This is a genomic window from Ottowia sp., assembly GCF_016703145.1.
Taxonomy (GTDB): domain Bacteria; phylum Pseudomonadota; class Gammaproteobacteria; order Burkholderiales; family Burkholderiaceae_C; genus Ottowia.
In genome coordinates this window covers 286505-341482 of the sequence record NZ_JADJCO010000003.1, presented here as the reverse complement: position 1 = coordinate 341482, position 54978 = coordinate 286505, and the positions used below count along the sequence as shown (strand labels likewise).

Below are 54978 nucleotides of genomic sequence, written 5' to 3'. Positions count from 1 at the left end.
ACACGCTCCACAGGCCGCGCACCTCGATCACCGGCTGCCCCGGCGCGGGCAGCGCGCCGGCGCGGTCGTCGTGGACGGCGGCGGTGTCCATCCTCAGTGACCCATGACGCCGCGCGCCACCCACAGCGGAAGAATCCCAAAGGATCGAATGGCCGCGGAGCAGGCCAACCCAGTGCACCCCTGGCCGGGCTCCGCCCGGCCAATGGGTGCGCCCCCTCGAGGGGGGAGGCGCAACATCGCGCGGCGAGTGGAGCCACGGGGGTGAGTCATATCCCCACGCTCTTGAACAGCACGGCGAACAGCGCGTCGATCAGGATCACGGCGGTGATCGAGGCCACCACGGACGCCGTGGTGCCCTGCCCCAGGCTCTCGGTGTTGGGCTTGACGCGCAGCCCGAAGTGGCAGCCGATCAGCGCGATGAACAGGCCGAACACCACCGACTTGGCGCAGGCCAGCGTCAGGTTGGCCACCGGCACCGCCTTGGGCAGCGCCTCCAGGAAGTAGCTGCCGCTGATGCCCAGCGTCACGTCGGCCGCCAGCACGCCGCCCACCAGCGCCGCCACCGAGGTCCAGACCGAGATCAGCGGCATGGCGATGGCCAGCGCCATGGCGCGCGGCAGCACCAGCCGGAAGCCCGTGGGGATGCCCAGCACGCGCATGGCGTCCAGCTCCTCGGTCACGCGCATCACGCCGATCTGCGCCGTGATGGCCGAGCCCGAGCGCCCAGCGATCAGCACCGCCGCCAGCAGCGGCCCCAGCTCGCGCACCAGCGCCAGGCCGAGGATGTTGACGATGAAGGTCTCGGCGCCGAACTGGCGCAGCACCTGGCTCATCAGGTAGGCCAGCACCACGCCGATCAGAAAGCCCACCAGCGCCGTGATCGGCAGCGCCTGCGCCCCGATGCGGTACAGCAGGCCCGAGAAGTCGCGCCACGGCCCGCGCCGCGGCGCGGCCAGCAGGCGCAGCGCGTCCAGCAGCAACTGGCCCGCCAGCATGACGAAGTCGCGCACCTGGGCGCCGGCCTGGACGACGCCCAGTCCGAACGCATCCACCTGTCCGGCCCAGCCGCGCAGCGCGGCGGCCGCCTGCACGGGCGGAAAGGACGCCACCCGCTCCAGCACGGCGCGCTGCTCGTCGAGCGCCTCCACTTGCGCCGGCCACTGGCGACCCCAGTGCTCCCACAGGGCGAGCGCCCCCAGGTGGTCCAGCGCCTGCAGCGGGCGCAAGTCCCAGGCCGCGCCCGGCGCCACCGCCGCCAGCGCGCTCGCCACGCGCCGCCAGGCCGGCCGCGTGGCCAGGCGACCCGCCGTCCATTGACCGGCCAGCACCGCGCGCACGCCCACGGCGGTGCGCTTGGTCGCGATCCGGGGGGTCGGGTCGGGCATGCGGGTGAGGGCAGGGAAACGGGAGGTGGAGGGGCGGTGAACGGGAGGTGGAGGCGGGGAAACGGCTGCGAATCTTGACGCATGGTACCCCCTGGCAGGGGCGTGGCCCTGGCGGCGGCAGGGCGATTTCGTTACGACTTTTTCCCGCTGTTCGTAAAAAATGTCACGGTGATCGTTACAATTGACCGATTGTTATCAGGAGAGAGCATGGCACTTCAAGGACCATTCTTCGGCAAGCGCGACAACGACCCCGCCGCGTCCCGCACCCCTGGCAGCCCGCTGGGCGGCACCAGTTCGCTCGCCTCGGCCGGTGGCAGCGCGCAGCCGTTCGCGGCGCCCGTGAGTGCGCCCGCCGCCATGCTCGCGGCGCCTGCCGAGAGCGGTGCCAAGCTCACCGTCGGTCCCAACATCAAGCTCAAGGGCGTCGAGATCACCGACTGCGACACCTTGGTGGTCGAGGGCACGGTCGAGGCCGCGATGAACTCGCGCGTGATCCAGATCGCTGAGCAGGGCGCCTTCAAGGGCTCGGCCGAGATCGACATCGCCGAAGTGCGCGGCATTTTCGACGGCAATCTCACGGTGCGGCAGAAACTGGTCATCTTCGCCACTGGCAAGGTCATCGGCAAGATCCGCTATGGCAAGATCGTGATCGAAGAAGGAGGCCAGCTTTCCGGTGAGATCACGTTCGGCATATCGCAAGACAGCAGCCCTGCCGCCGGCAGCGGTGCCGTTACCAACGGCTCCGGCAAGCCGTCCGTCAAGGGCGAGCAGCTCGCCGTCGCGGCCTGATCGCCGTCGCCCCGCCGCTGGCGGGGTTTGCAGCACGTCCAGGGCCGCTTTCGCGGCCCTTTCCTTTGCCGGCGCCCTGAGCCTGGCCGGCTGCGCCGGCGACGCGCCGACGACGCGTGGCACCGTGCAAGGCGCCGGCTTCAGTTCGACCGAGCTGCTGCAGAGCGAGGGCAACCGCATGACCCACGCCGCCATGAGCGCCAACCTGGCCAGCCTGCGCCTGCTGGCCGACAAGCTGTACCGCCGCAACCCGGCCGAGTGGCGCAAGACGGCGGCCACGCGCGAGACCGCGCTGCTGCAGCTCGATACCGCCCTGCGGGCCGGCCAGCCCTGGGCCCCGCTGGGCGGCCAGCGCGACGTGGCGGCGCTGTCGCTGGCGCTCGCGCCGGCCTTCCAGGGCGACCGCGTGGCCGCCTTCATCCTGGCCTGCGCCGACACCATCGTCACCGCGCACGGCGGCAAGCGCGAGTTCTACTACCTCGACGGCGTCGATCCGCAGCACGTGCACAACGCCGCGCGCAACATGGAAGTGGCGCTGTGGATCCTCAACACCCGCCGTGACGCACGCGGCCAGCCGCTGCTGCTGGCCAACGAGATCGCGGGCGAGAACCGCAATCTGAGCTTCGAGCGCGAGTTCGGCAAGGTCATCGGCCGCCTCGACCTGCTGGCCAGCTACATGACCGAGCGCTACCGCCGCGCCGTGATCGGCTACGTGCAGGGGCTGGTGGCGGCGCCGCTGCTGGTGTTCCTGCCGGTCAAGTGAGGCGGCTTCAGGAGCGCTGAATGCTCCTGTTTATGTAGCTATCAGCATGGTATTCACAGGGGTTGAAGGCGGGTTTCATTCAAAATCTCACGACCCAGCCGCCCGCAGCGCGCGCCGGTACTGCACCGCCTCGGCCACGTGGGCGGTGGTGACCAGCTCGCTGCCGGCCAGGTCGGCGATGGTGCGCGCCACCTTCAGCGCGCGGTGCGTGGCGCGGGCGCTCCAGCCCAGGCGGGTGGCGGCGGCGCTGACGAAGGGCGCGGCGGCGGGGTCGAGCCGCAGGTGCGCGTCCAGCGCCTGGCCCTGCAGCGCCTGGTTGGGCGTGCCCTGCCGCGCCAAGGCGCGCTCGCGCGCGGCGGCGCAGCGGGCGCGGATGGCGGCCGTGCCTTCGCCGGCGGGCGCGGCCAGCAGTTCGTCGGGCGCCAGGGCGGCGACCTCGACGTGCAGGTCGATGCGGTCCAGCAGCGGGCCAGACAGCCGGCCCTGGTAGCGCGCCACCTGCTCGGGCGTGCAGCGGCACGGCGGCTGGCGCGCGCCCAGGTGGCCGCAGGGGCAGGGGTTCATCGCCGCGACGAGCTGGAAGCGCGCCGGGAAGTCCGCCCGCCGAGCGGCACGGCTGATGGTGATGTGGCCGCTCTCCAGCGGCTCGCGCAGCGCCTCCAGCGCGGCACGGGGGAACTCGGGCAGTTCGTCGAGGAACAGCACGCCCTCGTGCGCCAGCGAGATCTCGCCCGGCCGCGGCGGCGAGCCGCCGCCCACCAGCGCCACCGCGCTGGCCGTGTGGTGCGGCGCGCGCGTGGGCCGCTGGCCCCAGCGCGCGAGGTCGAAGCGCCCGCCCAGGCTGGCGATGGCGGCGCTGCGCAGCGCCTCGTCCTCGCCCATGGGCGGCAGCAGGCCGGCGAAGCGCTGGGCCAGCATCGACTTGCCGGTGCCGGGCGGGCCGATCATCAGCACGCCGTGGCCGCCGGCGGCGGCGATCTCCAGCGCGCGCTTGGCGGCGGCTTGGCCCTTGACGTCGGCCAGGTCGGGGTAGGGCGGCGCCGCGTGGCGCGCGGCGGGCGGCACGCGCGCCCAGCCGCCGGCGGGGCCGGCGTCCTCGGCGTTCGGCATGAACCGCGCCGCCACGTCCAGCAGGTGACGGGCGCGGTACACGGCCAGGCCGGGCACCAGGGCGGCTTCCTCGGCGCTGCCGGGCGGCAGGGCCAGCGCGGGCCCCTCGCCGGCGCGGCGCAGGGCGGCGGCCATGGCCAGCGCGCCGCGCACGGGGCGCAGCTCGCCCGACAGCGACAGCTCGCCGGCGAACTCCCAGCCCGCCAGGCGCGCGCCGTCGATCTGCCCGCTGGCGGCCAGGATGCCCAGAGCGATCGGCAGGTCGAACCGGCCCGAGTCCTTGGGCAGGTCGGCCGGGGCCAGGTTGACGGTGATGCGCTGGTTGTGCGGGAAGGCCAGTCCGCTGTTGAGCAGCGCGCTGCGCACGCGCTCGCGCGCTTCCTTGACCTCCACGTCCGCCAGCCCCACCAGGGTGAAGCTGGGCAGGCCGTTGGCCAGGTGCACCTCCACCGTCACGGCCGGCGCGTCCAGGCCCATCAGCGCGCGGCTTTGCACCAGACTCAAACCCATGTGGCGGCGCCTCCCTGTTTTGGTGCTTCGGTGGAATCGATGGCGCGGCCGGCGCACAAATGCACCGAAATAGTGCGCCGTGCGCCGCGCATCGTGCGGCGGCGCAGCTGAACTGTAGCGCGTCGGTGCGCTGGCACGCTCCCTGCATGGTGAGGGGTGCACACCATCCTAAGGAGGACACCCATGACCACGACCCTGCGCACCCTGCAACGACTCACCCTGGCCACGGCCGCCCTGGCCGCTTCCGGCGCCGTGCTGGCCCAGGCCACCGCGCCGGCCGAAGCGCCCACGCCGGAGCACAGCTTCAGCTTCAACGCCGCATTGACCACCGACTACCGCTACCGCGGCATCGCGCAGACCCGCCTGAAGCCCGCCGTCAGCGCCGGCGCCGACTACAGCCACGCCAGCGGCCTGTACGTGGGCACCTGGCTGACCACCATCAAGTGGGTCAAGGACGCCGGCGGCGACGCGCCGCTCGAATGGGACGTGTACGGCGGCTACAAGGGCACAGCCGGCCCCATCGGCTACGACGTCGGCCTGCTGCGCTACCAGTACCCCAACGCCAAGCTGGGCACCAGCCCCAACACCACCGAGATCTACGGCGCGCTGAGCTACGAGATGTTCACGGTCAAGTACTCGCACTCGCTGACCAACCTGTTCGGCTTCGACGACAGCAAGGGCAGCGGCTACCTGGACCTCTCCGCCAACTTCGACCTCGGCGACGGCTGGTCGGTGGTGCCGCACGTGGGGCGCCAGTGGATCCGCCACAACAGCGCCTTCTCGTACACCGACTGGGCGCTGACGCTGAACAAGGACTTCGGCAACGGTCTGTCGGCCAGCGCCGCCGTGATCGGCACCAACGCCGACAAGGCGCTGTACGTCACGCCCAGCGGGCGCTTCACCGGGCGCACCGGGCTGGTGGTGGGCGTCAAGTACACGTTTTGAGCCAAATCGGCCTCCAGCCCGCGCTGGACATGCGCCGATCACTATGTAAAGGATAGCAACATGAAACTCATCACCGCCGTCATCAAGCCCTTCAAGCTCGACGAGGTGCGCGAGGCGCTGTCGGCGCTGGGCGTGCAGGGCATCACCGTCACCGAAGTCAAGGGCTTCGGCCGCCAGAAGGGCCACACCGAGCTGTACCGCGGCGCCGAGTACGTGGTGGACTTCCTGCCGAAGGTGAAGATCGAGACCGCCGTGAGCGAGGACATCGCCGAGCGCGTGACCGAGGCCATCGAGCAGGCCGCGCGCACCGGAAAGATCGGCGACGGCAAGATTTTCGTCACCGACATCGAGCAGGTGATCCGCATCCGCACTGGCGAGACCGGCGCCGAGGCCCTGTGACCCGCCGTACCAAGGAGGACCCCAACATGAAATCCCGATTCGCATCCCCCGCGCTGGGCCTGAGCCTGCTGCTGGGCAGCGGGCTGGCCCTGGCGCAGGCCGCGGCCCCCGAGGCCGCCGCTTCCGCCGCCGCCGTGGCGGCCGAGGCCGCGCCCAAGGTCGATTCCGGCGACACCGCCTGGATGCTGACCTCCACCCTGCTGGTCATCCTGATGACCATCCCCGGCCTGGCCCTGTTCTACGGCGGCCTGACGCGCAGCAAGAACATGCTCAGCGTGCTGATGCAGGTCTTCGTCGTGTTCTCGCTCATCAGCATCCTGTGGGCGGTGTTCGGCTACAGCCTGGCCTTCAGCGGCGAGGGCAACTTCGTCGGCGGCTTCGACAAGCTGTTCCTCAAGGGCGTCACCACCGACACCATCGGCGCGCTGGCGACCATCCCCGAATACGTCTTCGTCGCCTTCCAGGGCACCTTCGCCGCCATCACCGTGGCGCTGATCGTCGGCTCCTTCGCCGAGCGCATGAAGTTCTCCGCCGTGCTGGTGTTCTCGGCGCTGTGGTTCGCGCTCAGCTACGTGCCGATGGCGCACATCGTCTGGGGCGGCGGCTTGCTGGCCCAGGACGGCGCGCTCGACTTCGCTGGTGGCACCGTGGTGCACATCAACGCCGGCATCGCCGGTCTGGTGGGCGCCTACGTGGTGGGCAAGCGCGTGGGCTTCGGCCGCGAGGCGTTCACCCCGCACTCGCTGACGCTGACCATGGTGGGCGCCTCGCTGCTGTGGGTGGGCTGGTTCGGTTTCAACGCCGGCTCGGCCGGCGCCGCCAACGGCACGGCCGGCCTGGCCTTCGTCAACACCGTGTTGGCCACCGCCGCCGCCACGCTGGGCTGGTGCGCCGGCGAGGCCATGCACAAAGGCAAGGCTTCGATGCTGGGCGCCGCCTCGGGCGCGGTCGGCGGGCTGGTGGCCATCACGCCGGCGGCCGGCTTCGTCGGGCCGATGGGCTCCATCGTCATCGGCGCGCTGGCCGGCCTGGTCTGCCTGTGGGGCGTGAGCGGCCTCAAGCGCCTGCTGAAGGCCGACGACGCCTTCGACGTGTTCGGCGTGCACGGCGTCGGCGGCATCCTGGGCGCCATCCTCACCGGCGTGTTCGCGGCCCCGGCGCTGGGCGGCACCGCCGCGGCGGACTTCGCCATGGGCGCGCAGGTGTGGATCCAGGTCAAGAGCGTGCTGTTCACCATCGCCTGGTCGGGCGTGGTCTCGGTGGTGCTCTACAAGCTCGTGGACCTGATGATCGGCCTGCGCGTGACCGAGGAAGAAGAACGCCAGGGCCTCGACATCTCCAGCCACGGCGAGACCGCCTACAACCGCTGAGTTCTCCTCTGGCCTCCGCGAAGGGTCTTGATCCCGCCTCCTCGGCGGGATTTTTTTATTCTTCGTGCCAAATCGGCCGGAAGCCATTGTCCTTGTTGCGCCAATAGCTATAAAAAACATAGTTTTCGCGCATCGCCGGGCCCGGCGGGAGAGTGCCTCAGGGTTTACCATCGGCTCGCCATGGACACCTCCCTCGACGCCCTCGCCGACAAGCTGCGCAACGCCGCCGACCGCGGGCGGCCGCTGCGCATCCGGGGCTGCGGCACCAAGGACTTTTATGGCCAGCGCCTGCACGGCGAGCTGCTGGACGTGCGGCCCCTGGCCGGCATCGTCAGCCACGAGCCGAGCGAGCTGGTCGTCACCGCGCGCGCCGGCACCCGCCTGCGCGAGCTGGAGGCGCTGCTGGCCGAGCACGGCCAATGCCTGCCTTTCGAGCCGCCGCGCTTCGGCGTCGCCGGCACCGTGGGCGGCATGGTCGCGGCCGGGCTGGCCGGGCCGGCACGCGCCAGCGTGGGCGGCGTGCGCGACCACGTGCTGGGCGTGCGCATGCTCAACGGCCGGGGCGAGCTGCTCACCTTCGGCGGCCAGGTGATGAAGAACGTGGCCGGCTACGACGTCAGCCGGCTGATGGCCGGCTCGATGGGCACGCTGGGCGTGATCGTGGAAGTCAGCCTGAAGGTGCTGCCCATGCCGCCGGCCGAATGCACGCTGCTGTTCGAGCTGTCCGAGACCAGCGCGCGCCAGCAGCTCAACCGCTGGGGCGGCAAGCCCCTGCCCCTCAACGCGAGCTGCTGGGCCGATGGCCAACTGGCCGTGCGCCTGCGCGGCGCGCGCGCGGCGGTCGAGGCCGCGCGCCGCGCCATGGGCGGCCAGGCGCTGGACGGCGAGCGCGCCGCGCGCCAGTGGGCCGCGCTGCGCGACCAGGCCCTGCCCTTCTTCCGCCTGGGGCCCGCCGAGGCGCTGTGGCGCGCCAGCGTGCCCGACACCGCCACGCCGCTGAACCTGGGGCCGACGCTGGTCGAATGGCACGGCGCGCAGCGATGGGTCAAGCTGCCGCCGCACGCCGCGCCGCAGGTGCGCGAGGCGGCGGCGCGCGCGGGCGGCCACGCCACGCTGTTTCGCGGCGGCGACGGCACGGTGCCCGTGTTCACGCCGCTGCCGGCGCCGCTGGCGCGCATCCACGCGCAGCTCAAGCAGGCCTTCGACCCGGCGGGCATCCTGAGTCCCGGCCGCATGACCCCGGATTTCTGATGCAAACCACGCTCGCGCCCGAGTTCCAAGGCACGCCCGAAGGCCGCGAGGCCGAGGCCATCCTGCGCAAGTGCGTGCACTGCGGCTTCTGCACCGCCACCTGTCCCACCTACCAACTGCTGGGCGACGAGCTGGACGGCCCGCGCGGGCGCATCTACCTCATCAAGCAGGTGCTGGAAGGCCACGCGCCCACGCGCCAGACGCAGCTGCACCTGGACCGGTGCCTCACCTGCCGCAACTGCGAGACCACCTGCCCCAGCGGCGTGCAGTACGGCCACCTGGTGGACATCGGCCGCCAGGTGGTGGAGCGCCAGGTGCCGCGCCCGCCGGCCGAGCGGCGCCAGCGCGCGCTGCTGCGCGCCGGCCTGTCGTCGCCGCTGTTCGGCCCGGCGATGCGCCTGGGCCAGTCGGTGCGCGGGCTGCTGCCGGCGGCGCTGCGGGCCAAGGTGCCCGAGCGCCGGCCGGCCGGCGCCTGGCCCACCCGCGCGCACGCGCGCAAGGTGCTGCTGCTGGAAGGCTGCGTGCAGCCATCCATGGCGCCCAACATCAACACCGCCACGGCGCGCGTGCTGGACGCGGCGGGCATCCAGAGCCTGCGCCCGCGCGGCCAGGGCTGCTGCGGCGCGGTGAAGTGGCACCTGGCCGACGCCGAGGGCGGGTTGGCGCAGATGCGCGCCAACATCGACGCCTGGTGGCCGCGGTTCGAATCCGGCGCGGCCGAAGGCCTGGTCATCAACGCCTCGGGCTGCGGCGCGATGGTCAAGGACTACGGCCACTTGCTGCGGGGCGACGCGCGTTACGCCGACAAGGCCGCGCGCGTGTCGGCCCTGGCGCGCGACGTGAGCGAACTGCTGCCCGACATCGCCGCCGCGCTGGCGGGCCGCGTGCGCGCGCCCGCTGGCACGCTGGCCTGGCACCCGCCCTGCACGCTGCAGCACGGGCTGAAGCTGCGCGGCGGGGTCGAGCAGCACCTGCGCGCGCTCGGCTTCACATTGCGGGCGGCGGCGCAGGAGCCGCACCTGTGCTGCGGCTCGGCCGGCACCTACTCGGTGCTGCAGCCCGAGCTGGCCACGCGCCTGCGCGACCGCAAGCTGGGCCATCTGCAGGGCGAGCGCGCCGCCGAGCGCCCGGCCGCCATCCTGTCGGCCAACATCGGCTGCATCACGCACCTGCAGTCCGGCACCGACGTGCCGGTGCGGCACTGGATCGAGGCGCTGGACGAATCGCTATCAAATAAATAGCTTTTGGCGAAATACCCATGCGGGCTGGTGCCCGAAATCGCTCAGGACGCGGCCTCGGCCGGCGTGCGCCGCCGGAACATGCCGTAGCCGTCCATCAGCAGCACCTGCTCGCCATGCTGGTTGAACATTTCCCAATGCGTGCGGGTCAGGCCGACGTCGGGGCGCGACTTCATGGGGCGCGACTCGACCACGCGCTGGCGCAGCGTGAGCGTGTCGCCGGGGTGGACGGGCCTGAGCCACTTCACCTGCTCCAGGCCGGGCGAGCCCAGGCTGGACGCCTGGTTCAGGAAGTTGCGCACCATCAGCCCCATGGCCATGGCGCAGGTGTGCCAGCCGCTGGCCGAGAGCTTGCCGAAGATCGACCTGGCGGCGGCCGCGTCGTCCAGGTGGAAGGGCTGGGGGTCGTACTTGCTGGCGAAGGCGATGACCTCGTCGTGGTCGACGGTCACGCTGCCCATCTCCAGCGTGGTGCCGACGGCCAGGTCTTCCCAGAAATATTGAATGTCTTTTTGCGGGTGGGTCATGAGAGGCTCCAAAAGGCCCGGCGTCCGCCGGGCTGGCACGCATTATTCAGGAGATGGCCCGGGCCGGCGCGCTACGATGCCCGCACCCTGGCCGCCGGCGCGGCCGGCCACCCGCGCCGCGTTCGAGGGTTGAATCAGCCGCCAGACCGCGCACGCATTGCGCCAACAGCTATTGAAAAAGGAGTCAACCGCATGGGACAGTTCATCGACCTCACGGCCCCCGACGGCCAGAAGATTCCCGCCTACGTGGCCCAGCCGGCCGGCCGGCCCCGGGGCGCCATCGTGGTGCTGCAGGAGATCTTCGGCGTCAACTCGCACATCCGCGCCGTCGCCGACGGCTACGCCGCCGAGGGCTACCTGGCCGTCGCGCCGTCCACCTTCCAGCGCGTCAAGCCGGGCGTGGAATTGGGCTACACCGACGCCGACATGCAGGCCGGCTTTGCCCTCAAGACCGAGGTGGACGGGTTGCCCGAGCCGGGCGTGATGCAGGACATCCAGGCCGCCATCACCCACGCCGCGCAGGCCGGCGGCGGCAAGGTGGGCATCGTCGGCTACTGCTGGGGCGGGCTGCTCACCTGGCGCTCGGCCTGCGGGCTGGAGGGCCTGTCCGCCGCCGTGCCGTACTACCCGGGCGGCCTCACGCAGGCCCAGGACATCGCGCGCCGGCCGCAGGTGCCGGTGCTGGCGCACCTGTCCGACCGTGACCAATGGGTGCCGATGGACGGTGTGGAGGCGTTCCGCCAGGCGCACCCCGACGTCGAGGTGCATGTCTATCCCGCCCACCACGGCTTCAACTGCGACCAGCGCGGCACCTGGGACGCGCCCTCGGCCCGGCTGGCGCGCGAGCGCACGCTGGCGTTCTTTGCCCGGCACGTGGGCTGAGCCGGGTTTTTCGTCTCGCGAGCGCCGATCCCCCGGTCATTGCTTGCGCGACAGGTACCGCCGGCGCCAGAACAGGACCAGGATGCCCGCCGCCAGCGCGATCAGCAGCGCCAGCGCCACCCACATGCCGGCGGTGCTGTGGATGAGCGGCAGGTGGTCGAAGTTCATGCCGAAGAAGCCGGTGAACAGGTTCAGCGGCAGGAACACCGCCGTCACCGCCGTCAGCGTGCGCATGGTGTCGTTGGTGCGGTGGCCCTGGGCGCTGAAGTGGATTTGCACCGCCGTCTCGGCCGACTGCTCCAGCCGGCGCGCGGGTGCAGCACGCGGTCGATGTGCTCCATCACGTCGCGCGCGCGGGCCATGAGCTGGTCGCGCCGGTGCTGCGCCAGCGGCGTCTCGGGGGCGTAGGCGGCCAGCGGCAGCTCGCGCAGCGTGTCCAGCCATTCCTGCATCGCGTCCTGCTGCTCCTCGCACAGCTCCTGCAGCAGGTGCAGGCGCTGGCGCGCGTGCATCAGCGCGCCCCAGGTGTCCTGGGGCGGGTCGGGCCGCAGCAGCTCACCCTGCGCGTGTTCGAGGGCGCGGGTCAGCTCCTTGCGCAGTTCGAGGTAGCTGTCCACCATGGCGTTGATCATGTGCAGCGCCAGGTCGGCCGGGGCTTGCGGCATCCGGGTGCGGGTGATGGCGGTGGCGTCGACGCTGAGCCGGGCGTCGGCGGCCAGCCGCTCGATGAAGCCGACGGCGGTTTGGCAGCCGGGCGGGTGCACGCTGATGAGCAGCCGGTCGAACACGGCGAAGCCGACGGCGCGCGAGTCGATGCGGGCGAAGGCGCTGGGGATGGGTGCCTGCGCCGAGGCGTCGCGCTGGCCTTCGGCGACGGTCGCCAGGCGGCGGAAAATCACCAGGTCGTAGACCGAGGTGGCGTCGTAGTGCGAGGGATGGGCCTCGTTGGCCAGGTCCTTGGCGTGCACGTCGAGCAGCGGCGAGCCGCCCAGGCGCTGCGCGGCGGCCTGCAGCTCGGGCAGGCGCGCGGCGAGTTCGGGGCGCTCCAGGTAGATCCAGACGAAGCCGTCGGCGGGTGCCTGTGGCGGCACGGCGTCGGCGAAGCGCAGGCTGCCGGCGGTGAATTCGACGATCTGCACGGCAGGTTCTCCGGTTTCAAGCAAAAAGTGCAAAATTCCCGCGTGGACATTACGCTGATAGCTATGTTTTGAGTAGCATCCGCGCCGCGTCGCGAGCGAAGTAGGTGAGCACGCCGTCGGCGCCGGCGCGCTTGAAGGCGAGCAGGCTTTCCATCATCACCAGGTCGTGGTCCAGCCAGCCGTTGGCCGCCGCGGCCTTCAGCATGGCGTATTCGCCGCTGACCTGGTAGGCGAAGGTGGGAACGCGGAACTCGTCCTTCACGCGGCGCACGATGTCCAGGTAGGGCATGCCGGGCTTGACCATCACCATGTCGGCGCCTTCCTGCAGATCCAGCGCTACTTCGCGCAGCGCCTCGTCGCCGTTGCCGGGGTCCATCTGGTAAACCTTTTTATTACTTTTTCCGAGGGTCGCGGCGGAGCCCACGGCGTCGCGGAAGGGGCCGTAGAAGGCGCTGGCGTACTTGGCCGAGTAGGCCATGATGCGGGTGTGGACGTGGCCCTGGGCCTCCAGCGCCTGGCGGATGGCGCCGATGCGCCCGTCCATCATGTCGCTGGGCGCCACGATGTCGACGCCGGCGGCGGCCTGGGTCAGCGCCTGCTTGACGAGCTGGCCGACGGTCTCGTCGTTGAGGATGTAGCCGGTCTCGTCCAGCCAGCCGTCCTGGCCGTGGCTGGTGTAGGGGTCCAGCGCCACGTCGGTCATGAGGCCCAGCCCGGGAAAGCGCTTCTTCAACTCGCGCACCACGCGCGGGACCAGGCCCTGAGCGTGGGTGGCCTCGCTGCCCTGGTCGTCCTTGAGGCTGGCGTCGATGACGGGAAACAGCGCCATCACCGGGATGCCCAGCGCCACGCACTCCTCGGCCACGGGCAGCAGCAGGTCGAGCGACAGGCGCTCCACGCCGGGCATCGAGGCCACGGCCTCGCGCCGGCCCTGGCCGTCCAGCACGAAGACGGGGTAGATCAGGTCGTCGGCCGACAGCGCGTGCTCGCGCACCAGGCGGCGGGTGAAGTCGTCGCGGCGCAAACGGCGTGGGCGGTTGGCGGGAAAGGGGGCGAGGGGCAGTGTGGTCATGCCGAAAATTGTGCCCCATCCGCAGGGCGGCACGGCGGGTGGGTCCTGTCGGCATGAGAAGCGGACACCCACTTGCATGGCATGGACCATGCGTCGTCAATTGCTGCGCATAGACACTTTTGGTATATTTATTTCGGGCGGTTCGCCGCTCCCCGCTTTTCCTCCCTGAGCGGGAGCCTAGATGTGTGACAGCAGACAGGCTTTTGCACCCCGGCCCTTGTGCCGGGGTTTTTTCATGTGCGCCCGGTTGGAACCCGTCGGCTTCTGAGTCACGCTGGGCGCCTTGCCTTGGGAGAAGGACCGTGCAGGATTGCGCTACCGAATCCAGCATAGACCCGGCCGTGGCCGCGGTCTGTGCGCAAAGACACGCACGCTACCCTGGGTGCATCAACAACGCCCAGTTTCCGACGTGTTCCGTTGTCAAGGCGTGCAGTACGCGGGCGGCCGCCCGCGGACTCAGAGGGCTGCTTCGCGCGGAAGCAGGCGGTCGGTCTCGCGCTTGACCACTGAATAACATTCGCAAACCCGCCGCTCCAGGCCGGGACGGTCCAGTACCGTGATGTGGCCACGGGCGTACTTGATGAGATCCAGGCGCTGCAGCTTGCCGGCCGCCTCGGTCACGCCCTCGCGCCGTACACCGAGCATGTTGGCGATGAGTTCCTGCGTCATCACCAGTTCGTTGCCTGGCAGCCGGTCCAGGCTCAGCAAGAGCCAGCGGCACAGCTGTTGCTCCAGCGAATGGTGCCGGTTGCACACGGCCGTCTGGCACATCTGCGTGATGAGGGCCTGGGTGTAGCGCAGCAGCAGATGGAGCAATGGGCCGCTTTGCTCCAGGCGCTGCCCGAAATGGCGGGCGCCCAGGCGCCATGCACGCCCGGCACTCTGGACCACCGCGCGGTTGGGTGTGCTGCCCCCGCCCATCACCAGTGAAACCCCCACCATGCCCTCGAAGCCGACGACGGCGATCTCGGCGGATTGCCCATCTTCCAGGACGTACAGCAGCGAAACGATGCAGTCGATGGGGAAGTACACGTGCTGCTGCACCACGCCGGATTCGTACAGCACATCGCCCAGCTTGAGGTCAACCGGTTCAAGGAGTGGCATCAGGGTCGCCCGCACGGCCGCCGGCACGGCCGCAATGAGGCGGTTGTGCCCCGGGGCAGCATCCGGCGCGAACCCCGTGGAATTCGGTGTCATGGCGAGCCGATCCGATGAAGGGCCATCATGGAAACAAATGTAGCTTGATCTGTACGCTGTCGAACACATCTTGCGCCGCACCCGCCCGCCGGCGCTCGTACGTTCGGCAGCGCACAGACGATTCCAGCCTGCGCGATACCGTGGGGTTTTGTTCACCAGGACCCCTCACATGCTCGAGATCGACTTGGCCACCCAGAAGGCCGTGGTCCACCGCGTTCTGTCCACGCGCGGGGTGCTGCGCGCCCTGGCACTGCTGAATGACCGAGCAGCCTATCGCTACAGCGGAATCTACAAGCTCAGCGGGAACGCCATGCGTGCGGTCCACATCTTCGATCGTCATGCGGAATACCGTGCCTGGCCGATGGTCCTGCCACTGAGCCGCAGCTTCTGCCAGTTCGTGATGCAGCAGGGCGAGAGGGTGATCAGCCACGCTTCCACCGACCGCCGCTTCGCGCTTCTACCGCACGCCAGCTTGGTCGAGTCGTACTACGGGCAGTTGCTGACGCACGAATGCGGAACACCGTATGGCGCCTTCATCCATTTCGACGTGGAGACCCGGACGATCGCGGCACGCGAGATTTCGTTTCTTCACGAGGTGGTGCCGCATTTCCTCCCCTATCTGGACTGACGCGCGGCAAACCACTCGCGCTTGCCTCCGTGCGGCAGCACACAGACGAAGACCCAGGGCATGGATACAACCAGAACCCAGGCGATATGGCGAACGGCGTCGCCGGTTGCAGCGCCTGGCCGCGGGTGCAGCGCAGTGCACCGCCTCACTCCCAAAGGCTCCCCCATGATCCGCCCCATTCTCACGCTCGCCTCCAAGGGCAAGGACCTCCCACGGCAGCAAGGCGACTTCACGACGGAAGATGCACCTGCGCCCAAGGTGCATGGATCGAACCGCATCATTCACAAGACCACGAACGGTGGCCCGCGTGTCGCCATGATCGTGCCCCGCATGCTTCGACGTTGGCCGACCAGCGATCGCTGACCAGCCCCCACGCCATCCCACGTGGCAGGTCAGCCGCCTGCCGTGGCGGCCTCTCAGGCGCCCTCGATGCGCATCAGCGCCACCAGGCACGCGCCGCCAGAGGGGGCAAGCGCCGCTTCCATGCGGACCGCCTGCTCAAGCCCGCTGGCGTGACGCCACTTGAGCGTGCCAGACGCGTGACCGCGCTCGCGCGCGCCGGCGATCAAGTCTCGCAGCGCACGCAAGCTGCTGGCCGTGAAAAATGTGTCGATGGCCAGCCCACAGGCTTCATCGCGCTCGACCCCGAGCATTCTTGCGCCCATCAGATTCGCTTCGCGGATCATCAGATGGTCGTCCAGGGAGAAGCAGCCGACGGGTTGGAAATCATAGAGTTCGATCTGCCGCCGCAGCGCCGCCTCCAATTCGCCGCGCGAGGCCCGCAGCTCCTCGGCCTGCAGGTCCACTTCGACCTGATGGACTTGCAGCTCGTGAAGCAAGGCCAGCGCATCGGCCGCGGTGTCGGGGGACGATGCCAACGCATGGAGCACCGCCAGCGCGTCGGTGGCCCAGGCCGCCCCGCCCTGTGCCCCATCGACGCCTGCCAGCCGGCTCGCCGCTCGGAACCGAAGGTCGGTCAGCGGCGTGGATTCGAGGTCGCGATGGGACATATCGGCTTTCTGCGCAGGACTGCGCAACCCTCACTCTACGCCTTGCGCAGGCGGGACTCGAGTTCTTTCGCGGCCGTGATGTCCACAAAAGTGATCACCACGCCCCGGATCACGTTGGCCAGGGTGCGGTAGGGCATGATGCGCACGGTGTACCAATGGCCATCGGTGGTGGCGACCTGCTTCTCGCTGAAGGCCAGGGTGCGCAGCGTCTCTTTCACGTCAGCATGAAGTTCCGGATAGATCAAGGTGTTCGCCAGTTCGCTCAAGGGGCGGCCGATGTCGCCTTCACGCAGATGCACCACGCGGGCGATCTGCTCGGTGAAGCGCCGCACGTTGAGGTCGCTATCGAGGAACAGCGTGGCGATGTCGGGAGCCTGTCCTGAATTTTGTGTTCGAGGCATAGCATGACGACCAGGAACATGTATGCCGACGAGCAAGACGAAGATGAAGAACGCGGCGATCGCCGCCAAGATGGCGGCGCTGCCGTCGATCCCGAAGGAGCTGATTGACCAGTTCGTCTCGGGGCCCATGACCGGCGATGCCGTGAACGCGGCGACGGTGGCATTCAAGAAGGCGTTGATCGAGCGCGCCCTGGGTGCCGAGATGTCGCACCATTTGGGCTACCCGAATGGCGCGAGCAAGCCCGAGGCCGGCACTGCCAACCAGCGCAACGGCCGCAGCGCCAAGACCTGCTGACCGACGATGGGCCGCTGCGCATCGAAGTCCCGCGCGACCGCGCCGGCTCCTTCGAGCCGGTGCTCATCCCCAGCACGAACGCCGCTTCACCGGCTTCGACGACAAGATCGTGGCCATGTACGCGCGCGGCCTGACCATGCGCGAGATCCAGGGCTTCCTGCTGGAGAGCTACGGCGTGGAGGTGTCGCCCGAGTTCATCAGTTCGGTCACCGACGCCGTCATGGCCGAGGTCACCGCCTGGCAGGCGCGCCCGCTGGAGCCGATGTACCCGGTGGTCTTCTTCGACGCCCTGCGGGTCAAGATTCGTGAGGATGCCGTGGTCCGCAACAAGGCGATCTACCTGGCGCTGGGCGTGTTGCCCGATGGCACGCGCGACATCCTGGGCTTGGATCGAGGGCACCGAAGGCGCCAAGTTCTGGATGAAGGTGTTCAACGACTTGAAGACCCGCGGGTCAATGACATCCTCATTGCCGTCACCGACGGCTTGAAGGGCATGCCCGAAGCGCTGGCGGCGGTGTACCCGGCCACCACGCCAGACGCATCGTGCACCTGATTCGCAACCCCTGACTACGCCAGTTGGAAGGATCGCAAGTTGCTGGCGGCGGCCATCAGGCCGATCTACACGGCCGCCAGCGCAGAGGCGGCCGAGGCCGAACTCGACGCCTTCGCTCAAGGCCCGTGGGCGTCAAGTTCCCACCGTGGTGGCGGCCTGGCGTCGGGCGGGGACCGGTGATTCCGTTCTTTGCATTTCCACCGTCCATCCGCCGGGTGATCTACACGACCAACGCCATCGAGAGCATCAACGCGCGACTGCGCAAGATCATCAAGACACGGGGACACCCCAGTGACGATGCGGCCTCCAAGCTGATCTGGCTGGCGCTGCGCAACATAACGGCCGACTGGGGACGGGCAGCCAAGGATTGAAGGAGGCGAGAACCAGTTCGCGATACCCACGAAGATCGCTTCACGCAGCCGACCCATGGCGCCAGCAAGGAGGTTGGAACCAGAATACAGGCTCACCGCGCCGCGACCGGCAGGGGCCTGAAGACAGAAGAGAAATCAATCGAGAGCAGATCAACCAACCGCCTCGAACACAAAAATTCAGACAGGCCCGATGTCGGTGCTGTTCAGCAGGTTCTGCATGTCGCTCTGCGACAGCGCCAGGTCATCGAGCTTCGACTGCAACTCGCCATTGATCGTCTGCAGTTCCTCGTTCATCGACTGCGCCTCTTCCTTGGAGGTCGTCAGTTCCTCATTGGCCGACTGCAGTTCCTCGTTCGTCGATTGCAGTTCCTCGTTGGCCGCCTGCAGTTCCTCCTGCGACGCCCGCATCTCCTGCCGCAGCGCCTGGATCTCCGCGCGTGCGCGAACCAACTCGTCCTCCACGCTCGTGTTCGCGGGGCCCGCCGACTTGGCGAGCCGCCCGCGCCGCTTGGGCGGCAGGGCCGCATCGCGAAAGACGATCATCGCCATGCCGTCGAAGGACTTGGGCTGCAGAACGGCCTGCACCGTGATGTCCACCGTGGCCGTCGTTTCATCATCGAGCCGCAGCCCGCGCAACTGAACCGGGGTCTTGTCTTGCAACGCGGTCCTCAAGGCAATCGCCAGTTGCGTGCGAATGGCGGGCCGCGCCATCACATGGATGTTCCAGTTCGCCTTGCCCGCCGCGGGCTCCAGATAGCGGCCGGTGCGTCCGCTGATGTAGACGATGTCGCCCCCGTCGTTGACCAGCACCGCCGGCGGCGAAAACGTCTGCAGGAGCAGTTGGTCGGCCACGGATTGGAGGTTGACCAGAGGAGGATTCAATGCGGGCACAGTGGACTCCTGCGTCGCCGATGGCGAGGCGGGACGTCGGTGGGTCGGAAAGACCATGGCGTCGACGGCACCGGCATTGTCGCCGCGCCAGAAGAGCCTGGACTTTGGCGAGAGAGGAATGAACAGCGTCTGCGCACGGCCGACGGTCTCCGAATTGCCCAGCAGCAAGGCACCGCCGTGGCGCAGGCTGTAGTGGAACAGCGGCACCAGGCGCCGTTGCAGGGCGGCGCTGAAATAGATCATCAGGTTGCGGCACGACAGGATGTCCAGGCGCGTGAACGGCGGATCGAGGATCACGTCGTGCTGGGCGAACAGCACCATGTCGCGGATGCGCTTGTCGATCTGGTAGCCGTCGGGCCGCTCGGTGAAGAACTTCGCCAACCGTGCGGGGGTCAAATCCCGGGTGATCGTCGGGGCAAAGCGGCCGTTGCGCGCCGCGGCGATCGCGTCGGCGTTCAGATCGGTCGCGAAGATCTGCAGCTCGCAAGAAGCACGTTGCGGCATCGACTCCAGGACCTCCGCGAAGGTGATGGCCAGCGAGTAGGCTTCCTCGCCAGTCGAACAACCCACCACCCAGGCGCGCAGGGGTCCGTTGCCCGCTGCAGCATGGCGCGCGAGCAGGGTCGGCAGAACCTGGTCCCGGAGTTCCTGCCAGACCTCGGGGTCGCGAAAGAAGGTGGTGACGCCGATCAGCATCTCCTTGAACAGCAGGTCCAGCTCCTGTGTGTTGTGACGCAGGAAGGCGGCGTAGGCCGTCATCGTGTCCAGGGAATGCACCGCCATGCGGCGGCCGATGCGGCGCACGAGGGTGTTGGGCTTGTAGTCCGCGAGGTCGTGCCGGGTGCGGTCGTGCAACAGCCCCAGAATGCTGTTCAGTGCCGCCGCGTGATCGCCCGCTTCGGGCAGCCCCGGCCCGCTCGCGGCCGGCGCGCCCGCGACGCCCAGAATGCGTGCCGGCATCTCGCCCGGCAGCGCGACGATGTCGACGCAGCCGGCCGCGATGGCGCTTTTGGGCATGGCGTCGAACTGGGCTGAATCGGGTTGCTGCGCCAGGGTCAGGCCGCCTTGCGACTGGATGGCCTGCAGCCCCAGCGTGCCGTCCGACCCCATGCCCGACAGGACGACGCCGATGGCCCGGTCGCCGAGTTCCCGCGCCAGTGAACTGAACAGCACATCGATCGGCAAGCGCCGTCCGTGCAACTGCGAGGGGCTCGCCAGATGGAGCATGCCCTCGACCACCGTGAGTTCGGTGTTGGGGGGGATGACGTACACGACATCGGGCTCGATGCGCTGCGCGTCCCTCACTTCATGCACCGGCATCGCGGTGACCCGCTGCAGCAACTCGCCCAGCAAGGCCTTGTGTGTCGGGTCCATGTGCTGGACGACCACATAGGCCAGGCCACTGGCGGTAGGAACCCCGGAGATGAACTGTTCCAGCGGTTCCAGTCCACCCGCGGACGCACCCACGCCCACGATGCGGGTGCTTCGGGCCTTCTGAATTCTGGAGGCAGGGACTGAAGCGTCGACCATGCGCCAGTATGCATGTGGGTCCAAGGGCGCGCGGATCGATGATCGAGCGGGCGCGGCCCGAACTTCGCCAGCGCCAGCTTGGCGGGCCTTTTCCCCGCGGCTGGCTACACTCGACGAATGCTCTGGGTCAAGGCATTCCACATCGTCTTCGTCGCCAGCTGGTTCGCTGGTCTTTTCTACCTGCCGCGCCTCTTCGTCAACCTTGCGATGGTGCCGCCCGAATCGGTGGCCGAGCGCGAACGCCTGTTGCTGATGGCGCGCAAGCTCCACCGCTTCATGACCCTGCTGGCCGTGCCGGCGCTGGCCCTGGGCCTGGTGCTGTGGCTGGGCTACGGCCTTGGCCGAGGCCCTGGCAACGGCTGGATGCACGCCAAGCTGCTGGTCGTGGCGGCGCTCGTCGCCTACCACGCCGACTGCGGGCGCCTGCTGCGGCGCTTCCAGCAACGCCTGCCGGTGCGCGGCCATGCGTGGTTCCGCTGGTTCAACGAGCTGCCGGTGCTGCTGCTCGTGGCGGCCGTGGTCCTGGTCGTGGTCAAGCCGTTCTAGGGGCCGCGCCGGCGCCATGCAACGCCACAAGTCCGCCGCCCTGCCGCTGGCGCTGCTCTACGCCACGCTGATCGGCTATGCCAGCCTGTTTCCCTTCACCGGCTGGCGCGACCAGGGCATCGCGCCCTGGGCCTACCTGAGCGCGCCGCTGCCGCAGTACTGGACGCGCTTCGACCTGGTCGCCAACCTGGTCGGCTACGCGCCGCTGGGCTTTCTGCTGGCCTTGGCGCTGATGCGCATGCGGCGCGGCTGGCCGGCGGTGACGCTGGCCAGCTTGGCGGCGGCGCTGCTGTCCTTCACGCTGGAGGGCCTGCAGTCCTACCTGCCGCTGCGCGTGGCGTCCAACCTGGACCTGGCGCTGAACGCCGCCGGTGGCGCCCTGGGCGCGCTGGCGGCCTTCGTGCTGGAGCGGCTGGGCGCCATCGACCGCTGGCGGCGCCTGCGCGCGCGCTGGTTCGTGCGCGACTCGCGCGGGGCGCTGGTGCTGCTGGCGCTGTGGCCGCTGGGCCTGCTGTTTCCAGCGCCGGTCGCCTTCGGCCTGGGGCAGGTGTTCGAGCGCGCCGAGGAAGGCCTGGCCACGCTGCTGCAGGACACGCCGTTCCTGGAATGGCTGCCGGTGCGCGAGATCGAGCTGCAGCCGCTGCTGCCCGGCGTCGAGACGGCCTGCGTCGCCCTGGGCGCGCTGGTGCCCTGTCTGCTGGGCTACACCGTGATCCAGCACCGGGGCCGGCGCGCGCTGTTCGCGCTGCTGGCGCTGGCCGCGGGCGTGGCGGCGTCGGCGCTGTCGGCGGCGCTGACCTATGGGCCGCTGTACGCCTGGGCCTGGATCAGCGAGCCCGTGCGGCTGGGCCTGCCGGCTGCCGCGCTGGCCGCCATCCTGCTGCTGCCCCTGCCGGCCCGGGTCTGCGTGGTGCTGCTGATGGCGGTGCTGATGGGGCAGTTGGCGCTGCTCAACGCGGCGCCGCAGAGCGCGTACTTCGCGTCCACGCTGCAGAGTTGGGAGCAGGGGCGCTTCATCCACTTCCACGGGCTGGCGCAGTGGGTGGGCTGGCTGTGGCCCTACGTCGCATTCGTCTACCTGATCGTGCGCCTGGCGCGGCGCGGCGAGGGGGCGGCGCCTAGAATCGACGCATGAGTTCGTCGTACTACCAGCGCCACATCTTCTTCTGCCTGAACCAGCGCGACAACGGCGAAGCCTGCTGCGCCGACCACGGCGCGCAGGCCGCGTTCGACCACTGCAAGGCGCGCGTCAAGGCCGAGGGCCTGGCCGGGCCGGGCCGGGTGCGGGTCAACAAGGCCGGCTGCCTGGACCGCTGCGCCGGCGGGCCGGTGGCCGTGGTCTACCCCGAGGCGGTGTGGTACACGTACCTGGACCACGGCGACATCGACGAGATCGTCGAGTCGCACCTCAAGCACGGCCGCGTGGTCGAGCGCCTGCTGACGCCGTCACACCTCGGCCGCTGACTCGCCCCGAGCCGGCGTTTACAAGCTTTTTCGAGCCCCAGCCCGCGCGAAACATACGCCGATAGCTATAATTTAAATAGCATAGTGAACGCCCTGACCCAACCCCTGACCCAACCCCTGATCCTGCACGGGCCGGCCGGCGCCATCGAGGCGCTGCTGGACGTGCCCGCGCCCGATCAGTTCACGGCGCCGCTGGGCACCGCCGTCATCGCCCACCCCCATCCGCGGTTCGGCGGCACCATGACCAACAAGGTGGTGCAAACCATCGCGCGCGCCTGCGTGCAGTGCGGTTGGCGCGCGGTGCGCTTCAATTTCCGCGGCGTCGGTGCCAGCGCCGGCGCCTACGACGAGGGCCGCGGCGAGGCCGAGGACATGCTGGCCGTGGTCGCCCAGGCCGCGCCGGCGGACGCGCCGCTGGCGATCGGCGGCTTCTCCTTCGGCGCCTTCGTCGCCACGCACGCCATCGCCGCGCTGCACGCCGATCGCGCCATCGCCCGCGCGGTGCTGGTCGGCACCGCCGCGTCGCGCTTCGCCGTCGCGCCGGTGCCCGTCGACCTGCACCCGCACACCCTGGTGGTGCACGGCGAGCACGACGACACCGTGCCGCTGGCCTCGGTCCTGGACTGGGCGCGGCCACAGGCGCTGCCGGTCACCGTGGTGCCTGGCGGCGAGCATTTCTTCCATGGGCAGCTGCCGCTGCTCAAGTCGCTGGTCGCGCGCCACATGCGCGCCTGACGAGCCCCCCGGCCTTGGCCCGATCCGATTCCCACGCCCCATGAACCGCTTCCTCCAGACGCTCGCCGCCCTCACCCTCGCCGCCGCCTCGCTCGCCGCCCGCGCCCAGGCGCCGCAGCCGCCCGAGGTGGCGGCCAAGGCCTACCTGGTGATGGACGTGACGGCCGGGCAAATCCTGGCCGCCAAGGACATCGACGCGCCGGTCGAGCCGGCGTCGCTGACCAAGCTGATGTCGGCCTACCTGGTGTTCGATGCCCTGCGCGCCAAGAAGATCGCGCTGACCCAGACCATGCCCGTCAGCCAGCGCGCCTGGAAGATGCCCGGCTCGCGCATGTTCATCGACCCCAAGATGCAGGTGCCGGTGGAAGACCTGATCAAAGGGATGATCGTGCAATCCGGCAACGATGCCACCGTGGCGCTCGCCGAGGGCGTGGCCGGCTCGGTCGAGCGCTTCGTGCAGCTCATGAACGACCAGGCCAAGGCCCTGAGCCTGAAGAACACCAGCTACCGCAACGTCGAGGGCCTGACCGAGCCCGGCCACACCACCACCGCGCGCGACTTGGCCGTGCTGTCGGCGCGGCTGCTGCAGGACTTCCCGGAGTACGTGCACTACTACACCATCAAGAAGTACCGCTACCCCGGCACCCCCGCCAGCAACGACACCAACCGCAACCTGCTGCTGCTGCGCGACCCCACCGTCGATGGCCTGAAGACCGGCCACACCAAGGCCGCCGGCTACTGCCTGGTGGCCACCGCCAAGCGCGACTTCCCCAACCTGAGCGGGCGCCGCCTGCTGTCGGTGGTGCTGGGCGCCGCCAGCGAGAGCGCGCGCGCCAACGAATCGCAGAAGCTGCTGAACTGGGGCTACACCGCCTACGAGGGCGTCAAGCTGTTCGACGCCGGCAAGCCCGTGGCCGCGCCGCGCGTCTGGAAGGGCCAGGCCAGCGAGCTGAAGCTGGGCCGCGCCGAGCCCATCGTCGTCGCCGTGCCCACCGGCACCACCGCCCAGGTCAAGACCGAGATCGCCCGCCCCGAGCCGCTGATCGCGCCCTTCAAGCAGGGCCAGGCGGTCGCCACGCTGAAGATCCGGCAGGGTGATCAGCTCCTGGCCGAGGTGCCGCTGGTGGCGCTGGAAGGCGTCGAGGAGGCCGGCTTCCTCGGCCGCGCCTGGGACGCCATCCGCCTCTGGATCCAGTAAGCCCCATGGCCCAGGATGGGCTCGGGCCCGCCGCGCAACTGCTCGCGCAGGGCCAGCCCGCGCGGGCCGAGGCGCTGGTGCGCCAGCAGCTGGAGCGCCGGCCCGACGACGCGCTGGGCTGGCAGCTGCTGGGCCTGATCCGCCTGACCCAGGGCGACGCCGCCCAGGCGCGGGCCGCGCTGGAGCGGTCGCTGGCGCTGGAGGGGCACAGCGCCCGCACGCTGTCCCTGTTGGGCGTGGCCTGCGCGCAGACCGGCGCGCCGGTGCAATCCATCGATTGCTTCGACCGAGCCGTGGCGCTGGCGCCGGATCAGGCGACGCTGTGGCATGACCGCGGCAAGGCGCTGTTCGAGGCCGGGCGCCTGGACGAGGCGCTGGCCAGCTTCGAGCGCACGCTGTCGCTCGCGCGCGGCCATGCGCACGCCTGGCTGAACCGCGGCAACGTGCTGCGCGACCTGGGCCGCATCGACGCCGCCCTGGCCAGCCTGCGGACGGCGGCGCGCCTGGCGCCGCGCGACCCGGTGGTGCTGCACGCGCTCGGCGAGACGCTGCAGCGGGCCCGGCACCACCCTGCGGCGCTGGACGCCTACGACCAGGCGCTGGCCTTGGCTCCGGGCAGCGACGGCCTGTGGGCCAGCCGGGGCGCCGTGCTGCTCGATCTGAAGCGCGCGGCCGACGCCGCCGAGGCCTTCGAGCGCGCCACGCGCCTGAACGCCGCCAGCGCGCGGGCGTGGATGGGGCATTCGCGCGCGCTGGGCGAGCTGGGCCGGCATGCGCAGGCGCTCGCCAGCCTGGAGCAGGCCGCGCGGCTGGACCCCGGCGATACGTCCGTCGCGTCCGCCCTCGTGTACCTGAAACAGCAATTGGCGCATTGGCCGGGCCTGCCCGCGCTGTGGGCGCAAGTGCTGGCGCAAGGGGACGAGGACCGCTCGGCCAACGCCTGCTGGCCCCTGCTGTCGCATCCGGGCGCTTCGGGCGCCGACCAACTGCGCGGCGGCCGGGCGTATGCACGCACCGCCCGCGCCGGCTTGGCGCCGCTGCCGGCCCTCGCCGCCCGCCCGCGCGCGGACGGGCGGCTGCGCGTCGGCTACCTGTCGGCCGATTTCCGGGACCACCCCATGGCTCACCTGATGGCCGGCGTGTTCGAGCGGCATGATCGCGCCGCGTTCGAGGTCGTCGGCATCGACGTGCACGGGCCGGGCGTGCCGGACTCGCCCATGCGCGCGCGGCTGCTGAAGGCCTTCGACCGCTTCGTCGACGCGGGCGACCCGTCCCTGCCGCGCGTGGTGAGCCAGGTGCGGGCGCTGGAGCTGGACATCCTGGTCGATCTCATGGGCGTGACGCGCCACGCCCGGCCCGAGCTGCTGCTGCACCGCCTCGCGCCCGTGCAGGTGGGTTACCTGGGCTACCCGGCCACCACCGGCATCGACGAGGTGGACTACATCCTGGGCGACCGCTGGGTCACGCCGGCGGCTGAGCAGGACAGCTTCTCCGAACGCATCGTCACCCTGCCCGACAGCTTCCAGGCCAACGACGACCGGCGCGCGGTGCCGGCGGCCACGCCGGCCCGCGGCGCGCTGGGCCTGCCCGAGGGCGCCTTCGTCTTCTGCTGCTTCAACAACACCTACAAGATCCTGCCGGACACCTTCGACGTCTGGATGCGGTTGCTGCGCGCCGTGCCGGGCAGCGTGCTGTGGCTGGTGGGCGACGGCGACGGCGACGCCGCCACCGGCCACTTCCGCGCCGAGGCGCGGGCTCGCGGCGTCGATCCCGGGCGCCTCGTGTTCGCCGGCCGCAAGCCCTACGCCCAGTACCTGGCCCAATACCGGCAGGCCGACCTGTTCCTCGACACCTTGCCGTTCAACGCCGGCACTACCGCCAGCGACGCGCTGTGGGCCGGGCTGCCGGTGCTGACCCAGGCCGGCCGCACCTTCGCCGGCCGCATGGCGGCCAGTCTGCTCGACGCCGCCGGCCTGCCGGAACTGATCACCCACAGCGCCGAGGACTACGAGGCGCTGGCGCTGCGCCTGGCCACCGAGCCGGCGCGGCTGCGGGCATTGCGCGGGCGCCTGGAGGCGGCGCGGTCCACCGCCCGCCTGTTCGACACGGCGCGCTTCACCCGGCACCTGGAGTCGGCGTTCCAGACCATGGCGCGCGCGCACCGCGAGGGTCGGCCGCCGGCGGCCTTCGCGGTCGCGCCCATCGATTGAACCTAGAAACGGCAGTTGACCGCATGTCACCCTCGGGAAAGCCGCGTGAGCATTGACCTCGACGGCTTCGATGACCTTCACCTTTCGGGTGAGAGCGCTACGCACCCGCCAGCACCGCGCTCGCCGCGCCATGCGGCGTTGCTCCTCCTTGCGCACAACAGTGCGCCGCGTCGTCTCCCTTGCAGGGCGCGGGCCGTCCAGAGGCCGGCCCCGTTCACGCCGTCCACAGGCGCGCAGGCGCCTGTGGAGCCGCGGCGTTCACCCTTGCCTGCCACGCCAATCACGGCACTGGCGGGCGCGTTCAACTGCCGTTTCTAGTTGAACGCGTTCTACGTCCGGGCGAAGAACACCGCGCTCATCACCACGCCCGTCACGATCACGATCGCGCGCACCCACGCCACCGGCAGGCGCCGGGCCAGGCGCGCGCCGGCGAAGCCGCCGAGGGTGGCGAACACGGCCATGAGCAGCGCCGGCTCCCACACGATGGCGCCGCCCAGGGCGAAGGCCGCCACCGACACCACCGAGAGCACGAAGGAGTTGAGGTTCTTGAGCGCGTTGACGGTGTTCAGGCGCTGCTCGCCGACCAGCAGGTACAGCGCCATCAGCAGGATGCCCAGCCCGCCGTTGAAGTAGCCACCGTACACCGCCACGGCCAGCAGGCCGGGCAGGCGCCAGCGCGCCAGCCGGCCGCCGCCTTCGCCGCCGGCCCAGCGCGCCAGCCGCGGGCCGGCGGCGAACAGCGCGGTGGCCAGCAGCAGCAGCCAGGGCACGACGCCGGCGAACACCTTCGCGGGCGTCACCAGCAGCAGCAGCGCGCCAGCCACGCCGCCCGCCGCGCTCAAGGCCACTTCGCGCGCCAGCAGCGCGCGCGGCAGCGCCGCCAGCTCCCGCCGGAAGCCGAGCGCGCCGCCCAGGTAGCCGGGGCAGACGGCCAGGGCGCTGGTGGCGTTGGCGGCGATCGGCGGCACGCCCGCCCACACCAGCGCCGGAAAGGTCAGAAACGTGCCGCCGCCGGCGATGGCGTTGAGCACACCGGCGCCGAAAGCGGCCAGTGACAGCACGGCCCAGGTCAGCAGGTCAGGCGTCATTCACTACTATATTAATAGCTGACGGCGCAATACTGGCGAGGACTAAAGGCCAATTTTTCTTCAAACACGCAGCGCCGAACCATCCACGTGCACCGCATCCAATGCGAAGCGCTGGCCGCGCAGGTGGTCCTCGACGCAGCGCCACACCAGCGGGCTGCGGTGGCGGTCCTGGCTGGCCTGCACCTCGCTCGGCGTCATCCACACGGTGCGCACGATGCCTTCGTCCAGGGCGTGGCCGAGCTCCGGCTCGCCGGCGCTGCCGCAGTAGGCGATGCGCAGCCAGGTGGTGGGCGTGCCGTCGCCGTCCGGCGACGCGGCCAGGTACACGCCGAGCAGCGCGGTCGGGGTGAAGCGGCGGCCGGTTTCCTCCAGCGCCTCGCGCGCGGCGCCGTCCTGGGGCGATTCGCCCGGCTCCAGGTGACCGGCGGGGGTGTTCAGGCGCAGGCCGGCGGCGGTGCGCTCTTCCACCAGCAGGTAGCGGCCGTCCTGCTCGATCAGCGCGGCCACGGTCACGCTGGGTTTCCATCGGGGTGCGTTCATGGGCGGCGATTATCCGCACGCGACAGGCCGCCGCGCCGGGCCCGGTCACAATGCCGAAGGCAGTGCTCCGGCTTTTGCTAAGCTCCCGGGCGATCGTGCAAGATAGCCGCGCGGCGCATCAAGCCCTGCCCGCAGACCAGCAACCCGACGAAAAGAGACAGATGCTGATGGGCATCCCCGCCGAAACGACCGAGAAGCGAGTCCTGGAAGGCGGCATCTTGGCCGTCTGCCGGATGGCTCATTGAGGGGCGGCGACGCGCGGGCGCACCTCTTCTTCAACCCAGCTGTATCCACATGAACGCACTTCCCAATCCAGGTTCCTGTTCCCGCGCTCCCTGGCGCGCGGCGTGGCTGGCGGCACCGCTGATGGCCGTGGCCGCCGTCCTGGCCAGCGGGTGCGCGGCGCCCGGCGCCGGCAGCCCAGCCGGGCCGGCTGCGACGGCGCAGGCCGCGCCGGTGATCACCGTGCCGCCCACCAGCGTGGGCACCTGGTACGACTTGGGCCACCTGCAGGCCCCCTGGCTGAGCGGCGACGCGGTGGTGCCCGTCGATGGCGTGAACACCCCCACCCGCGTCGCCGGACTGCGCCGAGAGGATGGGCGCTGGCTGGCCATCGTGATCGCGCAGGTGGCGCCCGCCGGCAACGCGTCCTGCCCGCAGCCCAACAGCCTGCACGTGGGCGGCGGCGCCAACGGCACCTGCCTGCGCCTGCGCCGCGACGCCGACTTCGACCGCTGGCTGGAGACGCAGCACGGCGTGCTGTACCGCTGGCTGGAAGGCCGCCAGCTCGACGCGCGCCCGCGCGCCTGGGTGAGCCACCGCGCGCCGTCCATCGAGACGCATGCACTGGTCGATCCGTCGCTGCTGGAGGCCACCACCCGGAACACCGCCGACTTCCTGGCCGCCGGCATGCCCGGCCAGCAGTGGGCGCAGCAGTTCGCCGCCGCCACGCGGGCTGCCGCCGGCGGCCCGCTCAGCGTGCCGCCGTTCCCCTTCGCGCCCCCCATCGCGCCCCCGGCGCCGCCGCAGCCTGCCGCCGCGCCCGCGCCGGCGCAGGCCACCCAGGTCACGCCGCCCGCGCCGCCGAGCCGCCCCCCGGTGCAGGCGCCGCGGCGTGACCGCGAATGACCGCACACCTTTTCCCGCTCCTGACTTCCCTGAACGAATCACCATCTCCGAGGAGACCCTCTCATGGAAACTAGTGCACCCCAGCCGGCCCAGCGCATTGGCGTGCCCCGGGAAACCTTCCCCGGCGAGAAGCGCGTGGCCACCGTGCCCGACGTCGTCGAGAAGCTGATCAAGCTCGGCTTCACCGTTGCCGTCGAATCGGGCGCTGGCGACGCCGCCAACTTCAGCGACGACGCCTACCGCGCCGCCGGGGCCGAGATCATCGACGGCGCCGCCGCGCTCTGGGCCGCATCCGACATCGTGTTCAAGGTGCGCCCGCCCAGCGAGGGCGAAGTGGGTCTGATGCGCGAGGGCGGCACCCTCATCGACTACATCTGGCCGGCGCAGAACCCCGCGCTGATGCAGCAGCTGGCCGACCGGAAAACCACCGTGCTGGCCATCGACTGCCTGCCGCGCACCCTGAGTCGCGCGCAGAAGATGGATGCGCTGACCTCCCAGGCCGGCGTCACCGGCTACCGCGCCGTCATCGAGGCGGCCAACGCCTTCGGCCGCTACTTCAACGGCCAGATCACGGCGGCGGGCAAGGTGCCCCCGGCCAAGGTGTTCATCGCCGGTGCCGGCGTGGCCGGCCTGGCGGCCATCGGCACGGCGGCCAACCTGGGCGCCATCGTGCGCGCCAACGACACGCGCGCCGAGGTGGCGGACCAGGTCAAGTCGCTGGGCGGCGAGTTCGTCAAGGTCGATTACGAGGAAGAAGGCTCCGGCGGCGGCGGCTACGCCAAGGTCATGAGCGAGGGCTTCCAGGCCGCGCAGCGCGCCATGTACGCGCAGCAGGCCAAGGACGCCGACATCATCATCACCACCGCGCTGATCCCCGGCAAGCCGGCGCCCAAGCTCATCACCGCCGAGATGGTGCAGAGCATGAAGCCGGGCAGCGTGATCGTCGACATGGCGGCCGAGCAGGGCGGCAACTGCGAGCTGACCGTGCCCGGCGAGGCCGTGGTGCGCCACGGCGTGACCATCGTCGGCTACACCGACCTGGCCTCGCGCCTGGCCAAGCAGTCGTCCACGCTGTACGCCACCAACCTGCTGCGCCTGACCGAGGAGCTGTGCAAGGCCAAGGACGGCGTGGCCGTGGTCAACATGGAGGACGACGCGATCCGTGGCCTGACGGTGGTCAACCATGGGGCCATCACCTGGCCCGCCCCGCCGCTCAAGCAGGCGCCCGCGCCGGCGCCCAAGGCGGCGGCGCCGGTGGCCGAGAAGAAGTCGGGCCACGGCCATGGCCCTGGCGCGCCGATGCCGGCCAAGACGGCGGCCATCATGTTCGCGGTGGCGGCCGTGGTGTTCTGGCTCATCGGCGCCTTCGCGCCGGCGGCCTTCCTGGGCCACTTCACGGTGTTCGTGCTGGCCTGCTTCATCGGCTACATGGTGGTGTGGAACGTCACGCCCGCGCTGCACACGCCGCTGATGAGCGTGACCAACGCCATCTCCAGCATCATCGCCATCGGCGCGCTGGTGCAGATCGCGCCGCCCGAGGCCGGCATGGACGGACGCCCCGACGGGCTGATCCGCTGGCTGGCCTTCGCCGCGCTGGTGCTCACGGCCGTCAACATGTTCGGCGGCTTTGCCGTGACGCGCCGCATGCTCGCCATGTTCCGCAAATAAGAACGACAACGACAAGGAAAGACGACCATGTCCTCAAGTCTCGCCACGGTGGCCTATCTCGGCGCCGCCATTCTGTTCATCCTCAGCCTGGGTGGCCTGTCCAGCCCCGAAAGCTCGCGCCGCGGCAACCTGTTCGGCATGGTCGGCATGGCGCTGGCCGTGCTGGCCACGGTGTTCGGCCCGCGCGTCAGCCCGTCCGGCATCGCCTGGATCGTGGTGGCGCTGGTGATCGGCGGCGGCGTCGGCCTGTACGCCGCCAAGGTCGTGAAGATGACCCAGATGCCCGAGTTGGTCGCGCTCATGCACAGCCTGGTGGGCCTGGCGGCCTGCCTGGTGGGCTTTGCCAGCTACGTTGACACATCGATCCAGCTCCAGGGCGCGGAAAAGGTCATCCACGAGGTGGAGATCTACGTCGGCATCCTCATCGGCGCGATCACCTTCTCGGGCTCGCTGATCGCGTTCGGCAAGCTCAACGGCCGCATCGGCGGCAAGCCGCTGCTGCTGCCGGGGCGCCACTGGCTCAACCTGGCCGCGCTGCTGGTGGTGATCTGGTTCGGGCGCGAGTTCCTGAACGCCCACGACGTGCAGTCCGGCATGCTGCCGCTGATCGTGATGACCGTCATCGCCCTGCTGTTCGGCGTGCACATGGTCATGGCCATCGGCGGCGCCGACATGCCGGTGGTGGTGTCCATGCTCAACAGCTACTCGGGCTGGGCGGCCGCGGCCACCGGCTTCATGCTCAGCAACGACCTGCTGATCGTCACCGGCGCGCTGGTGGGTTCGTCGGGCGCCATCCTGTCCTACATCATGTGCACGGCGATGAACCGCAACTTCATCAGCGTGATCGCCGGCGGCTTCGGCTCGGGCGCGCCCAAGAAGGCGGCCGGCGCCGGTGCCGCTGCCGAGCCCCAGGGCGAGGTGGTGCCCGTGAGCGCGCTGGAGACGGCCGAGATGCTGCGCGACGCCAAGAGCGTGATCATCGTGCCCGGCTACGGCATGGCGGTGGCGCAGGCCCAGCACACGGTCAACGAGATCACCAAGACCCTGCGCGAGAAGGGCGTGGACGTGCGCTTCGCCATCCACCCCGTGGCCGGCCGCATGCCCGGCCACATGAACGTGCTGCTGGCCGAGGCCAAGGTGCCCTACGACATCGTGATGGAGATGGACGAGATCAACGCCGACTTCCCCGAGGCCGACGTGGCCATGGTCATCGGCGCCAACGACATCGTGAACCCCAGCGCGCTGGACGACCCGGACAGCCCCATCGCCGGCATGCCGGTGCTGGAGGTGTGGAAGGCCAAGCACTCGATCGTGATGAAGCGCTCCATGGCGTCCGGTTATGCGGGGGTGGACAACCCGCTCTTCTACAAGGAGAACAACCGCATGCTGTTCGGCGACGCCAAGAAGATGCTCGACGAAGTGCTGGGCGCGCTCAAGGGCTGAGCGACTCCGCTTAGGGATATCCACTGCCGCGGGCCATCCGCCCCGCGGTCACAATGGGCGGCGCGAACCGCCCTTTTTCTTTTCGATTGCCCAAGGAGACTTTCCGCATGACCGACCGGATCTGGCTGAGCGGCTACCCCGATGGCGTACCCGCCGACATCGACGCGTCGCAGTATTCCTCGCTTGTCGCCCTCATCGAAGAGAGCTTCCGCAAATACGCGAACCGCCCCGCCTACACCTTCATGGGCAAGGACGTGACGTATGCCGAGACCGATGCCCAGAGCCGTGCGCTGGCGGCCTACCTGCAGGGCCTGGGGCTGGCGCGGGGCGACCGCGTCGCGCTGATGATGCCCAACGTGCCGCAGTACCCGGCGGCGGTGGCTGCCGTGCTGCGCGCCGGCTTCGTGGTGGTCAACGTCAACCCGATGTACACGTCGCGCGAGCTGGAGCACCAGCTCAAGGACTCCGGCGCCAAGGCCATCATCATCATCGAGAACTTCGCCGCCACGCTGCAGAAGTGCATCGCGCAAACGCCCGTCAAGCACGTGGTGCTGGCCGCCATGGGCGACCGCCTGGGGATGCTCAAGGGCGCCCTCGTCAACTACGTGGTGCGCAAGACCAAAAAGCTGGTGCCGCCCTTCAGCCTGCCCGGCGCCGTGCGCTACAACGACGCCATCGCCAAGGGCCAGGGCGGCGCCCTCGCCGCGCCCACGATCGGCCCCGACGACGTGGCGGTGCTGCAGTACACCGGCGGCACCACCGGCGTCAGCAAGGGCGCGGTGCTGCTGCACCGCAACCTGATCGCCAACGTGCTGCAGTCCGAGGCCTGGAACGCGCCCGTCATGAAGCGCATCCCCGCCGACGAGCAGCCCACCACCGTGTGCGCACTGCCGCTCTACCACATCTTCGCCTTCACCGTGGGCATGATGCTGTCCATGCGCATCGGCGGCAAGCTGATCCTGATCCCCAACCCGCGCGACTTGCCGGCGGTGCTCAAGGACCTGTCGAAGGAGACCATCCACAGCTTCCCCGCCGTCAACACGCTGTTCAACGGCCTGGCCAACCACCCCGACTTCGCCAGCGTCAACTGGAAGAACCTCAAGGTGTCCCTGGGCGGCGGCATGGCCGTGCAGCACGCGGTGGCCAAGCTCTGGCTGGAGAAGACCGGTTGCCCCATCGTCGAAGGCTACGGCCTGTCGGAGACCAGCCCCTCCGTCACCTGCAATCCGGTCACGTCGAAGCAGTTCACCGGCACCATCGGCCTGCCGCTGCCCAGCACCTACGTCAAGATCCTCGATGACGACGGGCGCGAGGTACCGCTGGGCGAGCCGGGCGAGATCGCCATCCAGGGCCCGCAGGTCATGGCCGGCTACTGGCAGCGCCCGGACGAGACCGCCAAGGTCATGACGGCCGACGGCTATTTCAAGACCGGCGACATCGGCGTCATGGACGAACGCGGCTACACCCGCATCGTGGACCGCAAGAAGGACATGATCCTGGTGAGCGGCTTCAACGTCTACCCCAACGAGATCGAGGACGTGGTGGCCGCCATGCCCGGCGTGATGGAAGTCGCCGCTGTCGGCGTGCCCGACGACAAGACCGGCGAGGCCGTGAAGCTGGTGCTGGTCAAGAAGGACCCGGATCTGACCGAGGAAGCCGTGCGCGCCTACTGCCGCGAGAACCTGACCGGCTACAAGCAGCCGCGCGTGATCGAGTTCCGCCAGGAGCTGCCCAAGACGCCCGTCGGCAAGGTGCTGCGGCGTGAGCTGCGCGACAAGCCAGCGCAGTGATGCGGACAGCCGCCGATTGCTATTTATTCAATAGCTGTTGGCGCTTGTTACACACGGGCTACCGGCTGTTTTGACTTGAAACCACCACCCCGCATCGGCATCATCGCCGCGCTCCACCAGGAGCTGGCCGCGGTGCTCGGCCGCCTGCCCGGCGAGCGGCGCGAGGTGGCGGCGGGGCGCGAGTTCCGGCGCGGCCATTGGCACGGGCATGAGCTGGTCGCCGTGCTCTCGCGCGTCGGCAAGGTGGCCGCGGCCACCACGGCCACGGTGCTGATCGAACGCTTCGGCGTCGACCGCATCGTCTTCACCGGCGCCGCCGGCGGGCTGGCCGAGGGCGTGGCGGTGGGCGACGTGGTCGTCGCCCGCGCCTTCCTGCAGCACGACCTGGACGCCTCGCCGCTGTTCCAGCGCCACGAGGTGCCGCTGTATGGCCGCGCGCGCTTCGGCACCGATCCCGCGCTGTCCGACGCCCTGGCCGCCGCGGCGCGCGCGGTGCTCGCGCAGCCCGCCAGCACGCTGGGCCCCGACGCCGTGCGCGAGTTCGCCCTGGGCGCGCCGGCGGTGCATGAAGGGCTGGTCGTCAGCGGCGACCGCTTCGTCGCCACCGGCGCCGAAAGCGCCGCGCTGCGCCAGGCGCTGCCCGACGCCCTGGCGGTCGAGATGGAGGGCGCCGCCGTTGCCCAGGTCTGCCACGACTACGGCGTGCCCTTCGCCGCGCTGCGCACCGTCTCCGACCGCGCCGACGACGCGGCGCACGTGGACTTCACCCGCTTCATCGACCAGGTCGCCAGCCGCTACAGCGCGGCGGTGCTGGAGCAGTATTTCAGATTGCTCCCAAAATCATAGCTATTGGCGCATATCCAGTGCCGGCTGGGGCCGTTTTTTCTTGAAACCGGTTTCCTTCGATCATCGCCAGGGCCAGCGCAGCGAAGCCCGTTCCAGTGCGGCCGGTCACCGGGCGCGCGCCCTTGAGGGGGAGGCGAAGCGGAACGAAGTCCGCGCAGCCACGGGGGTGATCATTTCAACCATCCGCGCCGGCGGAAGTACCACATGGGCAGCAGCGCGCTGGCGACCATCAGCGCGATCGCGTAGGGGTAGCCCCAGGACTGGTTCAGCTCCGGCATGTGGCGGAAGTTCATGCCGTAGATGCTGGCCACCAGCGTTGGCGGCAGCAGCGCCACGCTGGCCACCGAGAACAGCTTGATGATCCTGTTCTGGTTGATGTTGATGAAGCCGACGGTGGCGTCCATCAGGAAGTTGATCTTCTCGAACAGGAAGGCCGTGTGGCTGTCCAGCGAATCGATGTCGCGCAGGATCTGGCGCGCCTCCTCGAACTGCTCCGCGCCCAGCATCTTGCTGCGCATCAGGAAGCTCACCGCGCGGCGCGTGTCCATCACGTTGCGGCGAATACGCCCGTTCATGTCCTCCTGGCGCGCGATGGCCGCCAGCACCTCGCCGGCGACCTCGTCGCCCACGTTGCCGTCCAGCACCTTCTTGCTGGTCATCTCCAGGTCGTCGTAGATGCCCTCCAGCGTGTCGGCGCAGTACTCGGCATCGGCGTCGAAGAGCTTGAGCAGCACTTCCTTGGCGTCGGTCAGCAGGCCTGGCATGCGGCGTGCGCGCATGCGCAGCAGGCGGAAGGCCGGCACCGTCTCGTCATGGATCGAGAACAGCACGCCGTGGCTGCGCAGCTGCTCGTTCATCGTGTTCAGGATGAAGGCCACGCGCTCCTGGCGAGGCTCGTCGGGGTCGGCCACCAGGAAGTCGCTGCGGATGTGCAGCTCGCCGTTGTCTTCCTCGTAGAAGCGCGCCGACTCCTCGATGTCGTCGTCGATCGCGTCCTCTGGGATCGACAGGCCGTAGTATTGCTTGACCCAGCGCTTCTCCTCGGGCGTCGGCTCCTCCAGATCGACCCAGATCGGGCGGAACCTGGACAGCTCCTCCAGCGATTCGATCTCTTCCTGAAACAGCCGTCCGTTGGACAGCGTGAAGACGTTCAGCATGGCAAGGCTCCCTTCGGCGTGGGCGGGCGTCTGGCGGATGGGGGAGGAAGGCTTTCGGCCTCCCGCGCCAGCGTCCAAGGGAGGCGAAAGCTATCGACTCGGGACGGGTTCCAAGGCGGGCTTTCGGAGATCGTTGAAAACGGCGGCCATTATCGCATCGGGAGGTGGCCAAAGCATGACCGGCGGGATTGCGCTCGGCACCGATCGGGGGCATAGTGGATGCGCATGACCACTGGTGGGCATGTGGGGTTCCGGCCCCGTTTTATCGGCCGCCAGGCCTTCGCGCCGGGCGGCCTTCACCCTGAAGCAAGGAGGCTCTTCATGAACTTGACGATCAGCGGACACCACCTCGAAGTCACCCCGGCGCTGCGCAGCTACGTGACAGGCAAGCTGGATCGGATCACCCGACACTTCGACCAGGTGGTGGACGTCAAGGTACTGCTCACGGTCGAGAACCAGAAAGAGAAGGACCGAAGGCAGCGCGCCGAATGCAACATCCACGTCAGGGGCAATGACCTGTTCGCCGAGAGCGCGCACGAGGATCTGTACGCCGCCGTGGACGAACTGGTCGACAAGCTCGACCGCCAGGTGGTGCGCCACAAGGACAAGGTTCAGTCGCACGATCGTGCGGCCGCCAAGCATCTGATGTAGTATGGTGTAACAACAACGAGCGAAGACTGTAGACTCCAGTTTGCAAGCCGCACCGGCCCGACCGGGCGGCTTTCTTTTTCCGCTCGGCTCCTCCCGCGACGACTTGGTGAGCGGCCCGCCCACGGCGGCCGGGCGGCATCGGAGCATAATCCGCGTCCAAGCCATGAATCGTCTTGCATCCATTCTTCCTGCGTCGCAGGTGCTCGTCGGCGTCGATGCCACCAGCAAAAAACGCGCGTTCGAAGAGGCCGGCCTGTTGTTCGAGAACCTGCACGGCCTCTCGCGCGCCCTGATCACCGACAGTTTGTTCGCGCGCGAGCGCCTGGGCTCGACCGGGCTCGGGCACGGCGTGGCCATCCCGCACGGCCGCATCAAGGGCCTGAAGGCGCCGATGGCGGCGGTGTTGCAGCTGGCCCAGCCGATCGGCTTCGACGCGCCGGACGAGCAGCCGGTGGGGCTGCTGATCTTCCTGCTGGTGCCCGAGGCGGCGACGCAGAAGCACCTGGAAATCCTCTCCGAGATCGCCGAGCTGCTGAGCGACGCCGGCCTGCGCGAGCGCATCAAGGGCGCCGCGTCGGCCGAGTTGCTGCACGCGCTGATCGCCGACTGGCAATCGGCCCAGCCTGCCTGATCCGCGTCTTTGCCGGCCGGCGCGGCGCGATCGCGTAGACTGGCCGCGACACTTTTTCCGCGCCTGCCATGAAGCCCACCGTCATCAGCGCCGACGTGCTGTTCGAGGACCACCGCGCCGCCCTGCGCTGGCAGTGGATCGCGGGCCTGGGCGCGTCGGAGCGCCGCTTCGACGAGGTGGCGGTGCGCGCCGCGCGCTCGGGCGCCGACCTGGTGGGCTACCTCAACTACATCCACCCGTACCGGCTGCAGATCCTGGGCGAGCGCGAGATCGGCTACATCAGCGAATGCGCGCCCGAGGACGCGGCGCGCCGCATCTCGCGCATCGTCACGCTGGAGCCGCCGGTGCTGGTGCTGTGCGACGGCCAGACCGCGCCCGACGCGCTGGTGTCGATGTGCGAGCGCGCGCAGATCCCCATGTTCGCCACGCAGGAGTCGGCCGCCTTCGTCATCGACGTGCTGCGCGCCTACCTGTCCAAGCACTTCGCCGAGCGCACCACCATGCACGGCGTGTTCATGGACATCCTCGGGCTGGGCGTGCTGCTGACCGGAGAGTCCGGCCTGGGCAAGAGCGAACTCGGCCTGGAACTGATCTCCCGCGGCCATGGCCTGGTGGCCGACGACGCGGTAGACCTGTTCCGCATCAACCAGACCACCATCGAGGGCCGCTGCCCCGAGCTGCTGCAGAACCTGCTGGAGGTGCGCGGCATCGGCCTGCTCGACATCCGCGCCATCTTCGGCGAGACGGCGGTGCGCCGCAAGATGCGGCTGCGCCTGATCGTGCACCTGGTGCGGCGCGAGACGCTGGAGCGCGACTACGAGCGCCTGCCCTACGAGCCGCTGACGCAGGAGGTGCTGGGCGTGCCGATCCAGAAGGCCGTCATCCAGGTGGTGGCCGGCCGCAACATCGCCGTGCTGGTGGAGGCGGCGGTGCGCAACCACATCCTGCAGCTGCGCGGCATCGACACCTACCAGGAATTCGTCCAGCGCCACCGCGACGCGATGGCCCGCGGCGGCTGAGCGTCCCGGGGCAAGGAGTTACCTGCCCCGCTCCTTGGCGCAATGGGCGCACAGGCCGTACAGCGACATCGCGTGGTCCTGCAGCACCCAGTGCTTGGCCTCGGCCACGGCGGCTTGGCGCTTTTCGATCTCGGCGTCGTAGAACTCCTCCACCCGGCCGCAGCGCAGGCAGACCAAGTGGTCGTGGTGCTGCTCCTCGCGCAACTCGTACACCGCCTTGCCGGCCTCGAAGTGGTTGCGGCTGAGGATGCCGGCGTGCTCGAACTGCATCAGCACCCGGTACACCGTGGCCAGGCCGATGTCCGACTGCTCGGCCAGCAGCAGGCGGTACACGTCCTCGGCGGTCATGTGGCGCCGATCGGCCTTCTGGAAGATTTCCAGAATCTTCAGCCGCGGCAGGGTCGCCTTCAGGCCGGTGCTCTTGAGTTCGTCGATGGTGTCCATGCGCGGTAGAGGCAGCGCAGCGCGCGGTAGGGCGCCGCTACAATGTCCGGCCGTATTGTGCATGAGCCAGGACCGATGTCAGCAATGTTCCGAACCCATGCCCGCGTGACCTGCCGGGTCATGCTGGCCGTGCTGGTGGCTGGATTGGCCGCCTGCGGCAGCTTCAATCAGGCCACCCGCAGCCTGGCCGACGTCATCACCTTCTACAAGCCCGAGGTGGTGCAGGGCAATTTCGTGTCCAAGGAGCAGGTGGCCGCACTGCAGCCGGGGATGACGCGCCTGCAGGTGCGCGACGTCCTGGGCACGCCGCTGATGACCAGCCTGTTCCACGGCGACCGCTGGGACTACGTCTTCACCCTCAAGCGCCAGGGCGTCGAGCCGCAGCACTACCGCCTGACTGTGTTCTTCCAGGGCGATGCGCTGGAGCGCTTCGAGGGCGACGACATGCCCAGCGAGAGCGAGTTCGTCCAGCGCATCGGCCGCGAGCGCAAGATCAAGGTGCCGCAGCTCGAAGCCACCGAGGAGCAACTGGCCAAGTTCCCCGTCGCCGGCGCCAGCGCGCCGGAGGCGTCCGCCTCCGCGCCGCCGCCGCCCGCCGGCAGCTACCCGCCGCTCGAAGCCGCGCGCTAGAGCGCGGCGCCACGCCGCCCGCGCGGCCTTATTCCCTGCTTGCCGAGCCGACATGACCGCTTCCACCGCACCGCACCGCGTCGCCATCGCCGGCGCCACCGGCCGCATGGGCCAGATGCTGATCGAGGCGGTGCGCGCCTCGGGCGACTGCCGGCTGGCCGGCGCGCTGGACCGCGACGGCAGCCCCGCGCTGGGCCAGGACGCCGGCGCCTTCGCCGGCTGGGCCAGCGGCGTATCCGTCACCGCCGACCTGGCCGCCGGCCTGAAGGACGCGCACTGCCTGATCGACTTCACCCGCCCCGAGGCGACCATGGCGCACCTGGCGGCCTGCCGCGCCGCCGGGGTGGCGCTGGTGATCGGCACCACCGGCTTCTCCGACGCGCAGAAGGCCGAGATCGCCGCCGCCGCCCGGGACATCGCCATCGTCATGGCGCCCAACATGAGCGTGGGCGTCAACGTCACATTCAAGCTGCTGGAGATGGCCGCCCAGGCGCTGTCCACCGGCTACGACATCGAGATCATCGAGGCGCACCACCGCCACAAGGTGGATGCGCCCTCGGGCACCGCGCTGAAGATGGGCGAGGTGATCGCCGCCGCGCTGGGCCGCGACCTGAAGGACTGCGCGGTGTACGCGCGCGAGGGCATCACCGGCGAGCGCGACCCGTCCACCATCGGCTTCGCCGCCATCCGCGGCGGAGACATCGTGGGCGACCACACGGTGCTGTTCGCCGGCACCGGCGAGCGCATCGAAATCAGTCACAAGTCCTCCAGCCGCGCCGGCTATGCTCAGGGCAGCCTGCGCGCGGTGCGCTTCGTGGCCGGCAAGTCCGCCGGCCTGTACGACATGGCCGACGTGCTGAACTTGCGCTGAATCCTTCCCTCCCGACCCCTTCATGAACCTGCAACAAGTCTTCGCGCAGAGCGACGCCATCGGCAAGGCCGTGGCGCTGCTGCTGCTGCTCATGTCCATCGCCAGCTGGGTGGTGATCGTGTGGAAAGCCTGGATGCTGCGCCGCGCCGGCGGCGACGTGGTGCGCAGCGTGGCCGCGTTCTGGCAGGCGCCGTCGGTGGACGACGCGGCCGCGCGCGTGGGCGGCTTCGACCGCGGCGCGCTGGTGCTGCCGCTGATCCAGGCCACGCAGGCGCCCGCCGGCGGCACGCTGGCGGCGGCGGGCGACCGCGCGCAGCAGCTCACGCGCGTGCTGCGCGACGCGCTGCACGCCATCATGGGGCGGCTGACCTTCGGCCAGGTGCTCCTGGCCACCATCGGCTCCACCGCGCCCTTCGTCGGGCTGCTGGGCACCGTCTGGGGCATCTACCACGCGCTCACCAGCATCGCCGGCTCGGGCCAGATCTCCATCGACCGCGTCGCCGGCCCGGTGGGCGAGGCGCTGATCATGACCGCCGCCGGCTTGGCCGTGGCCATCCCCGCCGTGCTGGCCTACAACTGGTTCGGGCGCATCATCGGCCGCATCGAGGCCGAGCTGGAAGGCTTCGCGCGCGACTTGCGCGAGCTGCTCTCGCACAAGTCCTGAAGGAGCTGACGTGGCGTTTGGCAGGCTGGAGCGCACCAAGGGCAGCGAGCCCATGAGCGACATCAACGTCACGCCGCTGGTGGACGTGATGCTGGTGCTGGTGGTGATCTTCATCATCACCGCGCCGCTGCTGGCCAGCTCGATACGGCTCGACCTGCCCAAGACCGACGCCGCCAAGCCGGGCGAGCCGCCCAAGTTCGTCACCCTGGTGGTCAACCAGGGCGGGCAGGCCTTTTTCAACGATCGCCCGGTCACCCAGGGCGAGCTGGCCACCGCGCTGCGGCTGGCGGCCCAGGACAACCCCGAGACCGAGGTACAGCTGCGCGCCGACCAGGGCGTGCCCTACGGCCGCGTGGTCGAGGTCATGGGCGAGGCGCAGAAGGCCGGCCTGAACCGCATCGGCTTCGTCGCCGAAGCGCCTGCGGCCGCCACCCCGGCCGCGCCGGCCTCGCGCTGACGGATTTCGTGCGTTTTCTGGCTTCAGCCCGCATGGGTATTGCGCCATTAGCTATTAAATAGATAGTATCAGGTGGCCTTCGAGCCGCCTACAATTTGCCCCATGCAAGACAAATACAACCACCTGGAGGTCGAGGCCGCCGCCCAGGCCCACTGGCGCGCGCGCGACGCCTACCGCGTGACCGAGGGCGCCGGCAAGCCCAAGTACTACGCCTGCTCCATGCTGCCCTACCCCAGCGGCAAGCTGCACATGGGCCACGTGCGCAACTACACCATCAACGACATGCTGGCGCGCAGCCTGCGCATGAAGGGCTACAACGTCCTCATGCCCATGGGCTGGGACGCCTTCGGCCTGCCGGCCGAGAACGCTGCGCTGAAGAACAGCGTGCCGCCCGCGAAGTGGACCTACGACAACATCGCCCACATGAAGGGCCAGATGCAGGCGATGGGACTGGCCATCGACTGGAGCCGCGAGATCGCTACCTGCGACGCCAGCTACTACCGGTGGAACCAGTGGCTGTTCCTGAAGATGCTCGAAAAGGGCATCGCCTACCGCAAGACCCAGATCGTCAACTGGGACCCGGTGGACCAGACCGTGCTGGCCAACGAGCAGGTCATCGACGGCAAGGGCTGGCGCACCGGCGCCGTGGTCGAAAAGCGCGAGATCCCCGGCTACTACCTCAAGATCACCGACTACGCGCAGGAACTGCTCGACCACGTGCAGATCGGCAACCCCAAGGCCACGCTCGACGGCTGGCCTGACCGCGTGCGCCTGATGCAGGAGAACTGGATCGGCAAGAGCGAGGGCGTGCGCTTCGCCTTCACGCACGACATCCGCGGCGATGACGGCCAGCTCGTCGGCGCCTCGGCGGACACGCTCGAGGGCGAGCGCGGCCGCATGTACGTCTTCACCACGCGCGCCGACACCATCATGGGCGTCACCTTCTGCGCCGTGGCGCCCGAGCACCCGCTGGCCACGCACGCCGCGCGCGCCAACCCCGAGCTGGCCGCCTTCATCGAGCGCTGCAAGCAGGGCGGCACCACCGAGGCCGAGCTGGCCCTCAAGGACAAGGAAGGCATGCCCACCGGCCTCACGGTGACGCACCCGCTCACTGGCGCGCCCGTGCCGCTGTGGGTCGGCAACTACGTCCTCATGAGCTACGGCGACGGCGCCGTCATGGGCGTGCCCGCGCACGACGAGCGCGACTTCGCCTTCGCGCTGAAGTACGGCCTGCCGATCCAGCAGGTGGTGCACGTCGACAAGCAGCACTACAACTACACCCAGTGGCAGGACTGGTACGCCGACAAGCAGCGCGGCGTGACCATCAACTCCGACAGCTTCAGCGGCATGTCGTACCAGGAGGCGGTCGATGCCGTCGCCCACGCGCTGCAGCAGAAGGGCCTGGGCGCCAGGCAGACCACCTGGCGCCTGCGCGACTGGGGCATCTCGCGCCAGCGCTACTGGGGCACGCCCATCCCCATCATCCACTGCGATTCTTGCGGCGCCGTGCCCGTGCCCAAGCAGGATCTGCCCGTGGTGTTGCCGCAGGACCTGGTGCCCGACGGCAGCGGCAACCCCTTAACCAAGTGCGCGGCGTTCCTGAAGGTCGACTGCCCCCGCTGCGGCCAGAGCGCGCGGCGCGAGACCGACACCATGGACACCTTCGTGGACTCGTCCTGGTACTTCATGCGCTACTGCGATCCGGCCGACGAGCAGGCCATGGTCGCCGAGGGCGCGCGCTACTGGATGCCGATGGACCAGTACATCGGCGGTATCGAGCACGCCATCCTCCACCTGCTGTACGCGCGCTTCTGGACCAAGGTGATGCGCGACCTGGGGCTGGTGGCCATCGACGAGCCCTTCACCCGCCTGCTGACGCAGGGCATGGTGCTCAACCACATCTACTCGCGCAGGAGCGAGAAGGGCGGCATTGAGTACTTCTGGCCCCACGACATCGAGCCCGTGCTGGACGAAGGCGGCCACCAGGTCGGCGCCAAGCTGAACAAGGCCGTGGGCGGCCTGCCCGCCGGCACGCCGATCGACTACGAGGGCGTGGGCACCATGTCCAAGTCCAAGAACAACGGCGTCGATCCGCAGCAGTTGATCGACAAGTACGGCGCCGACACCGCGCGCCTGTACACCATGTTCACCGCCCCGCCCGAGGCCACGCTGGAGTGGAACGACGCGGCGGTGGAGGGCAGTTATCGCTTCCTGCGCCGGATGTGGAATTTCGGTGCCAAGCTGAATGCTATTAAAAATATAGCGAAAAGCGCACTATTGGTGAGGGCTTCAGGCCAAAATGGCATTGAACTCGGCAAATCCGCCAAGGCCTTGCGCCACGAGATCCACACCGTGCTGGGCCAGATCGACTACGACTACCAGCGCCTGCAGTACAACACCGTCGTCTCCGGCGCGATGAAGATGCTCAATGCCCTGGAGGGCTTCCAGCCCGACGGCTCGCGCGGCGACCACGCGGCGCTGGCCGAGGGCTTCTCCAAGCTGCTGCGCGTGCTCTACCCCGTCACGCCGCACGTCACGCAGGCGCTGTGGCAGGCGCTGGGCTTCGCCGGCGCACAGGGGGAGCTGCTCGACGCCCCCTGGCCGCAGGTCGATCCCGAGGCACTCAAGCAGGACGAGATCGAGCTGGTGCTGCAGGTCAACGGCAAACTGCGCGGCGCCATCAAGGTGCCCGCGTCCGCCAGCAAGGATGAGATCGAGCAGGCCGCGCTGGCCAGCGACGCCTTCCTCAAGCACAGCGGCGGCGGCGCCATCCGCAAAGTCGTGGTGGTGCCGGGGCGCCTGGTCAACGTGGTGGTAGGCTGAACGCCATGCCGACCCCTCGCCGCGCCCTCCTGCTCGCCCTTGCGGCCGCACCCGTGCTGGCCGGTTGCGGCTTCGCGCTGCGGCAGGCGCACCAGTTCGCCTTCCGCAGCATCCATCTGGCGCTGCCCGCCAACTCCGCGCTGGGCACCGAACTGCGCCGCCAGCTCGAAGGCACGGGCGGCGTCCAGGTGATCCAGGATGCCGCCCGCGCCAGCCAGGCCGACGTGGTGCTGGAGAGCGCCGGCGAGCAGCGCGTGCGCACCGTGGTCAGCTCGACCGCCACCGGCGAGGTGCGCGAGTTCCAGCTGCGCCTGCGCTTCAGCTTCCGCGTGCGCACGCCCGCCGGGCGCGAGTTGCTGCCCGAGGCCGAGATCCAGCGCCAGATCGACCAGAGCTACGCCGAATCGGCCGCGCTGTCCAAGGAGGCCGAGGCGCTGATGCTCTACCAGAACATGCAGAGCGATATCGTGCAGCAGGTGATGCGGCGGCTGGCCACCATGAAATGGGCCCCCCCCTGAGTCGGCCTGCGGCCGCCTTCCCCCCAGGGGGACGACGCCAGCGGCCGGGCCAAGCCCGGCCGCGGCGTCTGCTGGCGTGGCCTGCTCCGCGGCCATTTGTTTCGCTTGGGTTCATGCGCCGCTGGCGGTGCATGGGCGTCGTGGGAGGCTGAAGTGCAACTGCCCGCCACGCAACTCCAGGGCCATCTGCAGAAGGGCCTGTGTCCGCTCTACACCCTGCACGGCGACGAGCCGCTGCTGGTGCAGGAAGCCGCCGACGCCATCCGCGCGGCGGCACGTGCGCGCGGCCACACCGAACGCACGGTGCACACCGTCGCCGGCGCGCACTTCGACTGGGGCGCGGTGCTGGCGGCGGGCCAGTCCCTGAGCCTGTTCGCCGACCGGCAGATCGTCGAGATCCGCGTCCCCTCCGGCAAGCCCGGCAAGGACGGCAGCGCTGCCCTGCAGCAGCTCGCCCAGGCGGCGCCCGGCAACGAGGGCACGCTGACCCTGGTGCTGCTGCCCCGGCTGGACAAGGCCACGCGCACCGGCGCCTGGTTCGGCGCGCTTGACGGCGCCGGCGTCTCGGTGCAGATCGACCCGGTGGAGCGCGCCGCGTTGCCGCAGTGGATCGCCCAGCGCCTGGCGGCGCAGGGCCAGCGCGTCAAGCCGGGCGAGGAGGGGCAGCGCACGCTGGCCTTCTTCGCCGACCGGGTGGAGGGCAACCTGCTGGCGGCGCACCAGGAGATCGCCAAACTCGGCCTGCTGCACCCGGCCGGCGAGCTGGACTTCGGGCAGGTCGAGGTCGCCGTGCTCAACGTCGCGCGCTACGACGTGTTCAAGCTGTCCGAGGTCATCCTGGGCGGCCAGCGCGAGCGCGTGCAGCGCATGCTCGACGGCCTGCGCGCCGAGGGCGAGGCCGAGGTGCTGGTGCACTACGCGCTGGCCGAGGACATCCGCGCGCTCAAGCGCGTGAAGGACGCGCTGGGCGAAGGCCGCCCGCTGCCCGTGGCGCTGCGCGAGCAGCGCGTCTGGGGCCTGCGCGAGCGCCTGTTCGAGCGCGTGTTGCCGCGCCTGACCGACATGCAACTCGCCAATTTGCTGCACGCGGCGCACCAGGTCGACGGCATCGTCAAGGGCCTCAGGAGCCCCGGCTGGCCGCAGGAGCCCTGGCCGGCGCTGCACCGCCTGGCGCAGAGCCTGTGCGCCGCGTGCGGCGGCGCGCAGGCGGCGCGTTGAGCAGGCCCTGGAATCGCCCGAGCCGCCCATGCCCCGGCTTGGCCAGGCCGCTGGCGGCGTCGCCTCGAAGGGGAGCGGTGAAGCGCGACGAAGTCCGCGCAGCCTGGGGGCGGTTCAACCTAGAAACGGCAGTTGAACGCGCCCGCCAGTGCCGTGATCGGCGTGGCAGGCAAGGCGCGAGGACGCGGCAGGCTGATGCCTGCAAGGACGAGCAACGCCGCATGGCGCGGCGAGCGCGGTGCTGGCGGGCGCGTAGCGCGCTCACCCAAGAGGTGAAGGTCATCGAAGCAGCGAAAGTCAGCACCCATGCGGCTTTCCTGAAGATGGCGAGCGGTCAACTGCCGTTTCTAGGTTCAAGCGCTTCGGTCCGCCACCGTGATGCGGTGCAGCAGCCGGCGGTGCCCCTCGTAGCCGCCGGTGGCGGCATGGATCACGCAGCGGTTGTCCCACATCAGCAGCGTGCCTTGCGACCAGCGGTGGCGGTAGACGAATTCCGGGCGGCCCTGGTGCTTGAACAGCTCGATCAGCAGCGGCGTGGCCTCGCCGTCCGGCATGCCGTCGATGCCGATGGTGTAGCCCATGCTGACGAACAGCGCCGTGCGCCCGGTCTCGGGGTGCGCGCGGGCAATGGGATGCGTCTGGGTGGCCAGGGCCTCGTCGGAATAGCGGATGGCCATGGAGCGGCCCCGGTCCTTCTCGCCGTAGGCGCCGTCGCGCGCATAGCCGCGCCGCGCCGAATGCACGCCCTGCAGCCCGGCCAGCCGCTTCTTCATGTCGGCCGGCAGGGCCTCCCAGGCGGCGTACTGGCTGGCGAACAGCGTGTCGCCGCCGACGGGCGGGATGACGTCGCCGTAGAGCATCGTGGCGGCGGGCGGCTGGGCCAGGAAGCTCCAGTCCGAGTGCCAGGCCTCGGCGAAGAGGGGTGTGCGCTCGTCCGCTTCGCGCCGCACCTGGGCGACGTGCGGGTGGCCCGCGATGGGGATGAAGAACGGATCGACGCCGAACGGTCCGATGGTGCGGGCGAAGCGCTCGATGTCCTCCACCGCCAGGTCTTGGCCCGGGAAGGCGAGCACCTGGTGCTCCAGCCAGAGCGCGCGCACCTCGGCGATCTGCTCCTCGGCCAGCGGACGGCGAAGGTCCAACCCCTCGACCCAGGCGCCGCAGGCGGCCTCTTGCGGCGTGACTTTCAACGACATCGGGGTCTCCTTTGCTTTTTGTGTTCGTTTCCGCACGGGCTTGGCGATGGCCCTGCGCGAGCCGATCATCCCATGAGCGCCCTGCGCGGAACGACGCATGGCTTTTCACCCGCGCCAATGAAAAAGCCCCGGTTTCCCGGGGCTTTCGATTGGCGCGTGACAGCAGATTTCTTAAAACGTCCAACCGCGTTGGCTGACTTGAAGCCATGCTACCGTTACTTTCATTTGGAGGGGGGTAGGATTTTGGCCTTATCGAGGGCAGGCCGTGACGAAATACGCGGTCCAGGCCGAAACGTGCCCGGCGCCGGGGCTGGCGTACCATGGGTCAACACGCACCGTCTGGCTGCTGGCGCGAAGGATTCCACCCATGTCCCCGAACACACCGATCTTTGGCTTTGTCCCCGCCCTGGCGCTGGCCCTGGCCGCCTGCGCCGCGCCGCCAGCGGACCCGCCCGCCGCCGCCGATGCCGCCGATGCCGGCGTGAAGGTCTTCAAGGCCCGCGGCGCGGTGCAGTGCGCCGGCCGCGGCGTCGCGCCCGACGCCATGCGCGCCGAACTGGAGCGCGCCGGCGTGCGCGTGTCCAGCGCCGGTTGCGGCAGCGACGGCCGCATGCGCCCGGCCATGTGCGGCGCCACCACCGGCGAGATCAACCTGTTCGACATCGCCGCCGCCGACCTGACGGCCGCCCGGGCGCTGGGCTTCGCGCCGCTGACCGAGCTGGGCGGCGGCGCGGAGACGGTGCCCTGCCGCTGAGGCATCTGCGAAAATCGGCGGCATGAACGCCTCCAACGTCGCCGAAACCATGCGCCTGCTGGGCTTGCAGGCCCGCCAGGCCTCGCGCGCCATGGCGCGCTCGGGCACGGCCGCGCGCAACCTGGCGCTGCGCGAGCTGGCGCGCCTGCTGCGCGCCCACGCCGAGCCGCTGCAGACCGACAACCAGCGCGACCTGGCGCGGGCCCGCGCCGCCGGGCTGGCCGAGCCGATGGTCGATCGCCTCAAGCTCACGCCCGCCATCATCGAGACCTGCGCTCAGGGCTGCGAGCAACTGGCGGCCATGCCCGACGTGATCGGCGACGTCACCGGCCTGCGCCAGCAGCCCAGCGGCATCCGCGTGGGGCAGATGCGCGTACCCATCGGCGTGTTCGGCATGATCTACGAGAGCCGCCCGAACGGGACCATCGAGGCGGCCAGCCTGTCGATCAAGAGCGGCAACGCCTGCATCCTGCGCGGCGGCAGCGAGGCCATCGACTCCAACCAGGCGCTGGCGGCGCTGGTGCGGCAGGCGCTGGCCGCCGCCGGCCTGCCGCCCGAGGCGGTGCAACTGGTGCCCACCACCGACCGCGCCGCCGTCGGCCAGCTGATCGCCATGCCGGAGTACGTGGACGTGATCATCCCGCGCGGCGGCAAGGGCCTGATCGAACGCGTCAGTGCCGAGGCCCGCGTGCCCGTCATCAAGCACCTGGACGGCAACTGCCACACCTACGTGGACGACCCGTGCGACCTGGCGCTGGCGGTGAAGGTGACCGACAACGCCAAGACGCAGAAGTACAGCCCCTGCAACGCCACCGAGAGCCTGCTGGTGGCGCGCGGCGTGGCGCCGGCCTTCCTGCCGCGCATCGGCGCGGTCTTCGCGGCCAAGGGCGTGCAGATGCGCTGCGACGCCGAGGCGATGATCATTTTGAAGCAAAATTGGCCCGAAGCCAGCGTGGATACTACGCAGGATGCTATCTATTTTGATGATCTGGTGCGCGAGGCGCAGGAATCGGACTGGTTCGAGGAGTACCTCGCGCCGGTCATCAGCATCAAGGTCGTGGCCGGCCTGGACGAGGCCATCGACCACATCAACCACTATTCCAGCCACCACACCGACGCCATCCTCACGCGCGACCACGGACACGCCCAGCGCTTTTTGCGCGAGGTGGATTCGGCGAGCTGCATGGTCAACGCCAGCACGCGCTTCGCCGACGGCTTCGAGTACGGGCTGGGCGCCGAGATCGGCATCAGCACCGACAAGTTCCACGCCCGCGGCCCGGTGGGCATCGAGGGGCTGACCTCGCTGAAGTGGGTGGTGCTGGGCGACGGCGAGGTGCGCGGCTGACGGGCCACGCGGGGGATGGCATGAAGGTCAGCGTGGTGGTCGTGACCCACAACCGCGAGCGCTTCATGCGCGCCATCCATGACGTCTACGCGCGCCAGACCCATCCCGACACCGAACTGCTCATCCTCGACGACAGCGACGAGCCCTCGCCCTTCCTGTCGCGCCTCGACGATCCGCGCGTGCGCTATACGCACCTGACGCAGCGCATGAGCATCGGCGCCAAGCGCAACCGGCTCATCGAGCAGGCGAGGGGCGAATGGATTTGCCACTTTGACGACGATGATTACTACGCCGACGATTACGTCGCGCAAATGCTCGCGCATTCCGCCGACGTCGATTTCGTCAAGCTGAGCGGCTGGTTCAATCTCTCGGTCGAGCCGAGGGCGCTCACCTATTGGGACACCAGCGTGCTGGAGGGGGCGTTCTTCCGTCAAAGCGGCGAAGGGCTGCAGGGGATGCAGATCGGCGCGCTGAAGCGCCAGCAGTTCCAGCGCTCGACGATGCTGGGCTATGGGTTCAGCTATTTCCACCGTCGCGCCGTGGCCTTGAAGCACCCTTTCGGAGATACCTCCTTCGGTGGCGATTTTCCGGTGGCCGATGCGTTCGTCAACGCGGGTGGCGCCATCCGGCTGGTGAACGACCGGCGGGGGCTGGTGCTGCATCGGCTGCATGGCAAGAATGTCTCGGTGGTGTTTCCTCAGTACCGCCTGCCCTCGTTCATGCTGGACGGGCTGTTCCCGGGCTACGCCCGCTATGAGCAGCTGATTGGTTGAGCGCGGCCGAACGACTTCGAGGTTCGGCGGATTCGAGGCGTTGGGAATGAAAGTATTGAGTTAGTATTCGCCGCGATGAAGTGTCCCTGGCGTCGCAAGCCTGCCGGCGATCGCATGTCTCGCATCGTTCTGCTGACCCACACCCAAGACAACTTCCAGCACGGGGGATACCTGCTCGACGTGCTGGCTCGCCACTGGGTCGGGGCGGGGCACGACGTGACCGTCGTCGCCGGGCCGGGAAAGGGGCCGCAAGCGGACGTCGCCGTGATGCACCTGGATCTGTCCGTGATTCCGGCCGCGTATGCCGACGCCAGCCGGCAGTATCCGGTGGTCGTGAACGCCGCCGCGACCGACATCCGCAAGCGACGCGTCAGCCGCCACCTCGTGGCGCCGGGCGACGTCTGGACGGGGCCGGTGATCGTCAAGACCGATCTGAACTGCGGCGGCGTCCCGGAAGCGCGCGCGATCAACAGGTTCCGCCAGGACGGCCGGCCCGCTGACCTCGCGCCCGGGCCGGTCACGCTCATGCCGGGGCCGTATCCCCTCTTCCGTTCGGCGCGGGACGTGCCCGAGGCGGCCTGGAACAACCCGGGGCTCGTGGTGGAGCGCTTCCTGCCCGAGCGCGATGCCCGCGGGTACTGGGTGCGCATCTGGACTTTCTTCGGCGACCGCGAGCGCTGCACCCGGTACTGCAGCCGCGACCCGATCGTGAAAAGCGCGAACATCGTCGCGCGCGAGCCAGCGCCGGTGCCGGACGAATTGCGCGCCGAGCGCGAGCGCCTCGGGTTCGACTACGGCAAGTTCGACTTCGTCGTCGTCGATGGCCAAGCCATCCTGCTCGATGCCAATCGAACCCCCGGCGCACCCGCGCAGACCCCGGAGATGAACGCGTCCAACGCTCAACTCGCGAGCGGACTGGATGCCATGCTGAGGAGTGCCTGTTGAGCGAAGCCCCGGAAGTACCGCGCGATCACTTCTCGCGCATTGTTGCGCAGTGGTCGCACTTCGGGCCGCCACTGCGGCCCTCGCCCGACGACACGGCCGTGGTGCAGCGCGCCGCTTCCGCGCTGGGCCCAGCCGCCCGCGTCGTCGTGCTGGGATTGACGCCTGAAATCATTGGATGCGCCTGGCCGCCCGATGTCGCTCTGCTGGCGGTCGATCACAGCCCGGCCATGGTTTCCGCGTTGTGGCCACCCGAGAAAGGCCCCGTGAATTCGCGCGTGGAACTCGCCGACTGGTGCTCCATGCCGGTCCCATCGGGCACCATCGATCTGGTGACCGGCGACGGGTGCTATGTGCTGTTCGATTTTCCGGATGGCTTCGCGGCGCTCACGCGGGAGGTGCGGCGCGTGCTTCGACCGGGCGGCCGCTACCTCATTCGCGTCTTCCTGCGGCCGGACAACCCCGAAACCGTCGAGAACGTCGCGCAGGCACTGGCGGACTGCGCGATCGGCAGCGTGCACGCGCTCAAGCTGAGGCTTCTGGCCGCGGTGCACGGCGCGAACGGCCCCGGCAGCCGGCTCGACGACGTCTGGCGGGCCTGGTCCGACATGTCGTCACGGCTGCCCGAGCATCTCCGGGGTGTTCGCGGCTGGACGGCGGAGGAGATCGTCGGCGTCGAGTCGTATCGCGGCATGGAGGCGCGGTACTTCCTGCCGACGCTGGATGAACTGAGGCAGGCGTTCAGCCACTGGTTCGTGGAAGTCGAATGCGCGTGGGGGCGTCACGAACTGGCGGACCGGTGCCCGACCCTGTTGTTTTCCGCGGCGCCTTGACGGCCGGGCGTCAGTCCCGATGCGTCCAGCGCATGGGTTTCTTGGTCCCCGGGTCTCTAGAATGCCTGGATTGCCGCTCCGGTACCTCGCAGGTCCGTTTTTTCCATGGTTCCCCACCTCATCACCGCGCTGACCGGCCCCATCAACGAGCTGGAGCAGCGCATCCTCGACGCCACGCCGGTGATCGAGCGCTGGTTCCGCCTGGAGTGGATGGAGCACACGCCGCCGCTGTACTGCTCGGTGGACATCCGCAACGCCGGCTTCAAGCTGGCGCCGGTGGACACCAACCTGTACCCCGACGGCTGGCACAACCTCTCGCCCGAGATGCTGCCGCTGGCCGTGCAGGCGGCGCAGGCGGCGATCGAGAAGATCTGCCCCGAGGCGCGCAACCTGCTCATCGTGCCCGAGAACGGCAAACCCTCCAGCTTCTACCTGGCCAGCCTGGCGCGGCTGCGCGAGATCTTCCGCATGGCCGGGCTGAACGTGCGCTTCGGCTCCATCGATCCGGCGCTCAAGCGCGCCGCCGCCCTGCCCCTGCCCGACGGCGACAAGCTGACCCTGGAGCCGGCGCAGCGCCTGCGCTACCGGGTCGGGTTGAAGAACTTCGACCCCTGCACCATCCTGCTCAACAACGACCTGGCCGCCGGCGCGCCCGGCATCCTGGAGGAACTGCACGAGCAGTACCTGCTGCCGCCGCTGCAGGCCGGCTGGAGCGTGCGCCGCAAGAGCCGTCACTTCCAGTGCTACGAGGAAGTGAGCAAGCGCTTCGGCAAGCTGCTGGGCATCGACCCGTGGCTGATCAACCCGATGTACGCCACCTGCGGCGAGATCGACATCCACGAGCCCAGCGGCGGCGAGTGCCTGCGCACCAACGTCGATGCGCTGCTGGGCAAGCTGAGGCGCAAGTACAAGGAATACGGCATCAACGAGAAGCCCTTCGTCGTCGTCAAGGCCGACCACGGCACGCGCGGCATGGGCATCATGACCGTGCGCGACGTGAAGGACCTGGCCCAGCTCGGCCGCAAGCTGCCGCCCGGCAAGGACGCGACCCAGGTGCCCCGGGGCGAGGTCATCATCCAGGAAGGCGTGCTGACCAATGAGCGCATCCACGACGCCGTGGCCGAGCCGGTGGTTTACATGATCGACCGCTACGTGGTGGGCGGCTTCTACCGCGTGCACGCCGAGCGCGGCACGGACGAGAACCTGAACGCGCCCGGTGAGCGCTTCGTGCCGCTGGCCTTCGCGGGCGGCGCGCAACTGCCCCGGCCCGGCGCGCGGGGCGAGGCCAGCGCGCCCAACCGCTTCTACATGTACGGCGTCATCGGCCGGCTGGCCATGGTGGCGGCCAGCTACGAGCTGGAAGCGACCGATCCGGAGCTGCAGGCGCTGGATTGACGCCCGCGCGCCGGCCGCCGTCGGCGCACAATGGCCCACTCTCGCATTTGCCGGCGCTGCCTTTGCCCGCATCCAAATCCTCCCTCGCCACGCTGACCCTCGGCGCCCTCGGCGTCGTCTACGGCGACATCGGCACCAGCGTGCTGTACGCCGTCAAGGAAATCTTCGGCTCCGGCCACGTGCCGTTCACCCACGCCAACGTCTACGGCGTGCTGTCCATCATCTTCTGGACACTCACCATCATCGTCTCGCTGAAGTACGTGGTCCTGGTGCTGCGCGCCGACAACCACGGCGAGGGCGGCCTGGTGGCCATGCTGGCGCTGGCCTCGCAGTCGGTCAAGCACAAAGCCCCGGCGCTGCGCAAGTGGATGCTGCTGATCGGCATCTTCGGCACCTGCCTGTTCTACGGCGACGGGGTGATCACCCCCGCCATCTCGGTGCTGTCGGCGGTGGAGGGGCTGGAAGTGGTGTCGCCCCACTTCCGCAAGGCCGTCATCCCGCTCACGCTGGTGATCCTGTTCCTGCTGTTCTGGGTGCAGAAGCGCGGCACGGCGGGCATCGGCCGCTTCTTCGGGCCGATCACGCTGGTCTGGTTCGCCGCCATCGCGGCGCTGGGCGTCTCGCACATCGTCGGCCATCCCGAGATCCTCGGCGCCCTGAGCCCGCACCACGCGCTGGGCTTCATCTGGCGCCAGCCCGGCACCACCTTCATCATCCTGGGCGCGGTGGTGCTGTGCGTGACCGGCGGCGAGGCGCTCTACGCCGACCTGGGGCACTTCGGCAAGAGGCCGATCCGCGTGGCCTGGTTCTCCATCGTCATGCCGGCGCTCACGCTCAACTACTTCGGTCAGGGCGCGCTGCTGCTGGCCGAGCCGGAGGCCGTCGCCAACCCCTTCTTCCACCTGGCGCCGGCCTGGCTGACGCTGCCCCTGGTCGGCTTGGCGACGATGGCCACCGTGATCGCCTCGCAGGCGCTCATCACGGGCGCCTTCAGCGTCACCAAGCAGGTCATCCAGCTCGGCTACCTGCCGCGCCTGCAGGTGCGCCACACCAGCACGCGCGACACGGGGCAGATCTACATGCCCTTCGTCAACTGGGGGCTGTTCGTGCTGATCGTGCTGGCGGTGGTGCTGTTCCGCTCCTCCAGCAACCTGGCGGCGGCCTACGGCATCGCCGTCACGCTGGACATGCTGATCACCACCGTGCTGACCTTCTTCGTCATCCGCTACGGCTGGGGCTACCCGCTGGCGCTGTGCCTCGCGGCCACCGGCTTCTTCTTCGTCATCGACTTGGCGTTCTTCAGCTCCAACCTGCTCAAGCTGACCGAGGGCGGCTGGTTCCCGCTGCTGATCGGCGGCGCCATCTTCACGCTGATGGTCACCTGGAAGGACGGGCGCGCGCTGATGTCCGCGAGCCTGCGCGACACCTCCATCGAACTCAAGGACTTCCTGGCCTCGGTCTTCCTCGCGCCGCCCGCGCGCGTGCCGGGCACGGCGGTGTTCCTGGCGGCGCAACCGGGGTTGGTGCCCAACGCGCTGCTGCACAACCTCAAGCACAACAAGGTGCTGCACGAGTACAACCTGTTCGTCAGCGTGCGCAACCACGAGGTGCCCTGGATTGGCTTGGCCCGGCGGCTGGAGGTCGAGCCGCTGGGCCGCGACTGCTGGCAGCTCGTCGTGCACTACGGCTTCAAGAACGACCCCGACCTGCCCAAGGCCCTGGCCCTGCTGGCGGGCCGCGGCGTC

At 69.6% G+C, this 54978-nt stretch carries 57 protein-coding genes (2 of these 57 only partly in view); 41 read left to right on the top strand and 16 right to left on the bottom strand.

Annotated elements, in window-relative coordinates; translation table 11 throughout:
* Together IPG65_RS05305 and IPG65_RS05300 are read right to left on the bottom strand one after the other, a co-directional pair.
* On the bottom strand, positions 1–91 hold the 5' end (the start) of the coding sequence (locus IPG65_RS05305) for an ATP-binding cassette domain-containing protein (RefSeq protein WP_293188218.1). It extends 749 nt beyond the left edge of the window; 91 of the gene's 840 nt are visible here — the first part of the coding sequence; it begins with the start codon at positions 89–91; its stop codon lies beyond the left edge, outside the window.
* 175 nt (positions 92–266) lie between these two features.
* Positions 267–1385 (bottom strand): ABC transporter permease, encoded by a 1119-nt coding sequence (locus IPG65_RS05300; protein WP_293188217.1) that lies wholly within the window; start codon positions 1383–1385, stop codon positions 267–269.
* A 207-nt stretch (positions 1386–1592) separates the two neighbouring features.
* Between IPG65_RS05300 and IPG65_RS05295 the strand changes: the two genes are divergently transcribed.
* Both IPG65_RS05295 and IPG65_RS05290 read left to right on the top strand, forming a co-directional pair.
* The gene (locus IPG65_RS05295; protein ID WP_293189954.1) at positions 1593–2174 is read left to right on the top strand and encodes a polymer-forming cytoskeletal protein; all 582 of its coding nucleotides are present in this window, start codon (positions 1593–1595) and stop codon (positions 2172–2174) included.
* Positions 2175–2250: 76 nt separating this feature from the next.
* Positions 2251–2937 (top strand): hypothetical protein, encoded by a 687-nt coding sequence (locus IPG65_RS05290; RefSeq protein WP_293189952.1) that lies wholly within the window; start codon positions 2251–2253, stop codon positions 2935–2937.
* An 87-nt stretch (positions 2938–3024) separates the two neighbouring features.
* Here the strand turns inward: IPG65_RS05290 and IPG65_RS05285 are convergent, their stop codons facing one another.
* Positions 3025–4557, bottom strand: a complete 1533-nt coding sequence (locus tag IPG65_RS05285) for a YifB family Mg chelatase-like AAA ATPase (RefSeq protein ID WP_293188216.1) — start codon at positions 4555–4557, stop codon at positions 3025–3027.
* Positions 4558–4740: 183 nt separating this feature from the next.
* Between IPG65_RS05285 and IPG65_RS05280 the strand changes: the two genes are divergently transcribed.
* The 5 genes from IPG65_RS05280 to glcF all read left to right on the top strand — a co-directional run bounded on the left by IPG65_RS05280 (position 4741) and on the right by glcF (position 9763).
* Complete coding sequence (locus IPG65_RS05280) at positions 4741–5502, top strand: TorF family putative porin (RefSeq protein ID WP_293188215.1); 762 nt, start codon at positions 4741–4743, stop codon at positions 5500–5502.
* A 60-nt stretch (positions 5503–5562) separates the two neighbouring features.
* A complete protein-coding gene (locus IPG65_RS05275; RefSeq protein WP_293188214.1) occupies positions 5563–5901 on the top strand; it encodes a P-II family nitrogen regulator in 339 nt (112 codons plus the stop codon).
* Between the two features lie 26 nt (positions 5902–5927).
* A complete protein-coding gene (locus tag IPG65_RS05270) occupies positions 5928–7271 on the top strand; it encodes an ammonium transporter (RefSeq protein WP_293188213.1) in 1344 nt (447 codons plus the stop codon).
* A 180-nt stretch (positions 7272–7451) separates the two neighbouring features.
* A complete protein-coding gene (gene glcE / locus IPG65_RS05265) occupies positions 7452–8522 on the top strand; it encodes a glycolate oxidase subunit GlcE (RefSeq protein ID WP_293188212.1) in 1071 nt (356 codons plus the stop codon).
* Positions 8522–9763: a glycolate oxidase subunit GlcF gene (gene glcF, locus IPG65_RS05260; RefSeq protein ID WP_293188211.1), complete on the top strand. Its 1242-nt coding sequence runs from the start codon at positions 8522–8524 to the stop codon at positions 9761–9763. The genes glcE and glcF overlap by 1 nt, the downstream gene beginning before the upstream one ends.
* A gap of 41 nt (positions 9764–9804) precedes the next feature.
* Here glcF and IPG65_RS05255 read toward each other — a convergent pair whose 3' ends face one another.
* The gene (locus IPG65_RS05255; RefSeq protein WP_293188210.1) at positions 9805–10287 is read right to left on the bottom strand and encodes a MaoC family dehydratase; all 483 of its coding nucleotides are present in this window, start codon (positions 10285–10287) and stop codon (positions 9805–9807) included.
* Positions 10288–10479: 192 nt separating this feature from the next.
* Between IPG65_RS05255 and IPG65_RS05250 the strand changes: the two genes are divergently transcribed.
* Positions 10480–11169, top strand: a complete 690-nt coding sequence (locus IPG65_RS05250) for a dienelactone hydrolase family protein (RefSeq protein WP_293188209.1) — start codon at positions 10480–10482, stop codon at positions 11167–11169.
* 36 nt (positions 11170–11205) lie between these two features.
* On the opposite strand, the gene IPG65_RS19305 is transcribed toward IPG65_RS05250, so the two are convergent.
* From IPG65_RS19305 to IPG65_RS05235, 4 genes are all read right to left on the bottom strand, one after another.
* Entirely contained in the window at positions 11206–11448 is a 243-nt protein-coding gene (locus IPG65_RS19305; protein ID WP_366932121.1) for a CorA family divalent cation transporter, read from the bottom strand.
* Positions 11391–12308 (bottom strand): CorA family divalent cation transporter, encoded by a 918-nt coding sequence (locus tag IPG65_RS05245; protein WP_366932120.1) that lies wholly within the window; start codon positions 12306–12308, stop codon positions 11391–11393. Before IPG65_RS05245 ends, IPG65_RS19305 begins: the two co-directional genes overlap by 58 nt.
* Positions 12309–12369: 61 nt before the next feature.
* The gene (gene hemB, locus IPG65_RS05240; protein ID WP_293188208.1) at positions 12370–13380 is read right to left on the bottom strand and encodes a porphobilinogen synthase; all 1011 of its coding nucleotides are present in this window, start codon (positions 13378–13380) and stop codon (positions 12370–12372) included.
* A gap of 456 nt (positions 13381–13836) precedes the next feature.
* A complete protein-coding gene (locus tag IPG65_RS05235) occupies positions 13837–14484 on the bottom strand; it encodes a Crp/Fnr family transcriptional regulator (RefSeq protein ID WP_293189950.1) in 648 nt (215 codons plus the stop codon).
* Positions 14485–14746: 262 nt separating this feature from the next.
* Here IPG65_RS05235 and IPG65_RS05230 point away from each other — a divergent pair, with 262 nt between their 5' ends.
* Positions 14747–15205 carry a hypothetical protein gene (locus IPG65_RS05230; RefSeq protein ID WP_293188207.1) on the top strand — a complete coding sequence of 153 codons (459 nt, stop codon included), beginning with the start codon at positions 14747–14749 and terminating at the stop codon, positions 15203–15205.
* A 165-nt stretch (positions 15206–15370) separates the two neighbouring features.
* A complete protein-coding gene (locus tag IPG65_RS05225) occupies positions 15371–15568 on the top strand; it encodes a hypothetical protein (protein ID WP_293188206.1) in 198 nt (65 codons plus the stop codon).
* 53 nt (positions 15569–15621) lie between these two features.
* On the opposite strand, the gene IPG65_RS05220 is transcribed toward IPG65_RS05225, so the two are convergent.
* Together IPG65_RS05220 and IPG65_RS05215 are read right to left on the bottom strand one after the other, a co-directional pair.
* A complete protein-coding gene (locus IPG65_RS05220; RefSeq protein ID WP_293188205.1) occupies positions 15622–16215 on the bottom strand; it encodes a hypothetical protein in 594 nt (197 codons plus the stop codon).
* Positions 16216–16250: 35 nt separating this feature from the next.
* Positions 16251–16685 (bottom strand): PAS domain-containing protein, encoded by a 435-nt coding sequence (locus IPG65_RS05215; RefSeq protein WP_293188204.1) that lies wholly within the window; start codon positions 16683–16685, stop codon positions 16251–16253.
* On the opposite strand from IPG65_RS05215, the gene IPG65_RS05210 reads away from it, so the two are divergent.
* The 3 genes from IPG65_RS05210 (at position 16660) to IPG65_RS05200 (ending at position 17835) form a co-directional block, all read left to right on the top strand.
* Positions 16660–16911, top strand: coding sequence for a hypothetical protein (locus IPG65_RS05210; RefSeq protein WP_293188203.1), 252 nt, complete (start codon positions 16660–16662; stop codon positions 16909–16911). The two genes, IPG65_RS05215 and IPG65_RS05210, sit on opposite strands and share 26 nt — an antisense overlap.
* Before the next feature lie 115 nt (positions 16912–17026).
* Positions 17027–17464, top strand: coding sequence for a transposase (locus tag IPG65_RS05205; RefSeq protein ID WP_293188202.1), 438 nt, complete (start codon positions 17027–17029; stop codon positions 17462–17464).
* Positions 17465–17679: 215 nt separating this feature from the next.
* Positions 17680–17835, top strand: a complete 156-nt coding sequence (locus IPG65_RS05200; protein ID WP_293188201.1) for a transposase — start codon at positions 17680–17682, stop codon at positions 17833–17835.
* 177 nt (positions 17836–18012) lie between these two features.
* Here IPG65_RS05200 and IPG65_RS05195 read toward each other — a convergent pair whose 3' ends face one another.
* The gene (locus IPG65_RS05195; RefSeq protein ID WP_293188200.1) at positions 18013–20256 is read right to left on the bottom strand and encodes a chemotaxis protein CheB; all 2244 of its coding nucleotides are present in this window, start codon (positions 20254–20256) and stop codon (positions 18013–18015) included.
* 117 nt (positions 20257–20373) lie between these two features.
* Between IPG65_RS05195 and IPG65_RS05190 the strand changes: the two genes are divergently transcribed.
* The 6 genes from IPG65_RS05190 (at position 20374) to IPG65_RS05165 (ending at position 26409) form a co-directional block, all read left to right on the top strand.
* The gene (locus IPG65_RS05190; RefSeq protein ID WP_293188199.1) at positions 20374–20802 is read left to right on the top strand and encodes a CopD family protein; all 429 of its coding nucleotides are present in this window, start codon (positions 20374–20376) and stop codon (positions 20800–20802) included.
* A gap of 16 nt (positions 20803–20818) precedes the next feature.
* Entirely contained in the window at positions 20819–21937 is a 1119-nt protein-coding gene (locus IPG65_RS05185; RefSeq protein ID WP_293188198.1) for a VanZ family protein, read from the top strand.
* Positions 21934–22266, top strand: a complete 333-nt coding sequence (locus tag IPG65_RS05180) for a (2Fe-2S) ferredoxin domain-containing protein (RefSeq protein WP_293188197.1) — start codon at positions 21934–21936, stop codon at positions 22264–22266. The genes IPG65_RS05185 and IPG65_RS05180 overlap by 4 nt, the downstream gene beginning before the upstream one ends.
* An 84-nt stretch (positions 22267–22350) precedes the next feature.
* Positions 22351–23001, top strand: a complete 651-nt coding sequence (locus tag IPG65_RS05175; RefSeq protein WP_293188196.1) for an alpha/beta fold hydrolase — start codon at positions 22351–22353, stop codon at positions 22999–23001.
* Positions 23002–23041: 40 nt separating this feature from the next.
* Positions 23042–24199 carry a D-alanyl-D-alanine carboxypeptidase family protein gene (locus tag IPG65_RS05170; RefSeq protein ID WP_293188195.1) on the top strand — a complete coding sequence of 386 codons (1158 nt, stop codon included), beginning with the start codon at positions 23042–23044 and terminating at the stop codon, positions 24197–24199.
* Between the two features lie 5 nt (positions 24200–24204).
* A complete protein-coding gene (locus IPG65_RS05165) occupies positions 24205–26409 on the top strand; it encodes a glycosyltransferase family 41 protein (RefSeq protein WP_293188194.1) in 2205 nt (734 codons plus the stop codon).
* Between the two features lie 329 nt (positions 26410–26738).
* On the opposite strand, the gene IPG65_RS05160 is transcribed toward IPG65_RS05165, so the two are convergent.
* Positions 26739–27497 (bottom strand): sulfite exporter TauE/SafE family protein, encoded by a 759-nt coding sequence (locus tag IPG65_RS05160; RefSeq protein ID WP_293188193.1) that lies wholly within the window; start codon positions 27495–27497, stop codon positions 26739–26741.
* A gap of 60 nt (positions 27498–27557) precedes the next feature.
* Positions 27558–28037, bottom strand: coding sequence for an NUDIX hydrolase (locus IPG65_RS05155; protein WP_293188192.1), 480 nt, complete (start codon positions 28035–28037; stop codon positions 27558–27560).
* 294 nt (positions 28038–28331) lie between these two features.
* On the opposite strand from IPG65_RS05155, the gene IPG65_RS05150 reads away from it, so the two are divergent.
* The 5 genes from IPG65_RS05150 to IPG65_RS05130 all read left to right on the top strand — a co-directional run bounded on the left by IPG65_RS05150 (position 28332) and on the right by IPG65_RS05130 (position 34912).
* Positions 28332–29165: a hypothetical protein gene (locus tag IPG65_RS05150; protein ID WP_293188191.1), complete on the top strand. Its 834-nt coding sequence runs from the start codon at positions 28332–28334 to the stop codon at positions 29163–29165.
* A gap of 63 nt (positions 29166–29228) precedes the next feature.
* The gene (locus IPG65_RS05145) at positions 29229–30833 is read left to right on the top strand and encodes a Re/Si-specific NAD(P)(+) transhydrogenase subunit alpha (protein WP_293188190.1); all 1605 of its coding nucleotides are present in this window, start codon (positions 29229–29231) and stop codon (positions 30831–30833) included.
* A gap of 27 nt (positions 30834–30860) precedes the next feature.
* On the top strand, positions 30861–32276 hold the full coding sequence (gene pntB, locus IPG65_RS05140; protein ID WP_293188189.1) for a Re/Si-specific NAD(P)(+) transhydrogenase subunit beta: 1416 nt from the start codon (positions 30861–30863) through the stop codon (positions 32274–32276).
* Between the two features lie 107 nt (positions 32277–32383).
* Positions 32384–34066 carry a long-chain-fatty-acid--CoA ligase gene (locus IPG65_RS05135; RefSeq protein WP_293188188.1) on the top strand — a complete coding sequence of 561 codons (1683 nt, stop codon included), beginning with the start codon at positions 32384–32386 and terminating at the stop codon, positions 34064–34066.
* Between the two features lie 75 nt (positions 34067–34141).
* A complete protein-coding gene (locus tag IPG65_RS05130) occupies positions 34142–34912 on the top strand; it encodes a 5'-methylthioadenosine/adenosylhomocysteine nucleosidase (RefSeq protein WP_293188187.1) in 771 nt (256 codons plus the stop codon).
* 170 nt (positions 34913–35082) lie between these two features.
* Here the strand turns inward: IPG65_RS05130 and corA are convergent, their stop codons facing one another.
* Complete coding sequence (corA, locus tag IPG65_RS05125) at positions 35083–36069, bottom strand: magnesium/cobalt transporter CorA (RefSeq protein WP_293188186.1); 987 nt, start codon at positions 36067–36069, stop codon at positions 35083–35085.
* A gap of 321 nt (positions 36070–36390) precedes the next feature.
* Between corA and raiA the strand changes: the two genes are divergently transcribed.
* From raiA to hprK, 3 genes are all read left to right on the top strand, one after another.
* Entirely contained in the window at positions 36391–36720 is a 330-nt protein-coding gene (raiA, locus tag IPG65_RS05120; protein ID WP_293188185.1) for a ribosome-associated translation inhibitor RaiA, read from the top strand.
* A 163-nt stretch (positions 36721–36883) separates the two neighbouring features.
* Positions 36884–37351, top strand: a complete 468-nt coding sequence (locus tag IPG65_RS05115) for a PTS sugar transporter subunit IIA (RefSeq protein ID WP_293188184.1) — start codon at positions 36884–36886, stop codon at positions 37349–37351.
* A gap of 68 nt (positions 37352–37419) precedes the next feature.
* Positions 37420–38370 (top strand): HPr(Ser) kinase/phosphatase, encoded by a 951-nt coding sequence (gene hprK, locus IPG65_RS05110; RefSeq protein ID WP_293188183.1) that lies wholly within the window; start codon positions 37420–37422, stop codon positions 38368–38370.
* Positions 38371–38388: 18 nt separating this feature from the next.
* On the opposite strand, the gene fur is transcribed toward hprK, so the two are convergent.
* A complete protein-coding gene (fur, locus tag IPG65_RS05105) occupies positions 38389–38814 on the bottom strand; it encodes a ferric iron uptake transcriptional regulator (RefSeq protein WP_293188182.1) in 426 nt (141 codons plus the stop codon).
* A gap of 84 nt (positions 38815–38898) precedes the next feature.
* Here fur and bamE point away from each other — a divergent pair, with 84 nt between their 5' ends.
* From bamE to holA, 7 genes are all read left to right on the top strand, one after another.
* Positions 38899–39444: an outer membrane protein assembly factor BamE gene (gene bamE, locus IPG65_RS05100; RefSeq protein WP_293188181.1), complete on the top strand. Its 546-nt coding sequence runs from the start codon at positions 38899–38901 to the stop codon at positions 39442–39444.
* A gap of 52 nt (positions 39445–39496) precedes the next feature.
* Positions 39497–40315 (top strand): 4-hydroxy-tetrahydrodipicolinate reductase, encoded by an 819-nt coding sequence (gene dapB, locus IPG65_RS05095; protein WP_293188180.1) that lies wholly within the window; start codon positions 39497–39499, stop codon positions 40313–40315.
* A gap of 22 nt (positions 40316–40337) precedes the next feature.
* Positions 40338–40979, top strand: a complete 642-nt coding sequence (locus IPG65_RS05090) for a MotA/TolQ/ExbB proton channel family protein (RefSeq protein WP_293188179.1) — start codon at positions 40338–40340, stop codon at positions 40977–40979.
* 10 nt (positions 40980–40989) lie between these two features.
* Positions 40990–41436 carry a biopolymer transporter ExbD gene (locus IPG65_RS05085; RefSeq protein ID WP_293188178.1) on the top strand — a complete coding sequence of 149 codons (447 nt, stop codon included), beginning with the start codon at positions 40990–40992 and terminating at the stop codon, positions 41434–41436.
* 102 nt (positions 41437–41538) lie between these two features.
* Positions 41539–44259 carry a leucine--tRNA ligase gene (leuS, locus tag IPG65_RS05080; RefSeq protein ID WP_293188177.1) on the top strand — a complete coding sequence of 907 codons (2721 nt, stop codon included), beginning with the start codon at positions 41539–41541 and terminating at the stop codon, positions 44257–44259.
* Between the two features lie 5 nt (positions 44260–44264).
* Positions 44265–44777, top strand: a complete 513-nt coding sequence (lptE, locus tag IPG65_RS05075; protein WP_293188176.1) for an LPS assembly lipoprotein LptE — start codon at positions 44265–44267, stop codon at positions 44775–44777.
* Between the two features lie 153 nt (positions 44778–44930).
* Positions 44931–45995 (top strand): DNA polymerase III subunit delta, encoded by a 1065-nt coding sequence (gene holA, locus IPG65_RS05070; protein ID WP_293188175.1) that lies wholly within the window; start codon positions 44931–44933, stop codon positions 45993–45995.
* Positions 45996–46348: 353 nt separating this feature from the next.
* Here holA and IPG65_RS05065 read toward each other — a convergent pair whose 3' ends face one another.
* Complete coding sequence (locus IPG65_RS05065; RefSeq protein ID WP_293188174.1) at positions 46349–47191, bottom strand: TauD/TfdA family dioxygenase; 843 nt, start codon at positions 47189–47191, stop codon at positions 46349–46351.
* 367 nt (positions 47192–47558) lie between these two features.
* Between IPG65_RS05065 and IPG65_RS05060 the strand changes: the two genes are divergently transcribed.
* The 7 genes from IPG65_RS05060 to IPG65_RS05030 all read left to right on the top strand — a co-directional run.
* Positions 47559–47945 (top strand): hypothetical protein, encoded by a 387-nt coding sequence (locus IPG65_RS05060; protein WP_293188173.1) that lies wholly within the window; start codon positions 47559–47561, stop codon positions 47943–47945.
* A gap of 22 nt (positions 47946–47967) precedes the next feature.
* Entirely contained in the window at positions 47968–49290 is a 1323-nt protein-coding gene (locus IPG65_RS05055; RefSeq protein WP_293188172.1) for a glutamate-5-semialdehyde dehydrogenase, read from the top strand.
* Positions 49291–49310: 20 nt separating this feature from the next.
* Positions 49311–50063 carry a glycosyltransferase gene (locus IPG65_RS05050; RefSeq protein WP_293188171.1) on the top strand — a complete coding sequence of 251 codons (753 nt, stop codon included), beginning with the start codon at positions 49311–49313 and terminating at the stop codon, positions 50061–50063.
* Between the two features lie 114 nt (positions 50064–50177).
* Positions 50178–51008: a hypothetical protein gene (locus tag IPG65_RS05045; RefSeq protein WP_293188170.1), complete on the top strand. Its 831-nt coding sequence runs from the start codon at positions 50178–50180 to the stop codon at positions 51006–51008.
* Entirely contained in the window at positions 51005–51838 is an 834-nt protein-coding gene (locus tag IPG65_RS05040; protein ID WP_293188169.1) for a class I SAM-dependent methyltransferase, read from the top strand. Before IPG65_RS05045 ends, IPG65_RS05040 begins: the two co-directional genes overlap by 4 nt.
* 105 nt (positions 51839–51943) lie before the next feature.
* Entirely contained in the window at positions 51944–53233 is a 1290-nt protein-coding gene (gene gshA, locus IPG65_RS05035; protein WP_293188168.1) for a glutamate--cysteine ligase, read from the top strand.
* A 62-nt stretch (positions 53234–53295) separates the two neighbouring features.
* Positions 53296–54978 carry the 5' portion of a potassium transporter Kup gene (locus IPG65_RS05030; protein WP_293188167.1) on the top strand. 189 nt of this gene lie beyond the right edge of the window, so only the first 1683 of its 1872 coding nucleotides appear in the window; it begins with the start codon at positions 53296–53298; its stop codon lies off the right edge, out of view.

Coding starts and splice junctions, on each gene's coding strand:
- IPG65_RS05185 (WP_293188198.1), top strand. CDS start 20,819: ATGCAACGCCACAAGTCCGCCGCCCTGCCGCTGGCGCTGCTCTACGCC.
- IPG65_RS05295 (WP_293189954.1), top strand. CDS start 1,593: ATGGCACTTCAAGGACCATTCTTCGGCAAGCGCGACAACGACCCCGCC.
- IPG65_RS05050 (WP_293188171.1), top strand. CDS start 49,311: ATGAAGGTCAGCGTGGTGGTCGTGACCCACAACCGCGAGCGCTTCATG.
- raiA (WP_293188185.1), top strand. CDS start 36,391: ATGAACTTGACGATCAGCGGACACCACCTCGAAGTCACCCCGGCGCTG.
- IPG65_RS05230 (WP_293188207.1), top strand. CDS start 14,747: ATGCTCGAGATCGACTTGGCCACCCAGAAGGCCGTGGTCCACCGCGTT.
- IPG65_RS05090 (WP_293188179.1), top strand. CDS start 40,338: ATGAACCTGCAACAAGTCTTCGCGCAGAGCGACGCCATCGGCAAGGCC.
- IPG65_RS05165 (WP_293188194.1), top strand. CDS start 24,205: ATGGCCCAGGATGGGCTCGGGCCCGCCGCGCAACTGCTCGCGCAGGGC.
- IPG65_RS05300 (WP_293188217.1), bottom strand. CDS start 1,385: ATGCCCGACCCGACCCCCCGGATCGCGACCAAGCGCACCGCCGTGGGC.
- IPG65_RS05045 (WP_293188170.1), top strand. CDS start 50,178: ATGTCTCGCATCGTTCTGCTGACCCACACCCAAGACAACTTCCAGCAC.
- IPG65_RS05115 (WP_293188184.1), top strand. CDS start 36,884: ATGAATCGTCTTGCATCCATTCTTCCTGCGTCGCAGGTGCTCGTCGGC.
- leuS (WP_293188177.1), top strand. CDS start 41,539: ATGCAAGACAAATACAACCACCTGGAGGTCGAGGCCGCCGCCCAGGCC.
- IPG65_RS05160 (WP_293188193.1), bottom strand. CDS start 27,497: ATGACGCCTGACCTGCTGACCTGGGCCGTGCTGTCACTGGCCGCTTTC.
- IPG65_RS05190 (WP_293188199.1), top strand. CDS start 20,374: ATGCTCTGGGTCAAGGCATTCCACATCGTCTTCGTCGCCAGCTGGTTC.
- IPG65_RS05275 (WP_293188214.1), top strand. CDS start 5,563: ATGAAACTCATCACCGCCGTCATCAAGCCCTTCAAGCTCGACGAGGTG.
- lptE (WP_293188176.1), top strand. CDS start 44,265: ATGCCGACCCCTCGCCGCGCCCTCCTGCTCGCCCTTGCGGCCGCACCC.
- IPG65_RS05195 (WP_293188200.1), bottom strand. CDS start 20,256: ATGGTCGACGCTTCAGTCCCTGCCTCCAGAATTCAGAAGGCCCGAAGC.
- IPG65_RS05150 (WP_293188191.1), top strand. CDS start 28,332: ATGAACGCACTTCCCAATCCAGGTTCCTGTTCCCGCGCTCCCTGGCGC.
- IPG65_RS05060 (WP_293188173.1), top strand. CDS start 47,559: ATGTCCCCGAACACACCGATCTTTGGCTTTGTCCCCGCCCTGGCGCTG.
- IPG65_RS05250 (WP_293188209.1), top strand. CDS start 10,480: ATGGGACAGTTCATCGACCTCACGGCCCCCGACGGCCAGAAGATTCCC.
- IPG65_RS05285 (WP_293188216.1), bottom strand. CDS start 4,557: ATGGGTTTGAGTCTGGTGCAAAGCCGCGCGCTGATGGGCCTGGACGCG.
- IPG65_RS05270 (WP_293188213.1), top strand. CDS start 5,928: ATGAAATCCCGATTCGCATCCCCCGCGCTGGGCCTGAGCCTGCTGCTG.
- IPG65_RS05065 (WP_293188174.1), bottom strand. CDS start 47,191: ATGTCGTTGAAAGTCACGCCGCAAGAGGCCGCCTGCGGCGCCTGGGTC.
- corA (WP_293188186.1), bottom strand. CDS start 36,069: ATGCTGAACGTCTTCACGCTGTCCAACGGACGGCTGTTTCAGGAAGAG.
- IPG65_RS05205 (WP_293188202.1), top strand. CDS start 17,027: ATGTACGCGCGCGGCCTGACCATGCGCGAGATCCAGGGCTTCCTGCTG.
- IPG65_RS05235 (WP_293189950.1), bottom strand. CDS start 14,484: ATGCCACTCCTTGAACCGGTTGACCTCAAGCTGGGCGATGTGCTGTAC.
- fur (WP_293188182.1), bottom strand. CDS start 38,814: ATGGACACCATCGACGAACTCAAGAGCACCGGCCTGAAGGCGACCCTG.
- dapB (WP_293188180.1), top strand. CDS start 39,497: ATGACCGCTTCCACCGCACCGCACCGCGTCGCCATCGCCGGCGCCACC.
- glcF (WP_293188211.1), top strand. CDS start 8,522: ATGCAAACCACGCTCGCGCCCGAGTTCCAAGGCACGCCCGAAGGCCGC.
- IPG65_RS05145 (WP_293188190.1), top strand. CDS start 29,229: ATGGAAACTAGTGCACCCCAGCCGGCCCAGCGCATTGGCGTGCCCCGG.
- hemB (WP_293188208.1), bottom strand. CDS start 13,380: ATGACCACACTGCCCCTCGCCCCCTTTCCCGCCAACCGCCCACGCCGT.
- IPG65_RS05210 (WP_293188203.1), top strand. CDS start 16,660: ATGAAGAACGCGGCGATCGCCGCCAAGATGGCGGCGCTGCCGTCGATC.
- IPG65_RS05155 (WP_293188192.1), bottom strand. CDS start 28,037: ATGAACGCACCCCGATGGAAACCCAGCGTGACCGTGGCCGCGCTGATC.
- IPG65_RS05255 (WP_293188210.1), bottom strand. CDS start 10,287: ATGACCCACCCGCAAAAAGACATTCAATATTTCTGGGAAGACCTGGCC.
- pntB (WP_293188189.1), top strand. CDS start 30,861: ATGTCCTCAAGTCTCGCCACGGTGGCCTATCTCGGCGCCGCCATTCTG.
- bamE (WP_293188181.1), top strand. CDS start 38,899: ATGTTCCGAACCCATGCCCGCGTGACCTGCCGGGTCATGCTGGCCGTG.
- IPG65_RS05280 (WP_293188215.1), top strand. CDS start 4,741: ATGACCACGACCCTGCGCACCCTGCAACGACTCACCCTGGCCACGGCC.
- IPG65_RS05055 (WP_293188172.1), top strand. CDS start 47,968: ATGAACGCCTCCAACGTCGCCGAAACCATGCGCCTGCTGGGCTTGCAG.
- hprK (WP_293188183.1), top strand. CDS start 37,420: ATGAAGCCCACCGTCATCAGCGCCGACGTGCTGTTCGAGGACCACCGC.
- IPG65_RS05220 (WP_293188205.1), bottom strand. CDS start 16,215: ATGTCCCATCGCGACCTCGAATCCACGCCGCTGACCGACCTTCGGTTC.
- IPG65_RS05180 (WP_293188197.1), top strand. CDS start 21,934: ATGAGTTCGTCGTACTACCAGCGCCACATCTTCTTCTGCCTGAACCAG.
- gshA (WP_293188168.1), top strand. CDS start 51,944: ATGGTTCCCCACCTCATCACCGCGCTGACCGGCCCCATCAACGAGCTG.
- IPG65_RS05135 (WP_293188188.1), top strand. CDS start 32,384: ATGACCGACCGGATCTGGCTGAGCGGCTACCCCGATGGCGTACCCGCC.
- glcE (WP_293188212.1), top strand. CDS start 7,452: ATGGACACCTCCCTCGACGCCCTCGCCGACAAGCTGCGCAACGCCGCC.
- IPG65_RS05170 (WP_293188195.1), top strand. CDS start 23,042: ATGAACCGCTTCCTCCAGACGCTCGCCGCCCTCACCCTCGCCGCCGCC.
- IPG65_RS05225 (WP_293188206.1), top strand. CDS start 15,371: ATGATCCGCCCCATTCTCACGCTCGCCTCCAAGGGCAAGGACCTCCCA.